This window comes from Pseudoalteromonas sp. APC 3355, assembly GCF_030407615.1.
GTDB classification, from domain to species: Bacteria; Pseudomonadota; Gammaproteobacteria; order Enterobacterales; family Alteromonadaceae; genus Pseudoalteromonas; species Pseudoalteromonas distincta.
Map to the genome: position 1 here is coordinate 548389 of NZ_JASDDB010000002.1, position 57671 is coordinate 606059.

The 57671-nt window shown below is 40.6% G+C and carries 51 protein-coding genes (1 of these 51 running past the window's edge); 34 read left to right on the forward strand and 17 right to left on the reverse strand.

The window, feature by feature from the left end:
- Window positions 1-451: 451 nt before the first annotated feature.
- The 6 genes from tig (at window position 452) to QMA08_RS05720 (ending at window position 9025) form a co-directional block, all read left to right on the forward strand.
- Window positions 452-1756, forward strand: a complete 1305-nt coding sequence (gene tig / locus QMA08_RS05695; RefSeq protein WP_002958347.1) for a trigger factor — start codon at window positions 452-454, stop codon at window positions 1754-1756.
- Window positions 1757-1920: 164 nt separating this feature from the next.
- Window positions 1921-2538 carry an ATP-dependent Clp endopeptidase proteolytic subunit ClpP gene (clpP, locus tag QMA08_RS05700; protein ID WP_002958346.1) on the forward strand — a complete coding sequence of 206 codons (618 nt, stop codon included), beginning with the start codon at window positions 1921-1923 and terminating at the stop codon, window positions 2536-2538.
- Window positions 2539-2673: 135 nt separating this feature from the next.
- The gene (gene clpX / locus QMA08_RS05705; protein WP_002958344.1) at window positions 2674-3957 is read left to right on the forward strand and encodes an ATP-dependent protease ATP-binding subunit ClpX; all 1284 of its coding nucleotides are present in this window, start codon (window positions 2674-2676) and stop codon (window positions 3955-3957) included.
- 151 nt (window positions 3958-4108) lie between these two features.
- Window positions 4109-6478 (forward strand): endopeptidase La, encoded by a 2370-nt coding sequence (lon, locus tag QMA08_RS05710; RefSeq protein ID WP_024596372.1) that lies wholly within the window; start codon window positions 4109-4111, stop codon window positions 6476-6478.
- Window positions 6479-6661: 183 nt separating this feature from the next.
- The gene (locus QMA08_RS05715; RefSeq protein WP_158000827.1) at window positions 6662-6952 is read left to right on the forward strand and encodes an HU family DNA-binding protein; all 291 of its coding nucleotides are present in this window, start codon (window positions 6662-6664) and stop codon (window positions 6950-6952) included.
- Between the two features lie 171 nt (window positions 6953-7123).
- A complete protein-coding gene (locus tag QMA08_RS05720; protein ID WP_290173895.1) occupies window positions 7124-9025 on the forward strand; it encodes a SurA N-terminal domain-containing protein in 1902 nt (633 codons plus the stop codon).
- Between the two features lie 53 nt (window positions 9026-9078).
- Here the strand turns inward: QMA08_RS05720 and QMA08_RS05725 are convergent, their stop codons facing one another.
- From QMA08_RS05725 to pspF, 7 genes are all read right to left on the reverse strand, one after another.
- Window positions 9079-9549: a VOC family protein gene (locus QMA08_RS05725; RefSeq protein ID WP_290173896.1), complete on the reverse strand. Its 471-nt coding sequence runs from the start codon at window positions 9547-9549 to the stop codon at window positions 9079-9081.
- Between the two features lie 87 nt (window positions 9550-9636).
- Window positions 9637-10398 carry an ABC transporter ATP-binding protein gene (locus QMA08_RS05730; RefSeq protein ID WP_002958339.1) on the reverse strand — a complete coding sequence of 254 codons (762 nt, stop codon included), beginning with the start codon at window positions 10396-10398 and terminating at the stop codon, window positions 9637-9639.
- Window positions 10398-11390, reverse strand: coding sequence for an oligopeptide/dipeptide ABC transporter ATP-binding protein (locus QMA08_RS05735; RefSeq protein ID WP_002958338.1), 993 nt, complete (start codon window positions 11388-11390; stop codon window positions 10398-10400). Before QMA08_RS05735 ends, QMA08_RS05730 begins: the two co-directional genes overlap by 1 nt.
- Entirely contained in the window at window positions 11391-12284 is an 894-nt protein-coding gene (locus tag QMA08_RS05740; RefSeq protein WP_002958337.1) for an ABC transporter permease subunit, read from the reverse strand.
- On the reverse strand, window positions 12271-13305 hold the full coding sequence (locus tag QMA08_RS05745; RefSeq protein ID WP_002958336.1) for an ABC transporter permease: 1035 nt from the start codon (window positions 13303-13305) through the stop codon (window positions 12271-12273). Before QMA08_RS05745 ends, QMA08_RS05740 begins: the two co-directional genes overlap by 14 nt.
- Window positions 13305-14912 (reverse strand): ABC transporter substrate-binding protein, encoded by a 1608-nt coding sequence (locus QMA08_RS05750; protein WP_024596506.1) that lies wholly within the window; start codon window positions 14910-14912, stop codon window positions 13305-13307. Before QMA08_RS05750 ends, QMA08_RS05745 begins: the two co-directional genes overlap by 1 nt.
- Window positions 14913-14927: 15 nt before the next feature.
- Entirely contained in the window at window positions 14928-15992 is a 1065-nt protein-coding gene (gene pspF, locus QMA08_RS05755; RefSeq protein WP_290173899.1) for a phage shock protein operon transcriptional activator, read from the reverse strand.
- A gap of 186 nt (window positions 15993-16178) precedes the next feature.
- Between pspF and pspA the strand changes: the two genes are divergently transcribed.
- From pspA to QMA08_RS05795, 8 genes are all read left to right on the forward strand, one after another.
- Window positions 16179-16838, forward strand: a complete 660-nt coding sequence (gene pspA, locus QMA08_RS05760; protein WP_002958333.1) for a phage shock protein PspA — start codon at window positions 16179-16181, stop codon at window positions 16836-16838.
- A 67-nt stretch (window positions 16839-16905) separates the two neighbouring features.
- The gene (gene pspB / locus QMA08_RS05765; protein ID WP_008168589.1) at window positions 16906-17139 is read left to right on the forward strand and encodes an envelope stress response membrane protein PspB; all 234 of its coding nucleotides are present in this window, start codon (window positions 16906-16908) and stop codon (window positions 17137-17139) included.
- Window positions 17136-17537, forward strand: a complete 402-nt coding sequence (gene pspC, locus QMA08_RS05770) for an envelope stress response membrane protein PspC (protein WP_165721613.1) — start codon at window positions 17136-17138, stop codon at window positions 17535-17537. The genes pspB and pspC overlap by 4 nt, the downstream gene beginning before the upstream one ends.
- 63 nt (window positions 17538-17600) lie before the next feature.
- Complete coding sequence (locus QMA08_RS05775; RefSeq protein WP_290173902.1) at window positions 17601-19019, forward strand: YcjX family protein; 1419 nt, start codon at window positions 17601-17603, stop codon at window positions 19017-19019.
- Entirely contained in the window at window positions 19016-20041 is a 1026-nt protein-coding gene (locus QMA08_RS05780; protein ID WP_010553752.1) for a TIGR01620 family protein, read from the forward strand. Before QMA08_RS05775 ends, QMA08_RS05780 begins: the two co-directional genes overlap by 4 nt.
- Window positions 20042-20551: 510 nt before the next feature.
- Window positions 20552-21733 (forward strand): methionine gamma-lyase, encoded by a 1182-nt coding sequence (megL, locus tag QMA08_RS05785; RefSeq protein WP_290173904.1) that lies wholly within the window; start codon window positions 20552-20554, stop codon window positions 21731-21733.
- Between the two features lie 237 nt (window positions 21734-21970).
- Entirely contained in the window at window positions 21971-22768 is a 798-nt protein-coding gene (gene phhA / locus QMA08_RS05790; RefSeq protein ID WP_010553750.1) for a phenylalanine 4-monooxygenase, read from the forward strand.
- A 37-nt stretch (window positions 22769-22805) separates the two neighbouring features.
- Entirely contained in the window at window positions 22806-23150 is a 345-nt protein-coding gene (locus tag QMA08_RS05795; protein WP_002958326.1) for a 4a-hydroxytetrahydrobiopterin dehydratase, read from the forward strand.
- A 141-nt stretch (window positions 23151-23291) separates the two neighbouring features.
- Here the strand turns inward: QMA08_RS05795 and QMA08_RS05800 are convergent, their stop codons facing one another.
- From QMA08_RS05800 to map, 4 genes are all read right to left on the reverse strand, one after another.
- The gene (locus QMA08_RS05800) at window positions 23292-24143 is read right to left on the reverse strand and encodes a DUF2971 domain-containing protein (protein ID WP_290173906.1); all 852 of its coding nucleotides are present in this window, start codon (window positions 24141-24143) and stop codon (window positions 23292-23294) included.
- 158 nt (window positions 24144-24301) lie between these two features.
- Window positions 24302-25129, reverse strand: a complete 828-nt coding sequence (dapD, locus tag QMA08_RS05805) for a 2,3,4,5-tetrahydropyridine-2,6-dicarboxylate N-succinyltransferase (RefSeq protein WP_002958324.1) — start codon at window positions 25127-25129, stop codon at window positions 24302-24304.
- Window positions 25130-25138: 9 nt separating this feature from the next.
- Window positions 25139-27757, reverse strand: coding sequence for a [protein-PII] uridylyltransferase (glnD, locus tag QMA08_RS05810; protein ID WP_002958323.1), 2619 nt, complete (start codon window positions 27755-27757; stop codon window positions 25139-25141).
- Window positions 27758-27787: 30 nt separating this feature from the next.
- Window positions 27788-28573: a type I methionyl aminopeptidase gene (gene map, locus QMA08_RS05815; protein ID WP_002958322.1), complete on the reverse strand. Its 786-nt coding sequence runs from the start codon at window positions 28571-28573 to the stop codon at window positions 27788-27790.
- Between the two features lie 271 nt (window positions 28574-28844).
- Between map and rpsB the strand changes: the two genes are divergently transcribed.
- From rpsB to QMA08_RS05885, 14 genes are all read left to right on the forward strand, one after another.
- On the forward strand, window positions 28845-29573 hold the full coding sequence (gene rpsB, locus QMA08_RS05820) for a 30S ribosomal protein S2 (protein WP_002958321.1): 729 nt from the start codon (window positions 28845-28847) through the stop codon (window positions 29571-29573).
- A gap of 104 nt (window positions 29574-29677) precedes the next feature.
- Complete coding sequence (tsf, locus tag QMA08_RS05825; protein ID WP_002958320.1) at window positions 29678-30529, forward strand: translation elongation factor Ts; 852 nt, start codon at window positions 29678-29680, stop codon at window positions 30527-30529.
- A gap of 158 nt (window positions 30530-30687) precedes the next feature.
- Window positions 30688-31437: a UMP kinase gene (gene pyrH, locus QMA08_RS05830; RefSeq protein ID WP_024596498.1), complete on the forward strand. Its 750-nt coding sequence runs from the start codon at window positions 30688-30690 to the stop codon at window positions 31435-31437.
- 13 nt (window positions 31438-31450) lie between these two features.
- A complete protein-coding gene (gene frr / locus QMA08_RS05835; RefSeq protein ID WP_002958318.1) occupies window positions 31451-32008 on the forward strand; it encodes a ribosome recycling factor in 558 nt (185 codons plus the stop codon).
- 244 nt (window positions 32009-32252) lie between these two features.
- Window positions 32253-33032, forward strand: coding sequence for an isoprenyl transferase (locus tag QMA08_RS05840; protein WP_290173908.1), 780 nt, complete (start codon window positions 32253-32255; stop codon window positions 33030-33032).
- A 19-nt stretch (window positions 33033-33051) separates the two neighbouring features.
- A complete protein-coding gene (locus QMA08_RS05845; RefSeq protein WP_024606268.1) occupies window positions 33052-33918 on the forward strand; it encodes a phosphatidate cytidylyltransferase in 867 nt (288 codons plus the stop codon).
- Entirely contained in the window at window positions 33915-35120 is a 1206-nt protein-coding gene (ispC, locus tag QMA08_RS05850; protein WP_165742985.1) for a 1-deoxy-D-xylulose-5-phosphate reductoisomerase, read from the forward strand. Before QMA08_RS05845 ends, ispC begins: the two co-directional genes overlap by 4 nt.
- Before the next feature lies 1 nt (window position 35121).
- Window positions 35122-36474, forward strand: coding sequence for a sigma E protease regulator RseP (gene rseP / locus QMA08_RS05855; protein ID WP_002958314.1), 1353 nt, complete (start codon window positions 35122-35124; stop codon window positions 36472-36474).
- 100 nt (window positions 36475-36574) lie between these two features.
- Window positions 36575-39046 carry an outer membrane protein assembly factor BamA gene (gene bamA, locus QMA08_RS05860; protein ID WP_024596248.1) on the forward strand — a complete coding sequence of 824 codons (2472 nt, stop codon included), beginning with the start codon at window positions 36575-36577 and terminating at the stop codon, window positions 39044-39046.
- An 11-nt stretch (window positions 39047-39057) separates the two neighbouring features.
- On the forward strand, window positions 39058-39576 hold the full coding sequence (locus tag QMA08_RS05865; RefSeq protein ID WP_002958312.1) for an OmpH family outer membrane protein: 519 nt from the start codon (window positions 39058-39060) through the stop codon (window positions 39574-39576).
- 7 nt (window positions 39577-39583) lie between these two features.
- Entirely contained in the window at window positions 39584-40606 is a 1023-nt protein-coding gene (gene lpxD, locus QMA08_RS05870; protein WP_024596249.1) for a UDP-3-O-(3-hydroxymyristoyl)glucosamine N-acyltransferase, read from the forward strand.
- 26 nt (window positions 40607-40632) lie between these two features.
- Entirely contained in the window at window positions 40633-41085 is a 453-nt protein-coding gene (fabZ, locus tag QMA08_RS05875) for a 3-hydroxyacyl-ACP dehydratase FabZ (protein ID WP_002958310.1), read from the forward strand.
- A 2-nt stretch (window positions 41086-41087) separates the two neighbouring features.
- Window positions 41088-41858, forward strand: coding sequence for an acyl-ACP--UDP-N-acetylglucosamine O-acyltransferase (lpxA, locus tag QMA08_RS05880; RefSeq protein WP_290173913.1), 771 nt, complete (start codon window positions 41088-41090; stop codon window positions 41856-41858).
- 148 nt (window positions 41859-42006) lie between these two features.
- Window positions 42007-42399, forward strand: a complete 393-nt coding sequence (locus tag QMA08_RS05885; protein ID WP_149602336.1) for a septal ring lytic transglycosylase RlpA family protein — start codon at window positions 42007-42009, stop codon at window positions 42397-42399.
- Here QMA08_RS05885 and cydC read toward each other — a convergent pair.
- The 5 genes from cydC to QMA08_RS05910 are packed head-to-tail and all read right to left on the reverse strand — an operon-like array spanning window position 42382 to window position 48799.
- On the reverse strand, window positions 42382-44127 hold the full coding sequence (gene cydC, locus QMA08_RS05890; protein ID WP_290173916.1) for a thiol reductant ABC exporter subunit CydC: 1746 nt from the start codon (window positions 44125-44127) through the stop codon (window positions 42382-42384). The two genes, QMA08_RS05885 and cydC, sit on opposite strands and share 18 nt — an antisense overlap.
- On the reverse strand, window positions 44120-45913 hold the full coding sequence (cydD, locus tag QMA08_RS05895; protein ID WP_290173983.1) for a thiol reductant ABC exporter subunit CydD: 1794 nt from the start codon (window positions 45911-45913) through the stop codon (window positions 44120-44122). Before cydD ends, cydC begins: the two co-directional genes overlap by 8 nt.
- Entirely contained in the window at window positions 45903-46067 is a 165-nt protein-coding gene (gene cydX, locus QMA08_RS05900) for a cytochrome bd-I oxidase subunit CydX (protein WP_002958303.1), read from the reverse strand. Before cydX ends, cydD begins: the two co-directional genes overlap by 11 nt.
- 12 nt (window positions 46068-46079) lie before the next feature.
- Entirely contained in the window at window positions 46080-47219 is a 1140-nt protein-coding gene (gene cydB / locus QMA08_RS05905) for a cytochrome d ubiquinol oxidase subunit II (RefSeq protein ID WP_002958302.1), read from the reverse strand.
- Window positions 47216-48799, reverse strand: coding sequence for a cytochrome ubiquinol oxidase subunit I (locus QMA08_RS05910; protein ID WP_182696042.1), 1584 nt, complete (start codon window positions 48797-48799; stop codon window positions 47216-47218). Before QMA08_RS05910 ends, cydB begins: the two co-directional genes overlap by 4 nt.
- Before the next feature lie 301 nt (window positions 48800-49100).
- Here QMA08_RS05910 and lpxB point away from each other — a divergent pair, with 301 nt between their 5' ends.
- The 6 genes from lpxB to QMA08_RS05940 all read left to right on the forward strand — a co-directional run bounded on the left by lpxB (window position 49101) and on the right by QMA08_RS05940 (window position 57058).
- Window positions 49101-50258, forward strand: coding sequence for a lipid-A-disaccharide synthase (gene lpxB / locus QMA08_RS05915; RefSeq protein WP_033039707.1), 1158 nt, complete (start codon window positions 49101-49103; stop codon window positions 50256-50258).
- The gene (gene rnhB, locus QMA08_RS05920; protein WP_182712628.1) at window positions 50248-50850 is read left to right on the forward strand and encodes a ribonuclease HII; all 603 of its coding nucleotides are present in this window, start codon (window positions 50248-50250) and stop codon (window positions 50848-50850) included. The genes lpxB and rnhB overlap by 11 nt, the downstream gene beginning before the upstream one ends.
- A gap of 2 nt (window positions 50851-50852) precedes the next feature.
- Window positions 50853-54344, forward strand: a complete 3492-nt coding sequence (gene dnaE, locus QMA08_RS05925; RefSeq protein ID WP_290173918.1) for a DNA polymerase III subunit alpha — start codon at window positions 50853-50855, stop codon at window positions 54342-54344.
- Window positions 54345-54360: 16 nt separating this feature from the next.
- Window positions 54361-55317 carry an acetyl-CoA carboxylase carboxyl transferase subunit alpha gene (gene accA, locus QMA08_RS05930; protein ID WP_002958297.1) on the forward strand — a complete coding sequence of 319 codons (957 nt, stop codon included), beginning with the start codon at window positions 54361-54363 and terminating at the stop codon, window positions 55315-55317.
- Window positions 55318-55399: 82 nt separating this feature from the next.
- A complete protein-coding gene (tilS, locus tag QMA08_RS05935; protein ID WP_182780450.1) occupies window positions 55400-56704 on the forward strand; it encodes a tRNA lysidine(34) synthetase TilS in 1305 nt (434 codons plus the stop codon).
- The gene (locus QMA08_RS05940; protein WP_290173922.1) at window positions 56705-57058 is read left to right on the forward strand and encodes a hypothetical protein; all 354 of its coding nucleotides are present in this window, start codon (window positions 56705-56707) and stop codon (window positions 57056-57058) included.
- A gap of 30 nt (window positions 57059-57088) precedes the next feature.
- Here the strand turns inward: QMA08_RS05940 and QMA08_RS05945 are convergent, their stop codons facing one another.
- Window positions 57089-57671, reverse strand: the 3' portion of a protein-coding gene (locus tag QMA08_RS05945; protein WP_182696038.1) for a GGDEF domain-containing protein. The gene runs 314 nt beyond the window's last position; only the last 583 of its 897 coding nucleotides appear in the window; its start codon lies off the right edge, out of view; it ends in the stop codon at window positions 57089-57091.

A 57671-nucleotide genomic window follows, 5' to 3' on the forward strand; every position in this document is an offset into this window, starting at 1 on the left:
GATTAGCGCAGTTTGGTAGCGCACTTGGTTTGGGTCCAAGGGGTCGCAGGTTCAAATCCTGCATCGCCGACCATTTTCTTATACAATAAGAACAATAAGTAAACTCCTCTAAGTTATAAATCTAAATCTGTTAGCCTATAATTCTATTAAATAATTTCTATTTTATTCTATTTAGTCCGTAGTTAGCCTGTTTTTTATTCAGTTAGTCTTTATAGTCCCTTATCTAGTCCAAATAATTGCCCCCTATACTCGACTATCATAAATATTAGGTTATAATGCCGCGTCTATTGTTTAACATAGTGCCCGAAGGGCAAAGCAGCAATGGTGTCTCATGGTAGCGACGGATGCTTTTAAGTGTGAAAAACCGCTTAAACTTTATCAAGACTCATGCAGAACACTTTGTTTGTAAAGGAAGGCGAACAGTCGCCAAAATTGAATATTGAGGTAAATCATGCAAGTTTCTGTTGAGACGACCCAAGGCCTTGAGCGCCGTATAACTATCACCGTTCCTTCAGAGAACGTTGAGACCGAAGTAAAAAAACGCCTACAACAACTGTCAAAAACACAGCGTATAGATGGTTTCCGTGCTGGTAAAGTTCCAGTATCTGTAATTAACAAGCGTTTTGGCCCTGCAGTTCGTCAAGAAGTTGCTGGCGAAGTAATGCAACGTAATTACATTGAAGCAATCGTTTCTGAAAAAATCAACCCAGCTGGCGCGCCTACATTCGCTCCTAAATCACTTGAAGCAGGTAAAGATTTAGAATTCTCAGCAACGTTTGAAGTTTACCCTGAAGTTGAAGTTCAAGGTTTAGATAAAATTACTGTTGAAAAACCAGCAGTAACAGTAACTGACGAAGATTTAGCTAACATGCTAGAAACACTTCGTAAGCAACACGCAGCGTGGGCTGATGTTGATGCAGCTGCTGGCGAAAACGACCGTGTAACAGTTGATTTCGTAGGTACTATCGACGGTGAAGTATTTGAAGGCGGCAAAGCTGAAGACTTCCCATTAGAACTTGGCCAAGGTCGTATGATCCCAGGTTTTGAAGATAACATCGTAGGTAAAAAAGCAGGCGAAGAAGTAGTTGCTGATGTAACTTTCCCTGATGATTACCACGCTGAAAACTTAAAAGGTAAAGCGGCTCAATTCACTATCACAGTGAAAAAAGTTGAAGCGCAAGAATTACCAGAATTAAGCGAAGAGTTTGCAACTAAATTCGGTGTTACCGAAGGCGGCGTAGACGCGCTTAAAGAAGAAGTTAAAAAGAACATGACACGTGAGCTAGACCAAGCGGTTAAAGCAAGCGTTAAAGACCAAGCAATCAAAGGTCTTTTAGCTAACAACGAAATCGAAGTGCCTAAAGCACTTGTTGATCAAGAAGTTGATGCTCTACGTCAGCAAGCTGCTCAACGTTTTGGCGGCGACGCTCAAAACATGCCAGAGCTTCCAGCTGAATTGTTCCACGAGCAAGCTGTAACACGTGTAAAAACTGGCCTTTTATTAGGTGAAGTGATTAAAGCTAACGACATCAAAGTTGATGATGCTAAAGTTGAAGCATTAATCGCAACAGTAGCTTCTGCATACGAAGATCCAACTGAAGTAGTAGAATACTACAAAGGTAATGATCAACTTATGCAGCAAATGCGTAATGTAGCAATGGAAGAGCAAGCTGTTGAAGCTATTTTAGCTAAAGCAGTTGTTACTGATGTTGAAAAAGCATTTGATGACATCATGAATCCACAGCAAGGTGCTTAATAAGTCATTGACTTAAGCTCTCGCTAACGATTAAATGGCTCGTGTTACTCTGTTTATACAGCGTGCCCGGGCCATTTTAGTTTTTGGCTCTAAATTTGCGAAAAACGATAACTATGCTTCCTTATAATAAGGATAAGTATAAGCGCATAAGGAATTAAATAAGTATGAATACTGGTATTACAGATCCCCTAAATGCATTGGTCCCAATGGTTGTTGAACAAACACCAAAAGGCGAGCGCTCGTATGATATTTATTCGAGATTATTAAAAGAGCGTATTATCTTTTTAACAGGTCAAGTTGAAGACAACATGGCAAATCTGATCTTAGCGCAAATGCTATTTTTAGAATCAGAGAACCCTGATAAAGATATCTTTTTATATATCAACTCACCAGGTGGTTCAGTAACTGCGGGTATGGCTATTTACGACACAATGAACTTCATCAAACCAGATGTAAGTACAATATGTGTAGGTCAAGCTGCAAGCATGGGTGCTTTTTTACTTACTGCTGGTGCTAAAGGTAAGCGTTTTTGCCTACCAAACTCACGTGTGATGATTCACCAACCATTAGGTGGTTTCCAAGGTCAAGCATCTGACTTTGAAATACACGCTAAAGAAATTCTGTCTATTAAAGATAAGCTTAACCGCTTAATGGCTGAGCATACAGGCCAACCATTGGATATTATCTCTAAAGACACTGATCGTGATAACTTCATGAGTGCTTCGCAAGCTGTAGATTACGGTTTGGTAGACTCTGTGTTTACAAATCGCGACAAAAAGTAAGCGCTTGGTAAACAGGACTACCTGTTTGCCACTTTGAGTTACTATGCGAAAACCAATAAATTTTGGTATAGTTAAAGCGTATTGAAATAGCCGCCAATAATTTTGGTGGCCAACGTAATAAAATGAGGTAGCTGAATGTCTGACACTCCTACAGACGGCGACAAAAGTAATAAATTGTTATACTGCTCTTTTTGTGGCAAAAGCCAACATGAAGTGCGTAAATTAATTGCAGGCCCTTCAGTATACGTTTGTGATGAATGTGTAGAGTTGTGTAACGATATTATCAGGGAAGAGATCAAAGACATTGCTCCTAAGCATGATACGTCTGACAAACTACCTGTACCAAAAGAAATTCGTAAACACTTAGACGATTATGTTATTGGTCAAGATCATGCTAAAAAAGTATTGTCTGTTGCCGTTTATAACCATTATAAACGCCTACGTAACCAATCGACTAAGCAAGACATTGAATTAAGTAAAAGTAATATTTTGCTTATCGGCCCAACAGGTAGTGGTAAAACATTACTTGCAGAAACATTAGCGCGCCTACTTGACGTGCCGTTTACTATGGCCGATGCCACTACATTAACCGAAGCAGGTTATGTAGGTGAAGATGTTGAAAACATCATTCAAAAGCTTTTACAAAAGTGCGATTACGATGTTGAAAAAGCACAGCGCGGTATTGTCTACATCGATGAAATTGACAAGATTTCTCGTAAATCAGATAATCCTTCAATTACGCGTGACGTATCAGGCGAGGGCGTTCAACAGGCGCTACTTAAACTGATTGAAGGCACCGTTGCTTCTGTTCCACCGCAAGGTGGTCGTAAACATCCACAGCAAGAGTTTTTACAAGTAGATACATCTAAAATCTTGTTTATTTGTGGTGGTGCATTTTCAGGCCTAGATAAAGTAATTGAGCAACGTAGCCATAAAAACACCGGTATCGGTTTTGGCGTTAGCGTGAAAGAGTCTGCGGCGAGTCGTTCTTTAAGTGAAACATTTAAAGATGTAGAGCCAGAAGATTTAGTTAAATATGGCTTAATTCCTGAGTTCATAGGCCGTTTGCCGGTAGTGGCTACGTTAACAGAACTTGATGAAGCAGCTCTTGTACAAATATTGAGTGAACCTAAAAACGCGATTACTAAACAGTTTTCAGTATTGTTTGGTATGGAAGACGTTGAACTTGAGTTTCGCGATGATGCCTTAGCTGCAATTGCCCACAAAGCAATGGAGCGTAAAACAGGCGCACGTGGTCTTCGTTCAATTGTTGAAGGTGTATTACTTGATACTATGTACGAACTTCCTTCAATGGATGATGTAAGCAAAGTGGTTATTGATGAAACCGTTATTAAAGGTGAGTCAGATCCAATCTTGATTTATGAAAATAATAAACAAGATAAAGCTGCATCAGAATAGTTTTTAAGCTATTTGAATGGAAAAAGGAGCCTTAGGCTCCTTTTTTTATAATTAATTTAATCGAGTTAGGGAAAATTGTTGAACTTTAATTAGGTTATCCCCATATACTTGAGTAATCTTTAAAATAAATGAAGTGCGAAGAGAAACTATAATGACGCTTGAGAGAACCGACCGAGTCGAAATCCCAGTCCTTGCACTGCGCGATGTTGTGGTATACCCGCACATGGTGATCCCGCTTTTTGTTGGCCGTGAAAAATCAATAAAATGCCTAGAAGCGGCAATGGACAAAGACAAACAAATTTTCTTGGTTGCACAAAAAGATGCAACTGTAGATGAACCAGAGCAAGATGATATTTATCGTATCGGTACTATTGCCACTGTACTTCAGTTATTAAAATTACCAGACGGTACAGTTAAAGTTTTAGTGGAAGGTACACAGCGCGCACAAATTGAAGAGTTTGTAGATAACGATGACTTTTTTGTCGCTAATGCTCAATTTATTGAATCTGATTCTGTAGATGAACAAGAGCAAGATATTTTTATCCGAAGCGCAATTAGCCAGTTTGAAGGCTATGTAAAGCTAAATAAAAAAATTCCACCTGAAGTACTAACTTCAGTTTCAGGTATCGATGAGCCAGCACGCCTTGCCGACACAATGGCAGCGCATATGCCGCTTAAAGTACCTGAAAAACAAAAAGTGCTCGAAATTTCAAGTGTCACAGAACGTCTTGAATATTTAATGGCACTAATGGAAGGCGAAATAGACTTATTGCAAGTTGAGAAGAAAATTCGTACCCGCGTTAAAAAGCAGATGGAAAAATCTCAGCGCGAGTACTACCTAAATGAGCAAATGAAAGCCATTCAAAAAGAACTTGGTGAGCTTGATGATGTGCCTGATGAATTTGAAGCGCTTAAAAAGCGTATTGAAGATTCTGGCATGCCTGATGAAGCTAAAGAAAAGGCAACTACAGAGCTCAATAAGCTTAAAATGATGTCGCCAATGTCTGCAGAAGCAACTGTAGTGCGTTCATACATAGATACATTAATTAATGTGCCATGGAAAAAACGCTCTAAAGTGAAAAAAGACTTAGCAGGCGCACAAAAAATTCTTGATAGCGATCATCACGGCTTAGATAAAGTAAAAGAACGCATTATTGAGTACCTCGCAGTACAACAGCGTACTAATAAGCTCAAAGGGCCAATTTTATGTTTAGTTGGACCACCAGGTGTTGGTAAAACATCACTAGGGCAATCTATTGCACGTTCTACTGGTCGTAAGTATGTTCGTATGGCACTTGGCGGCGTACGTGATGAAGCTGAGATTCGTGGTCATCGTCGTACATACATTGGTTCAATGCCAGGTAAGCTAATTCAAAACATGACAAAAGTGGGCGTTAAAAACCCATTATTCTTATTAGATGAAATCGATAAAATGTCATCAGATATGCGCGGCGATCCAGCATCAGCATTGTTAGAGGTGCTTGATCCGGAGCAAAACAGTCATTTTGCCGATCACTATCTTGAAGTCGATTACGATTTATCTGACGTTATGTTTGTAGCAACATCAAACAGCTTTAACATTCCTGGTCCATTATTGGACCGTATGGAAGTTATTCGCTTGTCGGGTTACACCGAAGATGAAAAGCTAAACATTGCAAAAGAGCACTTAATTACTAAACAAGTTAAACGTAACGGCTTAAAAGAGTCTGAAATAGTTATCGAAGACAGCGCAATTATTGGCATTATTCGTTATTACACACGTGAAGCGGGTGTACGTAACTTAGAGCGCGAAATTTCGAAACTATGTCGTAAAGCAGTTAAAAATATCTTACTTGAAAAAGACACTAAAATAGTGACCATCAATCAAGATAACCTAGAAGACTTTTTAGGTGTGCAGCGCTTTGATTATGGCAAAGCTGAAGATGGCGACCGTATTGGTCAAGTTACAGGCTTAGCATGGACAGAAGTTGGCGGTGATTTGCTAACAATTGAATGTGCGGCAGTGCCAGGTAAAGGCAAGTTAAGTTACACCGGTTCTCTTGGCGATGTAATGCAAGAGTCGATTCAAGCGGCAATGACGGTTGTGCGTAATCGAGCAGATACTTTCCGTATTAACAGCGACTTTTACGAAAAACGTGATATTCACGTACACGTACCTGAGGGCGCAACACCAAAAGATGGTCCTAGTGCGGGCGCAGCAATGGTAACGGGTCTTGTATCTAGCTTAACGGGTAATCCTGTACGAGCAGATGTTGCTATGACTGGTGAAATTACGCTACGCGGTGAAGTACTTCCGATTGGTGGCTTAAAAGAGAAGTTATTAGCGGCGCATCGTGGTGGAATTAAAACAGTGATCATTCCAAAAATTAACGAACGTGACTTAAAAGAGATACCAGACAACGTGCTGGCAGGTCTTGATATTCACCCAGTTACTTGGATTGACGAGGTGTTAAAGCTTGCTTTAGTGCATCCTGTTGAGAGTTTTTCGGTCGAAACACCTAAAAACCAAGAAAAAACATAAAAAAAGTGCTTTTTAGGGCTTTTCAAATCTAAACGGTATGATAAGTTAAGCACTGGTTTTCAAGCCTAGCCCTTACGGGGCCTAGGCTTAAGAAAAATATAATCATGTGGGCATTAAAAGTTTGCTCTAAAATTTTCAAAAAAGTGATGTTAGTTTAAAAAACCATCGCTCTTGATAATAACAATGAAAGAGGATGATATTGTGAATAAATCTCAATTAATCGATCAAATCGCAGCTGATGCTGACATTTCTAAAGCGGCTGCAGGTCGTGCACTAGATTCATTCATCGAATCTGTATCTGGCGCGCTAAAAGATGGCGACTCAGTTGCACTTGTAGGTTTTGGTACTTTCTCAGTACGTGAACGTGCTGCACGTTCAGGCCGTAACCCGCAAACTGGTGAAACTATCCAAATTGCTGCTGCAACTATTCCAGCTTTCAAAGCCGGTAAAGCGCTTAAAGACGCAGTAAACTAATCACTGTTTTAAACACATTAGTTATGGCGAGTGTAAAGTTACTGATTCACCACAACAGATGAGTTAAGTAACTTTTCCGCCAGTTACTTCAAGTGAAAAAGCGTATCTGGTAAGATACGCTTTTTTTACATGTGACAAGGTAAAATACCTTGATCAAAAAGAGATAAACAAATGCTTGAGAAAATCAGAGAAGGTTCGCAAGGACCTGTAGCCAAAATAATTTTAGGCGCGGTGATTTTATCTTTTGCCTTAGCAGGGATCGGTAGTTACTTAGGTCAAACCACAGAACAACCCGTTGCTGAAGTAAATGGAATTAAAATTAGTCAAACCGATTTTAACCGTGCTTACCAAAATGAACGTAGCCGTTTAGAGCAGCAATTTGGTGAATACTTTACACAAATTGCAGCTGATCCAAATTACATGGCACAAATTCGTCAAGGTGTAGTTGACCGCTTAGTACAACAAGAATTGCAATCACAGCTAGCGGCTGATTTAGGCCTTCGCGTAAGCGACGAAAGTGTACGTAAAACAATTTTAGAATTACCGTACTTTCAAATTGGTGAAAAGTTTAATAACGACCGTTACCTACAAGTAATTCGTCAAATGAATTTTCAACCAGATGCTTTTCGTGAATATTTACGTAAAGATATGACACGCAGCCAGGTAGTATCTGCTGTTGCAGGCACAGACTTTGCCCTAGAGAGCGAGCTGAAAAGCGCAATTGCTCTTCAGCAGCAAACTCGTAGTATTGATTACGTAGTTGTAAACAAAGAGGCACTTGCGGCGAATGTTGAAGTATCAGCTCAAGAAGTATCTGATTACTACGACCTAAACGCATCTCAATTTTTATCTCCAGAGCTTATCTCAGTAAGTTACATTGAGCTTAAAGCAGCAGATATCAATGTTGAATCGGTAACCGAGGATGACGTTAAAGCGTATTATGAGCAAAACAAAGCACAATACGTTGAGCCAGAAAAGCGTCGCGTATCACATATCTTAATTGATAACAGTGAAGACGATGATGCAGCAAAAGAAAAAGCCAATGCTCTTCATGCACAGCTAGAGCAAGGTGCAGACTTTGCTGAGTTAGCACAATCATCGTCTGACGATATCGTTAGTGGTGAAATGGGCGGCGATCTTGAGTGGATTGAGCGTGACGTAATGGACCCTGCATTTGAAGACGCGGCTTTCGCGCTTGAAAATAAAGGTGATATTTCTGACGTTGTTACTTCTGAGTTTGGTTATCACATAATTAAACTTACTGACATTCAACCACAACAAGTTAAAGCGTATGACGATGTTAAAGCTGACTTACGTGCTGAATTAGAACAAGCTGAAAAAATTGATGCATTTTACGAAAAGCAAACTGAAATGGGTGCACTTGCATTTGAAATTTCAGACCGCTTAGATGATGCTGCAGAAGTTGCTGAAGTGGAAGTTAAATCTACACCTCTTTTAGCACTTAATGCTCTACCAGAGCCGTTAAACAGCCCTGCAGTTGTTACAGCATTAACATCAGTTGATTTACTTGAAGATAAAGTAAATTCTGAAGTTATTGAGCTGGGCGATGAGCATGCAATCATTGTTCGTATTAACGAGCACAAAGCTGCTGCTACTAAGCCGTTAGACGAAGTAAGCGAGGAAATTAAAGCGCGTTTAGTTAATGAAAAATCATCTGAGCTTGCTAAAGAAAAGGCACGTAGCTTATTTGCAGAAGTACAAGCAGGTAAGAGCCTAAACGATGTTGCTAACGAGCAAAGCTTAACACTTCGCCAAGAAGCTAAGTTAACACGTCAAAGCTATACTGTTTCACCTGCTATTGTGACTCAAGCTTTTAAAATGGCTCACCCAGCGGATTCTGCGGTAGTCGATCTCGTTAATTTAAATAATGGTGATGCAGCAATTGTTGCGCTTAAGTCGGTAACAGATGCACAAGTTGCAGCTAATATTGACCCTCAAGCAAAACAAAGCATTACTATGGCGCAAGCTAATAAAAACTACATGGTATTTATTGAAGCGCTTAAAGCCAATGCTGAGCTTAACTTACCAACGGCTACACAAACTGTTGAGTAATTAATTTTAGCTCATAAAGAAAGGCGCTTTTAAAGCGCCTTTTTTATTGTCTTTTAATTACCTCTGGCAATAAACTCAATCCGATTGCCGCTAGGCTCTCTTATCATCATATGTTGTGTTGGGCCGCTACCTAAGTTTTCGGGTGCAAACTCTATAATAATATTATTTTGCATTTTTAAGCGTTCATGTAGCTCGCTTAACTTTTTGATACTTTCAACACTGAGTGCTAAATGGTGTAAGCCCACATTTTCTGCACGATTAAACTCCACACGTTTTGCATCGTTTTTCACGCGCCATAATGTAATGGTTATTTTATTGTTTGATAAAAAATAAGCAGGATAGGCTGGGTCATTCCCTAGCGTTTTAAAGCCAAGTACATCAGTAAAAAATGCTTTGGATGCATCTAAGTTTGATACGGTTAAACCTAAATGATCAACGCCACCAACCCAATTTGTATCAGCAATAGCTGAGGCAGATAGAAGGAGTAATGAGGAAAGGCTAAGTAGTAACTTTTGTTTAAGCATGAGATCTCTTGTTAATTAAATACAATTAACAAGAAGACCTAGTTAAATACGGTTATCTTACAAAAAGTTAGGTATTTATAATCTGCTTTAGCAGCTTAATAAACGCTGCGTTACTTTTGATTGAGGGTTTTGAAAAACATCTTCAGTAGGACCGTATTCAACCACTTCACCTTTATCAAGTACAACTACAAAATCACTAATGTGACGTACTAAACTTAAATGATGAGTGATCATCACATACGTAAGGCCTGTATCGCGCTGCAGCTTAAGTAACAAGTTTACTATTTGCGCCCGTATAGAGGGATCTAAAGACGAAACAGCTTCATCAAGTACAATCACCTTAGGATCTAAAATTAATGCACGAGAAAACGCTACACGCTGTAACTGCCCTACGCTAAACATATGCGGGTAGTAGTGTTTATGATCGATTAACAAACCCACCTTAGAAAGCGTTGCATCAATCTTTTCAGTGCGTTCACTAGCATCAAGCTCAGTATTATATTGCAGGCAATCATCAAGCATTTCGCCAATGGTTAAGCCCGGGTTGAGCGATGCAGCTGAATCTTGAAAAATCATACGAATATGGCGACATTGATTATCGCGTACGCCATTATCTTCGATAATATTATTCTCGAGCAAAATTTGCCCGCTATCAGCGCTATCAGCTCCTGAAAGTAGTTTTGCCAACGTACTTTTACCTGCGCCTGTTTCGCCAATTATGGCAATGCTTTCACCTTTACCTACGCAAAATGAAATGTTTTTAAGGACTTCAAACTTTTTACGTGAAAAAAGCCCAGCTCGCACATTAAAGGTTTTACAAAGCGCTTGTACTTTTAACAGTGGTTGCATTACTTCATGTCCTTAATTAACGGGAAGTGACACGCATAACTATGCCCATGATGCTTAGTTAGGGCTGGTGTAACCACACAGGCTTTTTGCGCTTGTGGGCAACGCGGCCCAAGGCGACAGCCAATAGGCAAATGTTGCAAAGTAGGGATAGTCCCTTTAAGCGCATAAAAAGGTTCTTTATGTGCTAAGCCTTGCTCGTAGTCTGGCAAGCTTTTTAGTAATGCTTGTGTGTATGGATGGCGAGGCTGTTTAAATATTTCATGGGTTGGGCCTGCTTCAACCATTTGCCCGCAATATAAAACATGAATGCCATGCGACCAATGTGCAATCTCTTCAAGTTCATGAGAGATCATCAAAATAGACATATTTTTAAGTTGGTTTAAGCTTTTTAGTAATCTAAATACTTGTGCGCGAGTTGTGCTTTCAAGTGCTGTAGTTGGCTCATCAGCGATTAATAGCTTAGGCGTGCGAGCAATGGCCATCGCAATCATTACTTTTTGACATACGCCTTCTGAGAGCTCATGAGGGTAACTACTTAGTACTGCTTCGTGGTTTTTAATGCCCACTTTATGAATAAGCGCTTTTACTCTGTCTTTTCTCTCGCGGTTGCGCTTTAAAAAGAAACCTTTAGTTGCGACCTCTGGGAGTGTTTCGGCAATTTGGTCAAATATTTTAGCGGTTGGGTCAAGGCAGCGACTTGGATCTTGATAGATCATCGCTATATCTTGGCTTACTATTTTACGGCGTTTCTCTGGGCTTAAACGCATTAAGTCTACGCCGCGCCAATGAATACGGTCGGCAGTAATATCCCAGCGTTCGTTCAATACACCAATAATCGCTTTTGCTATTAGGCTTTTACCAGAGCCAGACTCGCCTACAAGCGCATGTACTTCGCCTTCTTTTAAGCTAAAGCTTACTCTGTCTACGGCTCTAATTACAGTTTCAGAGGTACGTAGTTCAATAGTTAAGTTACGAACATCGAGTAATTGCATTTAATCAGCCTTACGTGCTTTTAGCACTTGTCGCAGGCCATCGCCTACTAAATTAGTAGATAACACGGCTAAAAATAACAGTACACCAGGTAGCGCTACAGTCCACGGCGCTAAATAAATAAGGCCCAGATTTTCGGCTAATATTGCGCCCCATTCGGTCGTTGGTGGTTGAGCCCCTAATTTTAAAAATCCCAGTGCTGAAATATCTAATATCGCAGTAGAAAGCGCCATCGTGAATATAACCACAATATGCTCATAAATATTAGGGAAAATACCGCGCGATATTATATGCCAATTAGATGCGCCATCGAGTCTAAACGCAGTAATGTAATCTTTACTTAATTCATCAACAATTAGGTTGCGCACCGAGTGAATAAATTGCGGTAGTAACGCTAAAATAATTGCCCATACGGTATTCATTAAACCAGGGCCGAGTATGGCGATTATTATTATGGCCAATAACAAAGAAGGAATAGAAAGTGTTATATCAAGTAAATGATTTAAAAAGCTTGAACGCAACCCTTTACTAATCCCTGCAAAAGTCCCCACTAATACACCAAACAGGGTCGTGATTAGGGCAGCTACAACTGAAAGTCCAAACGTATATGTTGCACCATTCATTAAGCGCGAGAGTACATCACGGCCTAAATCATCGGTGCCTAAAATAAAGCGTACATCGCCCATTTCTCGCCATGAGGGCGGTATGAGTAGTGCATCACTATGCTGTTGGTTTACGCCATAGGGCGCTAAAAAAGGAGCGGTGGCGGCCAATAATGCAAACGCCATAAATATCCATAAACCAACCAAAGCTGGGTGATTGTTTTTAAATTTGCGCCAAAATCGCGCAAGTGGCGATTTATTCGACTCTTCAGAAAATAAATTAAACTTTGCCATGGGCCTGATTCCGCGAGAGTGGATCGAATAAAGTGTAAGTAAGCTCAGCTGTAATAGAGGCTAAAATAACAAATAAAGACACCGCCATTAATCCGCCTTGAATTGCAGGAAAGTCGCGCTGATAAATACTGTCGATTAACCATCGGCCAATACCCGGCCAAGAAAAAATAACTTCAGTAATCATCGCAAGCGTTATCAAGGTACTAAATTGCAAACCTATTTGTTTTATAACCGGTAATAATGCATTACGAAGCGCATGGTGCATGATAAGTTGACGACGGTTAAGGCCTTTTGCCCTAGCTGTTTTAATAAAGTTTTGATCCATTACTTTAAGCATAGACTCGCGAGTAAAGCGCACTAATACTGTGGTTGGATACATGGCCAGTACAATAGTAGGGAGTGTTAAATGGCGCAGCGCATCAACAAAGGCCATTCCTTTATATGGAAACCCAGCTAGAGCAATATCAATTAATATAAACCCTGTACTGGCGGGTATTTCGTAAAGGAGGCCCATTCTGCCCGACATAGGAAACCAGCCAAGCTTTAATGAAAAAACCATTATTAACAACAATGCGAGCCAAAACACAGGCATTGAATAACCTACCATAGTGACAGAGTTTATAAGTTTATCGGGCCAGCGTTTATGATAGCCAGAGCCTAAAATGCCAGTAGGTACACCAATAACAACCGATACAATTAATGCATATACGCTTAGCTCTAAAGTAGCCGGTAGTAAGTCAATAATATGACTAAACACGCTGTTACCAGAGGCAAACGAAAGCCCCCAATCGCCTTGAAATATTCTCCCTAAAAAGGCAATGTATTGCATAAAGTAATTGCTGTTGTATAAATATTTATCTTCAAGCTCACTATGCTGTGCAAAGTTACCACTTGGTATGCCACTTAAATTACTTAGCGGATCACCGGGAAATAAATACGCCAGTGAAAACGTAAATACGCTGAGCATTAGTATCATAAAAAAGAACAAGCCAAGGCGACGTAAAATATAATCTAAGATCATTATTTTTTCCTCGCATTAGCAAGCGAAATAGCACCAAACGGGCCAAGTGTTATGCCTTCCACATCAGCGCTACTTGCTTGAAAGCGCAAGCCATGAGCAATAGGTAATAACGGCAACTCTTTAATAATTAAGCTTTGTGCGTCTTCGTAGTATTTTTTACGTTTGTTTAAATCAGTGGTGTCTAGTGCTTTAGTAAGCAATAAATCAAATTGGGGATTACACCAGTTTGCAGGGTTTTTACCACTAAAAGTAGCGGTGCAACTCAGCAGCGGGCTAAAAAAGTTATCAGGGTCGGGTGTATCTGCGGCCCAACCAAGTAATACACTGTCGTGTCGATGTTCGCCAATACGTTGAATAAACGTATTCCACTCATATTCTACAATACTGACGTTAACGCCTACTTTGCGTAAATCACTTTGCATAAGCTCAGCCATTTTACGTGCGTTGGGATTATAAATACGACTCACAGGCATAGCCCATATCGTCATATCAAAGCCATTAGGCAACCCTGCTTCAATAAGTAACTTTTTAGCAAGTTCTGGATCAAACGTAGGTATATCTTCTTGTGGCTCAAATGCCCAAGAGGTTGGTGGCAAAATAGATTGTGCGCGAGTACCGTTACCGTAATAAACCGCCTGCATTATTTTATCTACATCTATTGCGTGGGCAAGCGCTTGGCGTACGCGTAAGTCGTCAAACGGGGCACGCTCTGTATTAAATGCCCAATAACCTATGTTTAAGTTTGTTTCTTTTTCGACGTTTATATCATCACGTTGCGCTAAAATGCTCAATTGTGCACTACTTGGATGAGCCGTTACATCGCACTCTTTAGTCAGCATTTTTGCTATGCGCGTAGTGCCGTTAGGGGTTATATCGTAAACCAATTGCTCAAGTGCAACGTCATGCTTCCAATAAAGTGGGTTACGGTAAAAGCGCACAAGATGATCTCGACGGTATTCTTTATAAATATACGGGCCGGTGCCAATAGGGTACTGATCAAATAAGTTTTTTTGATTATTTTTCTTAAGTTTCATGGCGTATTCTTCTGAAAGCACCACGGCAAAGTCGGTGGCCATATTAGCTAAAAAACTACTTTCAGGATTAAATAATTCAAAACGCACTTGGTAGTCAGACACGCGCACAATTTTGCGAATAAGTTGATCAATTCCTACACTTTGAAAATAAGGGTAATCGGCATCGCCCACAAAGTGATATGGATTATATACATCGAATAATCGGCTAAAGGTGAATATAACGTCGTCGGCGTTAAAGTCCCGCGATGGGGTAAAATAAGAAGTTGTATGAAACTTTACATCTTTACGCAAGGTAAAGGTAACCGATTTACCATCTTTGCTAATTTTCCAATCGGTCGCCAGCTCACTTTGAAACTCTGCCGTAACAGGGTCAATGCTAATTAAGCGGTCGTATAATTGGTTAGCAATTATATCAATAGTTGAACCGGTGGTCGTGACTTGCGGATTAAACGACACAGGGTTAGCTTCAGCGCAATAAACTAAGCCTTGGTTTTTTTCTTCTATGATTTCTTCTTTGCTATCAAGGCAACCAACTAAAGTGGTGGTAAGCAAAACAAGTAATAATTTATGCACCCGCATAACCCCTGACTATTGTTGATCCAACAAGTTGTATTTTTTAAGATAACCACGTAATTGATGATACGTTAAACCAAGTACTTCTGCAGTTTTCTTTTGATTAAATTGGCTATGTTCGAGTGCTTTATTAATCATGTTTATTTCAAAGTCGTTTGAACGCTCTTTTAAGCTGCACGGAAATTGAATATTAACGGCTGAATCATTGCTTGTTTGAGTAATCGGCGGCGCAACAACAATAGGCTCTGCATTAACAGTTTGAGCTGCTACATGTGCTTTAATACGCGCTTTTGGTCTAAATGGGCTATCGAATGGGTCTAAAATAATCTGGTGAACGGGAATATGTTCACTACCGTGGCGATACAAACTGCGTTCAACCACATTTTTAAGTTCACGAATATTACCAGGCCAATCATAACTAAGCAGTGTTTCTGTTGCGCTTCGGGTAAAACCGCTAAACAGTTCCCACTCTAAATCGCGCGCCATATTCATCGCAAACTGCTCAGCAAGAAGCATAATATCGTCTTGGCGTTCGCGCAGTGGTGGCAGGGTAATTACATCAAAGGCAAGGCGATCGAGTAAATCACTTCTAAATTCACCTTGCTCGGCCAAATAAGGAAGATCTTCGTTTGTCGCACACACTAAGCGGGTATCTACTTTTACAGTTTGTTTGCCGCCAACACGTTCAAACTCACCGTATTCTATAACGCGCAGCAGTTTTTCTTGTACCATAGCTGAGGTATTAGCTAATTCATCTAAAAACAGTGTGCCGCTGTTAGCGCGTTCAAAACGACCTTCGTGACGTTTACTTGCCCCCGTAAAAGCGCCGCTTTCGTGGCCAAATAACTCACTTTCGAGTAGGTTTTCGTTAAGCGCTGCACAGTTAAGCTTTACATAGTTTTGATCCCAGCGTTTTGATAAAAAGTGTAAGCGTGCTGCTATTAGCTCTTTACCTGTGCCGCGTTCACCAATAATAAGTACCGGTTTATCTAAATTAGCCAGTTGCGATACCTGATCTAATACAGACAGAAAGCTATCTGATTGGCCGAGTAAATTATCCTGTTGGCGATATTGGCTCATATTTCCTAACTCTTGGTCATTTTTACTAACAGTTAGTGTATTTCATAATTAGGGATAACTAAAGAAATTTGTATATTTAGTTTAACGTAATGAAAATAAAGTGTATTTTATCTTTTAAAAAGTTGGCAAGCATATTGATACTAGTTATAGCAGACTAACTAAGTTTTAATTACAGAGGTAAATGTTATGGGAATTTTTTCACGTTTTGCAGATATTGTTAATTCTAATATCAACGCCATTTTAGATAAAGCAGAAGACCCAGAAAAAATGGTTCGTCTGATTATTCAAGAAATGGAAGATACGCTTGTTGAAGTACGTTCTACATCAGCTAAAACATTGGCTGAGAAAAAAGAAATTGTACGCCGCTTAGATACACTTAAAGCGCAGGTAAGCGATTGGCAAGATAAAGCCGAACTGGCTTTAAGTAAAGACCGCGACGATTTAGCGCGTTCAGCCTTACTTGAAAAGCAAAAGTCGGCAGATGCCGTTGCTTCAGTCGCTAGTGAACTTGAACATGTAGAGTCTCATATTGAGAAATTACAGCAAGAAGTAACGACACTACAAGAAAAGCTAGCAGATGCGAAATCTCGTCAAAAGGCAATTATACTTCGCCAACGTTCGGCTGAGTCGCGCCTTGAAGTGAAAAAGACACTTGATAGCTCAAAAGTAGAAGACGCACTTAATCGCTTTGAACGTTACGAAACTAAAATTGATGGACTAGAATCTCAAATTGAGTCTTACGATTTAGGTAAAAAGACGTTAGCGGACGAGATTGCTAATCTACAAAAAAATGAAAAGATAGATGATGAGCTAGCCGAACTTAAAAAGAAGCTAGCTGATAAATAATTTATAAAGGGGCACTTAAAGTGCCCCACTGCTTAAAAACATCAAAACGGATTGTCAGGAGAGAATTATGTTTGATTCAGATGTAATAATTGTTCCATTTGTTATGTTTATGATTTTTGTTGCCCCGCTGTGGCTAATTTTGCACTACCGTAGCAAAAAACAAGTAAGCCAAGGTTTAAGTGAACACGAACATCGCCAGTTACTTGAGCTTGCACATAAAGCCGAAAAAATGGCAGACAGGGTTGAAACACTTGAAGCATTGCTTGATCAAGAGTCACCACAATGGAGACGCAAAGTATGAGTGCCAAACGCGAATTATTAAGAGACCCACAACGCGGTAAAATAGCCGGTGTATGTGCGGGATTAAGTGACTACTTTAATATGGAGTTATGGTTAGTTCGCATTATATTTGTTAGTGCGGTACTGCTAACGGGTGGCCCATTATTTGTGGTAGCGTATATTGCAGCCTGGTTCATTTTAGATAAAAAAGAGCCCGCAACAGTGCAAACTAACAGCTCAACTAAACATGACGATCCGCTAGAAGTAAAATTTAAAGTATGGCAAAAAGGCGAGCCGCCGCGCCGCGCATTGCAAGATTTAAAAGAGCGTTTAACGCGTGTAGATACTCGCCTTCAAGATATGGAGCGCCATGTAACTTCAAGCGAGTTTACGGTGAGCCGTGAAATTAACAAACTTTAAAGGATTTAATAGCACCTTATTTGCAGCGTGATAAATTACGGCAAATTAGGTGCAAGACACTTTATGAGCCAATCATTTGCAAAAAAGACCTTTAAAAGCATTAAAGGCAAAGCACAAAAAGCCCTTCATCGCAGTTTAGACCAACACGTAAAGCTTGCCGTAACTGGCCTAAGTGGTAGTGGTAAAACTGCCTTTATTACCGCGCTTGTTAAACACTTAACAACCCAAGCGGGCGATAAAAACTTACCTTTTTTTGATGTAATGCGCGAGCACCGCCATGTGGCCACTAAAGTTGTGCCGCAAGAGGCGTTAAAAGTCCCTACGTTTAATTATACCCGCGCGCTAAATTCATTATTACCAAGCGATGGGGTGCCTACATGGCCTGCATCTACCGAGCGTATTAATACGCTACGCTTGGCAATAAAGTATCAAAGTAATGCAGGGCTGCGTGGGCACTTTTCGCCGCAATCAACGCTTTATTTAGATATAATTGACTACCCGGGTGAATGGCTCCTTGATTTACCTATGCTTGAGCAAAGTTATGCTCAATGGTGCGAGCAACAATATCCGTTATTAACTCAGCCTTCGCGCGTAAACACATCAAGTGATTTTTTAATGGCCGTTGAGCAACTTGACTTAAACGCTCCCGTTGATGAAAACGCACTTGCTCATATTGCTCAGCTTTATCAGAGCATGTTAGTCGGGCTTAAAAAAGACACCAAACTTGCCATGTTACAACCTGGGCGCATGCTTATGCCAGGTGATTTACAAGGCGCGCCATTGTTATTGTTTTTTCCGGTATCGGGTGAAATAAATAGTGACGATGTTGTTGCGGGTTCTAATTTAGCGCATTTAATTAAGCGTTTTAACGCCTATATAAAAGAAGTCGTAAAACCATTTTATAATGAGCATTTTAGGCACTTTGATCGCCAAATCGTACTTGTAGATGTACTTAGTGCGTTAAACGAAGGGCACGAAACACTCCAAGAGCAAAGCAGTGTAATAAACCAATTACTCGCACACTTTAATTACGGTGAGTCGGGCTTTTTTAAACGTTTATTTAAGCCCAACATAGACAAAATATTATTTGCAGCTAATAAATCAGATCACATAAGTGCAAAACACCATAAAGATTTAGCACTACTACTTGATTCGCTCGTGCATGAGCAAAGTAATCATTTAAAGTTTGATGGTGTAAAAATAGAAACCATGGCCATGTCGTCAATTACAGCAACGCAGCCGCGCCAAATTACCGACAAAGGCCAAACGCTTGACTGCATTTACGGTAAACCATTACACGAGCCTGATTGGCTTACGTATTTACCGCCGCAACCTCCCTCGCGGATGCTTAATAAAAATGAGTGGCCAGCACAGGGATTTGAGTTTTTATCGTTCTCTCCAATGCCGAGCCCCGATAAACAACTAAAACATATTCGATTAGATCATGTCATGCAGTACCTGCTAGGAGACAAATTAACATGAGTGAGTCAAACCAACCATTTCAAGCAGGGCGTCGTATAGATACGCAAAGCATTGAGCAAAACGAACCCGTTTTAGCACCTGCAAAAATTATTCAGCACGGACAAAGTGATTACGAAGAACTTGAAGATGAAGCACTAGAACCAGAAATAGATCTGGAGCCTGTATATAAAAAGTCAAAGTGGCAAACACTTAAAGGTGTTTTTGCTATTAGTTTTATAGTGCTGGTGCTTTTAGAGTTTGCATACTCGTTAGTATTTGCTTTCGAGCAGTCAATTATTTTAGGCAGTGTTTATTTAACCGCGGTTGTAAGTGGTGTACTGCTAATAGGGCGCTTATTGTGGCGAGAGTACCGAATGCTGCGCAGTTTAAAGCGTAACCAACTGCACCGAGTTGAAGCCGACAGGCTTTTAAACAGCGAGCAAGTAGGCGGTGCGTTACCTTGGCTCGAAAAGCTTAATAAACACCAAGAGCTTGATAACTTTGAAACCTTTAAAAACCAAGTAGCGACGCATCACAGCGACAAAGAAATAATGACGCTGTACGCCAACAGTTTATTAATAACCCAAGACACCAAAGCTAAAAAGCTTATAAATCGGTTTGCGACTGAATCCGCACTGCTAGTTGCCCTAAGCCCACTTGCGCTGGTGGATATGATGGCTGTGCTTTGGCGTGGTACTAAGTTAATAGAACAAATTGGTAAAATTTACGGCATTGGTTTTGGCTACGCGAGCCGTATAAAGTTATACCGCATGTTGATAAAACAAGTAATGTTTGTTGGCAGTGCAGAGCTTGTATCTGACCTTGCTGCAACTGCACTAAGTGCTGAGCTTTTAGGTAAGCTTTCGGGGCGGGCAGCGCAAGGGGTTAGCGCCGGTATTTTTACAGCGCGTATTGGTTACAAAGCAATGGAGCTTAGTCGCCCATTACCACGGCTTGAAAACAAACGCAGCTTACTAAAAGGCACTGTGCAAAGCATCGCAGGTAAAATTATGAGCCGTAAAAAGGCGGAACCAACACAATAAAATACGAGGGCGTGTTGATCTTTGATGGTTGAATTTACAGCAGTGTGTTTGGTATTTAGGCAAGGCAGAGCCTATGAAGTGTGGTTCTTCCCCATAAATAGGCGATAACGCAGCATAAATGCCAAACATGCGCTGCCCGTTGGGTTCTTTCTAGGGACGATTAACTCTTTGTTGCCTACATGGATGTAGGTAAGGGGCGTGAGCAGGACGCGGAAGCTTTGCTCGGTTTTTACTTATTCTTACATGGATGTAAGCCATTAGAATAACGCAGGAGCAGTTATCGAGCCCACTAGGTTACAAACCTCGCGCCGCGATTTAATCGCCCCTAGTTTGAACAAATTTCAATCCGCAAAGGTCAACACGCCCTGGTGGCAATATTTGTGTACAAACGTGCGCTGCACGGTTTTTACACAAATAGCCATCTGAGCATCCGGCATGCTTGCTGTTTGTAAGTGCATACGTTTTGATTGTTGAATCGCAAAAACATAATAATCAAAAAATGAGCCTACAATGAGCAAGCATCATATAAACACCCAGTGTATTCACGGACCACAAAAAGCAAACGACCCGCACGGCGCACTCACTTCTCCTTTGTATCAAACCTCTACCTTTCATTTTGAAAATGCCGCACAAGGTGCTGCGCGTTTTGCAGGCGACGAACCTGGCTATATTTATACGCGTTTAGGAAACCCCACAACTACAGAGCTTGAGCAAAAAGTTGCTCAACTAGAGAGCTGTGAAGCAGCAGCTGCAACCGCAACAGGTATGGGGGCTGTATCGGCCTCAGTACTGAGCTTTTTATCGCAAGGAGATCACCTTGTTGCCTCAAGTGCTTTATATGGTTGTACCTTTGCGTTTTTCTCGCATATGTTGCCGCGCTGGGGAATCGAAGTCACTTTTGTTGATATGACCAACGAGGACGAACTACGCGCTGCCATCAAACCTAATTCAAAAATGATATTTGTAGAAACGCCAATCAACCCCACTATGGCGGTTATTGATTTGGCACTGATTGGCGCAGTTGCTAAAGAACACAATTTAATTAGTGTGGTCGACAACACCTTTTTAACGCCGCTACTGCAATCGCCTAAAAAATACGGCATCGACATTATAATGCACAGTGCGACCAAGTACTTAAACGGCCACGGAGACGTAGTAGCGGGTATTGTATGTGGATCGCTTGAGCACATAAAACACATTAAAATGACCGTATTAAAAGACATTGGTGCAACCATAAGCCCACACGATGCATGGCTAATTAATCGAGGCTTAAAAACACTCGCTATTAGAATAGAACGCCATTGTCAAAGCGCACAAACAATAGCGCAATATCTAGAAGCTCACCCACAAGTAAGCACCGTATATTACCCGGGGCTTAAATCGCACCCAGGTTATAAGTTTATTGGTAATCAAATGAAAGCCGCTGGTGGTGTTATTGCGTTTGAAATAAAAGGCACGCTACATAATGGCGCTCAATTTATTGATAGTATGAAACTTTGTACACTTGCAGTAAGCCTCGGCGACGCTGAAACACTGATTCAGCATCCTGCATCTATGACTCACTCGCCTTATACGCCAGAGGAGCGAGCCGCCGCTGGAATAAGTGATGGGCTGATCAGGCTCTCGGTTGGGCTTGAAGATGTTAACGACATTATTAGTGATTTAGACCAAGCTTTTACTAAAATTGGTTAGATGTATTTAATTGTATACACATAAAAATAAGCTGCAGGCCTTTATTTAAAGGCCTGTATTTCTAATGTGCCACGTGTGTAATTTTAACTTTACGATCTAGTTGATCGCGCTAAATACTGATGTTAGCCTATCTATTAAACTTTTCTTCACTTTTGCATAGTATGGGGTCATTCGATATTCAATAGACTTGAGTATCACACTGACACCGATTTAGGGCTCACACCCAAGAAGGTACTTATGGCTAAAGCAAGTAAATACACATCCAAAACACCAGACGAAAATGGTGTTATACATTGGAGTGATGAAGAAAATAAAATTTGGTCTGAGCTTGTAGCGCGCCAACTTGCGTGCATTGAAGGCAAAGCCTGCGATGAGTACATGCAAGGGTTAAAAAAGATTAACCTGCCGCACGACCGTATTCCGCAGTTAAGCGAGCTAAACGAAGTGTTACTAGCCACTACCGGTTGGCAAGTTGCACCAGTACCTGCGCTTATCGACTTTGATGAGTTTTTTAGATTACTGGCAAACAAGCAGTTTCCGGTAGCTACATTTATTCGTAGCCGCGAAGAATTTGACTACCTACAAGAGCCAGATATTTTTCATGAAATATTTGGCCATTGCGCCATGCTAACTAACCCTGACTTTGCCGAGTTTACGCATAAGTACGGGCAATTAGGTTACGCAGCGCAGAAAAAGGACCGTGTATACCTTGCGCGTATATACTGGTTTACGGTTGAATTTGGTTTAATGCAAACCGAAGACGGTCTGCGTATTTACGGCGGCGGTATTTTATCAAGCCCAGGGGAGACTCAGTACGTATACTCAAACACGCCAGAAATCAGCCCAATGAATGTGCTTGATGTACTGCGTACGCCGTACCGTATTGATATTATGCAACCACAGTACTACACCATAAATTCGATTCATGATCTGTTTGATATATCGCAAATGGATATTATGACTTTGGTTGAGCGAGCTAAAGAGCTTGGTTTGCACGACCCAAAATTTCCACCAAAAGAAAAATTAGCCAGTTAAACATTAATGCTAAAAAAGCTAAAAGTAAGGATTTAGAATGTCTTCATTAAGTGCACAAAAATGCGAAGCCTGTCATGTAGATGCGCCAAAAGTATCTGACGAAGAGTTAGCGCAATTAATTACTAAAATCCCAGACTGGGTACCAGAAGTACGCGACGGCATTATGCAGCTTGAGCGTGTTTATAAATTTAAAAACTTCAAACAGGCTATCGCGTTTACTAACAAAGTAGGCGACATGGCAGAAGACGAAGGCCACCACCCAGGTTTATTAACCGAGTGGGGCAAAGTAACCGTTACATGGTGGAGTCATTCAATTAAAGGCCTACATAAAAACGACTTTATTTGCGCAGCTAAAACAGACGACGTATTTAACGCGCTGTAATTAAAAATTAATTGAGCAAACCCAAAAGCACTTATTTTATAAGTGCTTTTTTGGTTTTGGGAGGTTGTTGCTAACAATGAGCAGCAGCTCGGTATTAATTTTATCGGCGTAGGTTGGGTTGAGTGAAATGAGGTCCTATGGTTATCTGAAAGTTGCCTTTGAACTTAAAATTTTAGGCTTATATGGGTTAGTATCAACTCCTAACTCGTAGAGTTTTTTATTAAAAAATAAATTGTCTAACATATCATTAAAGACGGGGTCTTCAGTAGTAAATTTACAACACGGTCCAAGTATAATTGTGTCAATTATATTTATTGGAAAACTTACTTCAAGATAGCTTTTAATAAAGCCATTAGAGTTTATGAATTTCACATCTTGAGGTGGTGGCAGTTTTTCAATGAAAGAAACTAACCTTACTTCACCTTCGTCTATGAAAGCCTCATTTTTACCTGTTGTTATAAATGCGATAAAGTCATCAAGAAAGTTACTTCTAGCCTCAAATTCACAATCATTACTATCAAAAGTAGAGGCTAATTTTAACAAGTTTTGAGCTTCTTTGTTTAATTGTTCTTGTATATAAATGCAATTCCCAGCAATTCGGTAAGTATTATTTAGACAGTGTCGTAATGCTGATAAATTGATACTAAAACATATTCCTGTACCGTTATCTGCATATCCCCGCCACTGGCTTAAAGAATCTGGGTTTTTACTAAAGCTCATTATATGTATATAGTGATTTTCAATATGCTTTTTGAAAAACTTAATATTTTTAATGCCTTTATTAAACCCTTCATTTGAAATATTTAATTTTTTCATTAACTCAGGTTTTTGTTTTTCTAAATTTAAAAGAAGATTAATATTATGATCTATCTCTGTATAGTCATTCATTGCTCTTGCGTCGCCAAACCGAAAGGTTCTGCTATTTACAATAGAGATAAAAGCATCCAAAGATGTGTAGTGATAGACTAGCTCGTTACTTTCTTCAGTATCCATATGATCAACTCTCCATTTAATAATAGAAAACGTTCAGATAACAAAAAAAGCTCTAGACCCAAAGGGCTTAGAGCTTTTCTATATACAATTAAAGTTTAGCTAAAATACTTAACTTCAACGTATCGTTGGGTTTCGTTTCTCTCAACCCAACCTACGTATTACTCATCAATTGAGCGTAGTAGGGCGTTGATGCCTACTTTTTCACGTGTTTGCTTATCTACTTTCTTCACGATAATTGCAGCGTACAGGCTGTGAGTGCCATCTTTTGACGGTAGTGCGCCTGGTACAACTACTGCACCTGCTGGTACGCGGCCGTAGTGAATTTCGCCGGTTTCGCGGTCATAAATACGAGTGCTTTGGCTGATGTAAACGCCCATTGAAATTACTGCGCCTTCTTCAACAATTACGCCTTCAACAATTTCAGAACGTGCGCCAATAAAGCAGTTGTCTTCAATGATAGTTGGATTAGCTTGTAGAGGCTCTAAAACGCCGCCTATGCCTACGCCACCTGATAAATGTACGTTCTTACCAATTTGTGCACATGAGCCTACAGTCGCCCATGTATCAACCATGGTGCCGTCGTCAACGTATGCGCCAATATTTACGTACGATGGCATAAGTACGACGTTTTTACCTACAAAGCTGCCTTTACGTGCTACTGCGTTTGGTACAACGCGCATACCACCTTGTTGAAATTGCTCTGGCGTGTAGTCGCTAAATTTAAGTGGTACTTTGTCGTAAAACTGGTTTACGCCGTCGTTCATTGGTTGGTTGTCGCGAATACGAAACGACAGTAAAACGGCTTTTTTAAGCCACTGGTGTACAACCCATTCACCCGATATTTTTTCAGCAACGCGTGCTGCGCCGCTATCAAGTAAATCAAGTGCGTCGATAATGGCTTGTTTTACGTCGCTTGATACTGTGCTTGGGCTAATGCTATCGCGGTTGTCCCATGCGTTTTCGATCATCGTTTTTAAATCTGACATGTGTGTCCTCTATTCTGTTTCGGCGTTGAATTTTTTACGTAATGCCTGATGAATTTTTGCTTGCTCTTCATCAGTCAGCGCTTGGTATTCGTTATTAGATACGACAAAGAAATCCTCTGCACGTTCACCCACCGTGGTAATACGGGCTGCGTGAATGTGTAGTAAATGCGCTTGGAAAACTTCGGCTATTTTGGTTAGTAAACCTTGTATATCGACGGCTTGAATTTCTATTAAGCTACGGTCTTTGCGTGCATGTGGGCGCAACACAATTTTAGGTTTAATATTAAAATCTTTAAAGCGTTGAGAACGGCTCTTTTTAAAGCGAATTTTTTTACGCGGATCGCTAAGTGCTTGCTCAAGCCCGCGTTTAATTGATTGCGCTCGACCACTTGCAATAGGGTCGCCACTTACTTCAAGTATTACAAAGCTAAACAGGACGTAACCATCTTTTGTGGTCAGTACTTGCGCGTGTTGTATTTGTGCTTTTTTAGAGCCAATTACACTCACTAATCTCGCAAATAGCGCACCAGAGTAGGGGCTGTATACAAATACTTGTGTACCCCCATGCATTGCTTTGTTAGATACAATTACACTGGGTTGGCTTAAATCGGTGCTAGTTAATAAATGCTCACTTTGCCACGATATTTGCTGTTCGCTAAAGGCGGTAAAGTAGTTGGCTTTAAAGCGGCTCCAAATTAAATCAATTTTATTCTCAGGGTAACCTAAGTTGAGTAGACGTTGTTTAGCTTGGTGCTTTTTATCGCGAATTTGGTCGCGCTGATCCATTGGATTTTCAAGCCCTAAGCGTAATGCGCGTTGCGTGTGCAAGTACAACTCACGCAGTAGGGTGTTTTTCCAATCGTTCCATAAGTTGTCGTTGGTTGCACGGATGTCAGCAACGGTTAAACAATATAAATAGTCGAGTTGGCGCTCTGTTTTAATACGTGTTGCAAAGTCTTTTATTACTGCAGGGTCGTTAATATCTTTACGCTGCGCGGTAACCGACATAAGTAAATGGTTACTTACAAGCCATGCTACTAATTTTGCATCAGAGGATGAAAAACCATGTAATTTAGCAAAGGCTATAGCATCAACAGCGCCAAGTTCTGAGTGATCTCCCCCTCGGCCTTTAGCAATGTCGTGAAATATACCGGCTAAATAAAGTAGCTCTGGTTTATCCATTCGAGTGACTATTTCACTACAAATAGGAAACTCGCTAATGCCAGTTTTATCAAAGTATTCGTAAATATTTTTGATTAATTTGTGAGTATGCTCATCTACGGTGTAGGCGTGAAACAAATCGAACTGCATTTGCCCAAATATGTTACGCCACTGCGGTAAGTAGGCGGCAAGCATGCCGTGCTTGTGCATAAGCGTAAATGCGCGGCCCATGCCATTAGGGTGTTTAACTAAGCGTAAAAAGGCTTCACGACAGGCTGCATAATCTTGTAAATCCCCCAATAAACGACGGCGTACTTGGCGAATTGTACGAATAGTGCTTGGGTAAATATGTGTTATTGCAGGGTTGTCTGCTATGTGCTCAAACAATACAAAAAGTTGGTCACGTCTAAAAAATACAGATGGATCTTTTACGCGTATTTGATGGCCCACTTGCTCAAAGTTTCTGTCGAGTACTATCACCGTTTTTTCACTACTTTCGGGCATGATACTTTGCTCAAAGTATGAAAGTAGCATTTGGTTAAGTTCGCGAACGCGGCTCATTATTCTAAATAAGCGCTTCATCATACGCTCAACAGAGGCTTTACCGTCGCTACCAAAACCTAAAATTTCGGCGGCTTGTGGTTGATGATCAAACAATAAGCGGTTTTCAGCCCGACCTGCGGCTAGATGCAGTGCAAAGCGAATATTCCATAAGTTTTCTAGGCACTCTGAAAGCTCTTGAAACTCTTCATGGGTTAAGTAGCCGTGACTTATTAACTCTTGCAGGGTTTCGGTTCTAAAGTGCTTTTTTGCAACCCAAATAATGGTTTGCAAGTCGCGCAGGCCACCGGGGTTTTCTTTAATGTTTGGCTCAAGATTATACGCGGTGCCGTGGCACTTTTTGTGACGTAAGTTTTGTTCTTGAACTTTGGCAGTAAAAAACTCACCGGAGCGCCATACGGGTGTTTCTAGAATATGCGTTTTGAGTTTTTCAAACTCAATATGATTACCAAAAATAAGGCGGCTTTCAAGTAAGCTGGTGGCAAAAGTAACGTCTTCACGTTTTTGCTCAATGGCTTGTTCTATCGTGCGCACGCTGTGGCCAATCTCTAAGTTGAGATCCCATAGCATGGTGACAAACTGGCCTATTTTTTCGCATATTTCTTCGCTTGGCGGTTTAGTTACAAGCAATAAAAAGTCGATGTCGGAGTAGGGATGTAGCTCGCCACGTCCGTATCCGCCTACTGCTATTAATGCTAAATCAGGTTCGCGCGCTAAGTCGTAAACATGAAAAAGCTTAATTAGTAGGCGGTCAATAAACTCAGCCCGGGCATTAATTAAATTCCCAACCGGTTGTTTAGAAAATTCGTTATGTAACCATTTATAAAAATAGCTAGAACAATCGCGATAATCACTAAGTTGCTCTGCATCGCTGAGCAACTTTTTTACTTTGTTGGGTAATGCCACGTGGGCTGGCTCCTAATTTCTTATTTATTATTAGTGTTCTATGATCCTGTCGATAGTATCATCTGATCGTAGCGTTAAAATTTCAACACCATTTTCAGTCACTAATAAAGTATGTTCCCACTGTGCAGACAAGCTGCGGTCGCGAGTTACTACAGTCCAATCATCTTTAAGTAGCTTACATTGGCGTTTACCCGCATTAACCATTGGTTCAATTGTTAAGCACATGCCCGCTTTTAAAGTTTCGCCAGTACCCGCTTTACCGTAGTGCATTACTTGTGGTTCTTCATGAAATCCTGCGCCAATACCGTGGCCACAATATTCACGAACAATAGAGTAATTAAAACTTTCTGCATATTTTTGAATAGCAGAACCAATATCACCTAAGCGCACACCAGGTTTTACCATTTTAATAGCAAGGTATAAGCTTTCTTGTGTTACTTCTGCAAGACGCTTAGCTTGGATGTTTGGTGTACCAACGTGGAACATTTTAGAAGTATCGCCGTGGTAGCCATCTTTAATGACAGTTACGTCAATATTTACGCTGTCGCCTTCTTTTAATGCTTTGTCATTTGGAATTCCGTGACAAATAACATGATTAACTGACGTACAAACTGATTTTGGAAAGCCATGATAATTTAACGGAGCAGGGATTGCTTGTTGCACATTAACAATATAATCATGACAAAGTGTATTTAGCTCATCGGTGGTAACACCCGGCACTACATGAGGGCCGATCATTTCAAGTACATCGGCCGCTAAGCGCCCAGCTACGCGCATTTTCTCTATTTCTTCAGGGGTCTTGATAATAGCGCTCATTGAGGCTCCAAAGTTGAGTTTCTAACATTTATCGCCGAACAAATTTTGCACGCGACGTTGAGTATTTAATTTTAATATGGTATAAAGCGCGCCGTCTTTTTACAAATAAATTCTTAAATGATTTTTTGTATTTAAGGCAAACACAATTTTATTTTAACACACACACGTATCGTCACATACACTTGGGTGCATTTGAAGTTTAATTACTTCGGTGTTGGTGCTATGGGATATGTGGAGGCCTAACCCTAAACAACTATAGAGGATCTATAAAATGGCAAACGTTTCAATGCGCGATATGCTTCAAGCTGGTGTTCACTTTGGTCACCAAGCACGTTACTGGAACCCTAAGATGAAGCCTTTCATCTTCGGCACACGTAACCGTGTACATATCATCAACCTTGAGCAAACTGTACCAATGTTCAACGACGCACTTAAGTTTTTATCAAGTGCTGCAGCAAACAAAGGTAAAGTTCTTTTCGTTGGTACTAAGCGCGCAGCAAGCGACGCAGTTAAAGCAGCTGCTTTAGAAAGCGATCAGTTCTTCGTAAATCACCGTTGGTTAGGTGGTATGTTGACTAACTGGAAAACTGTACGTCAATCAATCAAGCGTCTTAAAGACCTTGAAGCACAAAGCCAAGACGGTACTTTCGAGAAATTAACTAAGAAAGAAACGTTAATGCTTAACCGCGAAATGGAAAAGCTTGAAAAGAGCCTTGGTGGTATCAAAAACATGGGCGGTCTTCCAGACGCGCTTTTCGTTATCGATGCTGACCACGAGCACATTGCTATCCGTGAAGCAAACAACCTAGGTATCCCTGTTGTTGCAATCGTTGATACTAACTCTAACCCAGACGGCGTTGATTACATCGTTCCTGGTAACGATGATGCTATCCGTGCTGTAAGCCTTTACACTAGCGCTGTTGCAGCTGCTATCACTGAAGGTCGCGAGAATAACATCGTTGCTCAAGCTGAGAAAGACGATTTCGTTGAAGCTGAGTAATTAGCTATCATCAAGTCTTCATCTTTTTAAGGTGAAGACTTGTTATTCTTGTAGAGCGGGTAACCCGCTTATCTAAACCAGATTTCAGATTTGAGGATTTACTAATGGCTGTAACTACTGCCCTAGTTAAAGAATTACGCGAGCGCACAGGCGCTGGCATGATGGATTGTAAAAAAGCGTTAACTGAGACTGATGGCGACATCGAGTTAGCGATTGAAAACATGCGTAAAAGTGGCGCTGCTAAAGCTGCTAAAAAAGCAGGTAACATTGCTGCTGAAGGTACTATCATCATCAAGCAAAACGCTGGTGTTGCAGTACTAGTAGAAGTTAACTGTCAAACAGACTTCGTTGCAAAAGACGTAAGCTTTTTAGCATTTGCTGATAAAGTTGCTGAAGCTGCAATTGCTGACACTCTTACTATCGAAGACTTACAAGCTAAGTTTGAAGAAGACCGTGTTGAGCTAGTAACTAAAATTGGCGAAAACATCAACGTACGTCGTCTGCAGTACATCGCTGGTGAAAACCTAGTTGAGTACCGTCATGGCGACCGTATCGGTGTTGTTGTTGCAGGTGTTGCTGATGAAGAAACACTTAAGCACGTTGCAATGCACGTTGCTGCTTCACGTCCAGAGTACTTAACTCCTTCAGACGTACCAGCTGACGTTGTAGAAAAAGAAAAGCAAGTACAAATCGAAATCGCGATGAATGAAGGCAAGCCTGCTGAAATCGCTGAGAAGATGGTTGTTGGTCGCATGAAAAAATTCACTGGTGAGGTTTCTCTTACTGGTCAAGCTTTCATCATGGAACCTAAAAAATCTGTTGGCGATATTCTTAAAGAGAAAAACGCAACAGTTACTGGCTTTGTACGTGTAGAAGTTGGTGAAGGTATCGAGAAGAAAGAAGAAGATTTTGCTGCTGAAGTTGCTGCTCAAATTGCAGCTGCTAAAGGTCAGTAAGATTAACTATTTGTGATGCAAAAGGAAATTAGATGCAATTAAAGTACTATTTGGTTTTGCTTCACAGCTAGAAATTCTTTAAAATAACCGCGCTTTTATGTTTAACATAAGCGCGGTTATTTTTTATCCATAATTCAATAAAAGTTGGCCCCTATACTATGACTATCAATCGCAAACCTATTTTTAGACGTGTTCTTCTCAAATTAAGTGGTGAAGCTTTAATGGGAGACGAAGGCTTCGGCATCGACCCTAAAGTTTTAGACCGTATGGCACAAGAAATTAAAGAGCTAGTAGAGCTTGACGTAGAAGTGGGTTTAGTTATTGGTGGAGGTAACTTTTTACGCGGTGGTTCACTTGCAGAAGCAGGTATGAACCGCGTAGTAGGCGACCACATGGGTATGCTTGCAACGGTTATGAATGGCCTTGCAATGCGTGATGCGCTACACCGTGCATTTGTAAACTGTCGTTTAATGTCAGCTATTCCGCTAAATGGTGTATGTGACGCTTATAACTGGGCTGAAGCAATTAGTTTATTGAAAACTGGCCGCGTTGTTATTTTTGCAGCGGGCACCGGTAACCCATTTTTTACTACCGATTCTGCAGCGTGTTTACGCGGTATCGAAATTGAAGCGGATACAGTAATTAAAGCGACTAAAGTGGATGGCGTGTACAGTGATGATCCTGTTAAAAATCCAGAAGCGACGCTTTACAGCCACTTAAGCTACAATGAAATCATTGAAAAAGAATTAAAAGTTATGGATTTAGCGGCATTTACTCTAGCCCGCGATCACAATATGCCATTGAGCGTATTTAATATGAATAAATCAGGCGCGCTAAAACGCGTAATTATGGGTGAAGAAGAAGGAACACTTATTTCTTCACAAGCCTCAGATGAAATAATCAAATAATTAGGATTAAACCGTGATTAACGATATTCAAAAAGACGCGCAAGCGCGCATGCAAAAAAGTGTAACTGCACTAGGTAGCCAATTGTCTAAAATTCGTACTGGCCGTGCACATCCTGCAATCCTAGATGGCATTATGGTGTCGTACTACGGTGCACCAACGCCTTTAAACCAAGTTGCTAACGTAACAATTGAAGATTCTCGTACACTTGCTATTGGTGTATTTGATAAGTCTTTAGCGCAAGCTGTTGAAAAAGCAATTATGGCGTCTGACTTAGGTTTAAACCCTATGTCGGCAGGTACTGTTATTCGTGTACCACTTCCTCCACTTACAGAAGAGCGTCGTAAAGACCTAATCAAAATTGTACGTGGCGAAGTTGAAGGCGGTCGCGTTGCTATTCGTAACATTCGCCGTGATGCTAATGGTGATGTAAAAGGTTTATTAAAAGATAAAGAAATATCTGAAGATGAAGCGCGTCAATCGGATGATGCGATTCAAAAACTTACAGATAAGTTTATCAAAGAAATGGATACTCTATTAGCTGCTAAAGAAGCAGAGTTAATGGAAATCTAAGTAAGTCCCTGTTTATCTTTTGAGGTTGAATTTACAGTAGTGTGTTTGGTTTTAAGGCAAGGCATAGCCTATCTAGTGTGGTTATTCCCCATTATTAGGCGATAGCAATGCATAAAATCTAAAAACGCGCTGCCCAAAGGGTTCTGCCTAGATTGAATAAATTACAATCCTGAAAGGTCGACAGGACCTATTAAAATTATTAGTTTTGAAACGCCGTCTAGGGTATACTAGGCGGCGTTTTTTTATGGAATACTCGATATTTATGGTTCTAGATGCTGACACAATTTCACAGCAATGTTTACCCAAACATGTTGCTATCATCATGGATGGGAACGGACGTTGGGCACAAGCTAGAAATAGACCTCGTGTGTATGGGCATAAAAAAGGCGTAGACGCAGTTCGTCAATCTGTTCAGTTTTGTACTAAATTAGGGATACAATCGTTAACCTTATTTGCTTTTAGTAGTGAAAACTGGCGCCGCCCTGAAGACGAAGTAAACACTTTAATGGAGCTTTTCTTATTTGTTTTAACAAAGGAAGTTAAAAAGCTTCATAAAAACAATGTAAAACTGACCATTATTGGAGACTTATCACGATTTTCTGAAGGATTACGTAGCAAGGTAGACGCTGCGCATAAGCTGACTGAAAATAATACCGGATTGCGCTTAAATGTTGCAGCTAATTACGGTGGTCGTTGGGATATGGCTAACGCGGCTAAACAACTTGCTTTGCAAGTTGCGCAAGGCACACTCAACGCAGAAGATATTACAGAAGAGCGCTTAGCACAGCATATGAGCATGGCAGATCAGACTGAACCTGATTTACTTATTCGCACTGGTGGCGATGTTCGTATTAGTAATTTTTTACTATGGCAAGTTGCTTATGCAGAACTTTACTTTACCGAGACACTTTGGCCTGATTTTAATGAAGCAGCATTTGCTGAGGCTATAGCGTGTTACGTTGCCAGAGAGCGACGTTTTGGTTGTACGGGCGAACAAATAAAACAATTACTCGCTCAAACCTAAATAGAATAAGGGTCACATTTTGTTAAAACAACGAATTTTAACCTCACTTGTGCTTGCACCATCGGCATTAGCTTTGGTTTTTTATACACCGCTTACGTTATTTAGTTACTTTGCCGGTGCAATAGTATTATTAGGCGCATGGGAATGGTCTGCGTTTATGGGTTTATGCGATAAGCTCAAACGTGGTGCTTTTGTTGTATTGATTGCAGCCTTACTTGGCCTGCTTAATTTACATTGGCCTATTGAATCACTATGGGAAAATGGCAAGCTAGTAGGTGATGCAAATTACGTATTTACGCTTTCGTTTGCTTGGTGGATTGTTGCTAGTTATTTAATTTGGCGCTATCCAGAAATGGCTAAAGCGTGGAATGAAGGTTTAGTAATGCGCGGCATTGCAGGTTTATTAACACTTGTGCCGTTATGGCTTGCACTAAATACGCTGCGCAGTGCGCAATATGCTGAATCAACACATTTTGGTTCGGTGCTAATTTTAGTCGTATTGGGTATTGTGTGGAGTGCAGACGTTGGTGCTTATTTTTCAGGTAAGAGCTTTGGTAAGCATAAACTTATGCCAAAAGTGAGCCCTAATAAAACAATTGAAGGGTTAGCAGGCGGTGTAGTCGCTTCTATCATTTTTGTTTTAGCATTTTGTCACTTTACCGATGTTGATTTAGGTGTTTGGCCTATCTACGCGATAATGACTGCATTTATTGCATTGTTCTCTGCGGTAGGTGATTTACTGGAAAGCATGTTTAAACGTGAAGCCGGTTTAAAAGATAGCGGCCGTTGTTTACCTGGGCACGGCGGTATTTTAGATCGCATTGACAGCTTAACGGCTGCAGCTCCAATGTTTGTAATGTGCTATGCGTGGACTCTTAGTTTATGAGCCAAAAGCAATTGCTGGTTATTTTAGGCGCAACAGGTTCAATTGGTTTAAGTACACTAGATGTTGTATCGCGCAATAAAGAGTTATTTGATGTTTTTGTTTTAGCTGCAGGGCAAAACGCAAAAAAAATGGCTGAGCTGTGTATTGAACACGAACCACTTTATGCGATTATGGCTACCCAACAAGCCGCTGAGCAGCTATCTGCTTATTTAGCTAATACACAATGCCAAACGCTTGTTATGCACGGCGAGCAAGCAATGTGCGACTTATGTGCTCACCCAGATGTTGATGTCGTGATGTCGGCAATTGTAGGTGCAGCTGGTTTACTGCCAACATTAAGTGCAGTAGAAGCAGGTAAAAAAGTACTCCTTGCTAATAAAGAATCGTTAGTTATGTCAGGTCAGTTGTTTATTGATAAAGTTAAACAACATAAAGCGACCTTGCTACCAATTGATAGCGAACATAATGCTATTTTTCAATGCCTACCTTCTTCGTTACAAAATGCCAAAGGCGATCAAAATTTACAGCAACATGGCGTAAGTAAAATTTTGCTAACCGGTTCTGGTGGCCCGTTTTTAACGCGCGATATAAACACACTAAAAGATGTAACTGTAAGTGAAGCCGTGGCGCATCCTAACTGGTCGATGGGTCAAAAAATATCAGTAGACTCGGCCACTATGATGAATAAAGGCTTAGAGTTTATTGAAGCTAAGTGGTTATTCAATTGCGACACCAGTGATATAGACGTAGTGATTCATCCACAAAGTATTATTCACTCAATGGTGCAGTATCACGATGGTTCTATTTTAGCGCAAATGGGTAACCCTGATATGCGCACGCCAATTGCCCATGCACTTGCATACCCTGAGCGAATTAATGCAGGCGTTAAACCGTTAAACTTCTCTGATATATGTGATTTCTCATTCACCAAGCCTGACTTTTCTCGCTATCCAAATTTACAATTAGCGATTGATGCGTGTAGTGCAGGGCAGGGCGCGACCACAACGGTTAATGCTGCAAATGAGATAGCAGTAAGTGCATTCTTAAACGGTAAAATTGGTTTTACTGATATATACAAAATAAATGCACAAACGCTTGAAGCTGCAACGTATACCAATGTACAAAGCTTAGATGAAATTTTAGAGTGCGATAAATTAGCGCGTATTAGCGCTTCAGAATTTATAACAAAAGTGGCGCATTAATATGTTTGATTTTTTTTGGAATCTTGGCTCATTTATTTTAGCGCTTGGTATTTTAGTGGCCATACATGAATATGGCCATTTTTGGGTTGCACGAAAAATGGGCGTTAAAGTGCTGCGTTTTTCAATTGGCTTTGGTAAGCCATTGTTAAAATGGCACGATAAATATAATACCGAATACGTGATTGCCGCTATTCCATTAGGCGGTTATGTAAAAATGCTTGATGAGCGTGTTGATGACGTGCCGGCAAACCAACGTCACTTGTCGTTTAACGCTAAATCTGTACAAGCACGTATTGCCATAGTTGCAGCGGGTCCAATGGCCAACTTTTTGTTTGCCATTTTTGCTCTTGCTGTAATGTATATGGTGGGTGTGCAGTCGGTAAAGCCTGTGGTAGGTAGCATTACCGAGGGTAGCCGGGCAGAGCAAGCGGGTATTATGCCTTCTCAACATATTATAAAAATTGGTGATGATGACATAACGACATGGCAAGATGCTACGTTTGCACTTATGTCTAATTTAGGTGAAGAAAGCGTTGAAGTGATAGTGCGCGATAAAAACCTTCAACCACGTGTTAAAACGCTTAATTTAGAGGGGTGGAAACTAGATCAGCAAGACGTACCTCCACTAAGCTCGTTAGGTATTGTACCGTTTAGACCTCAAGCCACTTTAACAATTGCCGCCGTGACTAAAGATTCAGCTGCAGAACACGCTAATTTACAAGTTAATGACACAATTTTGGCTGTAAACGGTGAAACAATAAGCAATTGGCAGCAATTAGTTAATCTTATTACGCAATCAGCTAACAAATCTTTACAATTTAGTGTAAAAAGACAAGATACTATAAAAGCCATTACAGTAACCCCTAAAGGGCGCATTGATAATAACGGTATTGAGCAAGGCTTTTTAGGCGTTGCTCCTGTTGTACAGCAATGGCCTGATGGTTATGTAGAGACTAGACATTACGGCCCGCTCGATAGTATCGTGCGAGGCACAAAAGAAACGTGGCGCTTAATTACACTCAGTTTTGATATGATTGGTAATTTAATTACAGGCCAGGTTTCGGTTAAGAATTTAAGTGGCCCCGTGGGCATTGCAGTAGGCGCTGGAACTAGCGTAAGCTATGGGTTAGTGGCCTTTTTAAGCTTTTTAGCCTTAATAAGCGTTAACTTGGGTGTATTTAATTTATTACCCTTACCAGTGCTTGATGGTGGACACTTAATGTATTACATAATTGAACTTTTTCGTAAAAAGCCGGTCTCTGAAAAGACACAAGAGTTTGGTTTTAAAGTGGGCGCCTTGTTGCTCATTTTTCTAACATGTTTCGCTTTGTTCAATGATGTATCGCGTTTGTAGTTTTACAGCGTGGCAAATTACTAATTAGAACACGATTGTAAAGCACCACTTTAGTAGGGTGTTATGCGGTAATACAGTTGTAAAGGATAAAGATAATAAAATGGCTATAAAAAAACATTTGGCAGTAACAAGTTTATTGGGTGCAAGTTTTGCAGCCCTAGGCCAAAACTCCTTTATTGTTGAAGACCTGAAAGTTGAAGGTTTGCAGCGTGTAGCACTTGGTGCAGCGCTAACACATATTCCTATTAACGTAGGCGATAATGTTGATGACTATACGATTTCAAAAACAATAAAGTCACTTTATCGTTCTGGGCACTTTGATAACATAAAAGCCCTTCGTGATGGCAACAACGTTATTTTTAAAGTAACGGAACGTCCTACCATCAGCTTCATTGAGTTTGAAGGCAATAAAGACATTAAAGACGAGCAGCTTAATGAGTCTCTTGATCAGCAAGATATTCGCCAAGGTGAGCCACTTGATAAAACCGTTATCGATAGTATCGAAAAAGGCTTAGTTGAGTTTTTCCACAGTATTGGTAAATACAACGCTAAAGTAGATATCAGTATTACTAAGTTGCCTCGTAACCGCGTTAAACTTAAATTAGAGTTTGATGAGGGTGATGCAGCTTCTATCCGACAAATTAACTTAGTGGGTAATGAACTTTTTTCTAATGAAGAGCTTCTTAAACTTGCTGAATCACAGCAAGATTTACCTTGGTGGCAGTTTATGGGTAGCGATCGCTACCAAAAGCAAACCATTGAAGGTGATTTAGAAAAAATTCGTAGTTATTATTTAGACCGTGGTTACCTACGTTTTAATATCGATTCAACGCAAGTATCAGTGAGCCCTGAACGTGAATCAGTTTACGTTACAGCTAACTTAACTGAAGGCGTAAAATATACCGTTAAAGGCTTTGACTTTATTGGTGACTTGCTTGGCCGTGAAGACTTAATTAAAAGTGTTATCCCACTTAGAGCGGGTGAGCTTTACAATGGCTCAGTCGTTACTTCGTCAGAAGAATTTATTAAAAGCTACTTAGCACGTTTTGGTTACGCTAATGCTGAAGTGCGTACAATTCCAGAAATTGACGACGAAAAGCAAGAAGTACAACTAACACTATCGGTTAATCCAGGTAAGCGTGTATATGTTCGTCGTATTATTGTTGGTGGTAACCAAAATACAGCTGATGAAGTACTTCGCCGTGAAATGACACAACTTGAAGGCGCCTGGTTATCTAATCAAAACCTCGAGCGTTCAAAACTACAAATTCAACGTTTGCCTTATATGGAAACTGTTGATTTTAACGTAGTGCCTGTACCAGGTGTGGATGACCAAGTAGATGTAGACTTTACTGTAAAAGAGCAATCAGCGGGTAGCTTTAATGCTGGCCTTGCTTATGGTTCTTACTTAGGTCTGCAGTTTAATATTGGTGTAACAGAATCTAACTTTTTAGGCACAGGTAACCAAATTGGTTTAAACCTTAATACGTCTACAGGTTCTGAAAGCTTAAGCTTATCGTACACAGACCCATACTTTACGCCAGATGGTGTATCGCAAGGCAGTAGCATCTTTTACAGAAACTACGATGCAAGTAAATTCAGTCTTGTTGAGTACAAATCAAAAAGTTATGGTTTAGGCACAAATATTGGTTTTCCAATTGATGCTGTAAATCGTGTTAACTTTGGCGCTCGTTGGATAAAAGAAGAGCTTTCGGATATTGCAGAGTACGAGCAAACGCGTGTACTTCGTGAAACATTCTTAGATCCAGACAACCCAGATGCAGGCTTTGACTTTACTAAGTATGAGCTGAGTGTTGGTTGGTCGCGTATTACAGTTAACCGTGGTTTATTCCCAACAGCGGGTTCGCGTCAAACTCTAAACTTAACAGCAACAACGCCTAACTCAGATCTTCAGTACTTTAAACTGAATTACGATTCGCGTTTTTACTGGCCTATATCAAATGACCACCGTTGGGTATTCTCAACCCGTGCAGCACTTGGTTATGGTAATGGTTATGGTTCTACAAACGGGTATGAGCAAACACTTCCATTCCAAGAGTACTTCCGTATAACAGAAATGGAACTTCGTGGCTTTGACCGTAATACAATATTACCACGTGCTGTATCGCGTATACCGCAGTCTATTCCGGGTACGCCAGGTGCAGACGGTACTACAACCGGTAGCATTGGTGGCGCATCAGAATTTGATATTCTAGTGCCACAAGGCCGTATTGGTGGTAATGCTAAAGCAGTGGCAGGTATGGAGCTAATTGTTCCTACGCCATTCTTAGATGAAGAAAATACCAGCTCTGTACGTACTAGCTTCTTTGTTGATGCTGCAAACGTATGGGATACTGAGTTTAACGTAGACCGCTATCAAAACTTAGGCGTTGATGAACGTGCTAAATTAGATGACTATTCAGACCCAATGCGCTTTAGGGTTTCAACCGGTCTTTCATTACAATGGATCTCTCCAATGGGTCCAATGCTGATCAGTTTTGCGTATCCATTGCAAAAAGAAGAAGATGACGATACGAAAACCATCAGCTTTAACATTAGTAACACTTTCTAAAGGAGTTTTTTGTGAAAAAATTATTTAAATCAACAGCTGTAGCAGTTTTAGCAACTTTAATGATGGGTACTTCTGTGAATGCATTTGCACACAAAGTAGGTATTGTTGATATGCAGGAAATCTACAAGCAAATTCCTCAAATGGCTAAAATTGAACAGTCTTTACAAACTGAGTTTGCTGAACGTCGTCAAGAGCTTGAAAAGTTACAAGGCGATATTCGTTTTGAAGCTGAAAAATTTAAACGCGAAAGTACAACTATGAGCCAAGCTCAAAAAGATGCACTACGTGATAAAATCCAAGGCATGCAAAAAAATCTTGCTGAACAAGGTCGTCCTTTAGAGCAAGAAATCAAAGCGCGCCAAAATCAAGAACTTGCTAAAGTTCAAGGTGTGATCATCAAAACAATTGAAGAAATTGCTAAAGACGGCGACTTCGATGAAGTTAAAGTAAAAGACACTACTATTTACTTTAATCCTAAAGAAGTAACTGATCTTTCGTCTAAAGTTGTAGCTGCAGTTAGTAAGAAATAATCACTCTATGCAAAATTATACGCTTTCGCAAATTGCGGAACTTCTAGGCGCCGAACTTCAGGGTGATGGCGCTTTAGAAATAAAAAAAATAGCGACACTTGCAAATGCCCATTCTGGGCATATTGCATTTTTAGCTAACTCAAAATATCGCTCGCAACTTGAGACTACTCAAGCTAGCGCTGTAATAGTAAGCCAAGCCGATGCTCAGTACTTTAGTGGTAGCAAAGTTATTGTTGCTAATCCGTACGTAAGTTACGCAAAATTAGCGCAATTTATGGATACAACACCACGCTCAGCCTCGACGGGTATACATCCAAGTGCCACTGTTCATTCAACAGCGATTGTTAGTGACAGCGCCGCCATAGGTGCTAATGCAGTCATTGAAGCTGATGCGGTGATAGGTGACAATGCGCAAATTGGTCCGAACAGTTTTATCGGAGAACGTGTTAAAATAGGCTCTGGCACTAAGCTTTGGTCTAGTGTGACTATTTATCACGATGTTGAAATTGGTTCAGATTGTTTGTTTCAAGCAAATAGTGTTGTAGGTAGTGATGGATTTGGCTATGCGAACGAACGCGGGCAATGGGTAAAAATACCTCAGCTTGGCTCTGTGATCATAGGTAACAAAGTTGAAATTGGTGCAAGTACGACAATTGATCGTGGCGCCCTGGACAATACCATTATCCATAGCAATGTTATTATCGATAATCAGTGTCAAATAGCGCACAACGTTGAAGTTAATTCAGGCACCGCAATCGCGGGCTGCACCGTACTTGCAGGAAGCGTTACCATTGGCAAAAACTGTCAAATTGGTGGCATGGTTGCAATTAATGGTCACATGTCTGTATGTGATGGTGTTATAATTACCGGCATGAGTATGGTGACAAAATCAATCACCGAACCAGGTATTTACTCATCTGGTATGCCCCATACAACAAACAAAGAATGGCGTAAATCAATAGCTCACTTGCGTAACCTTTCAGACATGAAATCACGTCTTAAAGCGCTGGAAGCATTGGCTAAGTCATAACGTTGAACACTAATAAGGATGCTATTTTGGCAAACGAATTAAATAGCCTTGATATTCAAGAAATTTTAAGTTTATTACCGCACCGTTACCCGATGCTATTAATTGATCGTGTTATTGATTTTACACCTGGCAAATCTTTACATGCTATTAAAAATGTTTCTATAAACGAACCTATATTTACTGGCCATTTCCCAAATCAGCCAATTTTTCCTGGTGTGCTAATATTAGAATCAATGGCGCAAGCCACGGGTTTATTAGGTTTTAAAACAGTAGAAAATCGTAGTGAAAACGAATTATATTTATTTGCTGCTGTTGATAACGCACGTTTTAAACAGCCAGTGATCCCAGGTGATACAATGCATCTTCATGTTGAGTTTTTAAAAGAACGTCGCAACATTTGGAAGTTTGCAGCAGAAGCTAGAGTCGACGGCAAAGTAGTGTGTAGTGCCGAAATTATGTGTGCGAGAAGAGAGTTTTAATAGTGATCCATTCTACAGCAATAATCGAACCTGGCGCTAAACTAGGCAACAATGTCTCAGTTGGTCCGTATAGTTATATTGGCAATGATGTTGTTATCGGTGATAACTGTATTATTGAGTCTCATGTTGTTGTTAAAGGGCCATCAACTATTGGCTCTGGCAATCATATTTTTCAGTTTGCGTCTGTGGGCGAAGCCTGCCAAGACAAAAAATACAACAACGAGCCAACCACATTAATCATGGGTGATAACAATGTTATCCGTGAATGTGCCACTATTCACCGTGGTACAATTCAAGACCAAGGCGTTACTAAAATTGGTAGTAATAACTTATTTATGGCTTATACACACGTTGCACATGACGCGGTAATTGGCGATAACGTAATTTTTGCTAACAATGCAAGTGTGGCCGGCCATGTACATGTAGGCGACTGGGTTATCTTAGGTGGTAATTCGGGAGTTCATCAGTTTTGTAAAATTGGTGCACATGCCTTTATTGGTATGTATTCAGGTGTTAACAAAGATGTACCACCTTTTGTTACTACCATTGGTATGCCAGCAGGTCCTGCCGCTATCAATAAAGAAGGCATGAAACGTCGTGGTTTCGAAAGTGATGAAATTATGGCTGTACGCCGTGCATACAAAGCGTTTTACCGTAAAAGCTTAGGTGCAGACGAAGCGATTGAATCGCTTAGTGAAGATGCTGTAAAGTACCCTGCTGTGAAATTGATGGTCGACTTTGTTAAAAGCTCAGAGCGCGGCATTGTAAGATAATTCGCGCGTTTTGCTTTAAGCATAAAAAAACCACCCTAGATGATAAATCGAAGGTGGTTTTTTATTGCCCACGGTTTAGACCTAATTCAGTTAATACTCAGCGAGCTCAAGTTAGTATGCATCTAATTTGTATAATAAAAGTCATCCTATGCGTTTACCTAAGTTAGTTGTCACTCTTTTTATTACTTCAGCTTTAGCCGCTTGTAGTAGCCAACCTATTGTTAAATCATCTACTGGAGAGGTTACTCAAGTTGGTAAAGCATCTTTTTATGCTGACAAATATCACGGGAGAACAACTGCCAACGGAGAGCGCTTTAGCCAACAAGCCGCCACAGCAGCCCATTTAGAGTTCGACTTTGGCACTAAGGTCGTTGTTACCAACCTCGCTAATAATAAATCAGTCACGGTAAGAATTAACGATAGAGGCCCGTATGTGCGAGGTCGTATTATTGATTTATCAAAGAGTATGTTTAAAAAGATAGCCGACCCTAAAGTCGGCGTTATTGATGTATCAGTAACGGTTTTAAAACCGGGTAGTTAGCGCAACATAGTCGGGATAAGTGCTACTGAGCTCTTTATGAGAGCCTTGTGCGACTACTTTACCGCCTTCTAACCATACAACATTATCCATTTGAGCAAGTAGAGCAGGATCGTGCGTGATTATCAGCACGCTGGCGTTATTCATAACATGCATTATTGCTTGCATTACCCCTTGCTTAGATTGATTATCAAGACCCTCAGTTGGTTCATCAAGAACTAAAATAGCAGGGTTTTTAAGTAATGCTTGGGCAATGGCTATACGCCTAGATTGGCCTTGCGACACGTTACGCCCGCCAGTGCCTAAACGTGTTTTTAATCCTTCCTTTAGCTCATTAAACCATGGGCTCAATTGAGCTAATGCGAGCGCTTCAATCATTTGCTCTTTAGTTGCATTTGGCGCGGCATAACGTAAGTTTTCACTTAATGTGCCATCAAAAATATGGTGCTGCTGGGCGAGTATATTTATAACATTTGCGCGTATATCATTATTTAACGAATGTAAGTCAACAACGCTATTTTGATTGTTTAGCGTTATGCTGCCTTGTTGCAAAGGCCATAAACCAGTAAGTAAATTTACAAGCGTCGTTTTACCGCTGCCGCTTCTACCTACAATCGCTACTTTTTGCTGAGGCATTAGTTCAAAACTGATATTAGTTAGCGCTGTTTGTTCACCATATTGGTAGCTAATATTGTTAAGTAGCAATGTGTGGTTTTGCGCGCTAAAGTTTTCATCAACGTCTATATGTGTGCTTTCAATTTGCGAACTAGCAGCCTTATCTTCAAGTGTAAACAATCGCTCTGCTGCTTTTAAAACACTCGGAAGCTCTATAAACGCATTGGGTAGTAGCAATACACTTTCAAAGCTTGCCAGTACAAATAAACTTAACATAGCAAGTTCTACATTTACCATACTGCTTGCGTAAACCAGCGGCACAATGGTTACTATGCTAGCAAGCATGGCTAATTGAACAACCAACAAGCTTAATCCATCTGAGTTTGCCAGTGCTTTGTGGCGAATAAATAATTGCTGATTGTACTGCTCGCTTAATTCGTCGCACTTATTAAGTTGCTGCGAACGGGCTTGATAAATACTAAGCTCTCTAAGGCCTGTAAGTGTATCTGAAAGCTCAGAGCGAAGTTGTGCACTAAGTTGTGTTTCTTTATGGCTGTTTTTAGTGAGCTTTATGCTGAGTAGGGCAGGTATAACCACACCAATAAGTATAATGCCAGTAAAGCAAATAAGGGCGACGTTGCCATTATAGGCCGACATAAACAGCATGATGATTGGCACACTTAAAAGAGCGACCAGCATAGGAAGTAAAACGTTTAAATAAAATTTGTCGAGTGCGTCTACATCGTTTTGTAATCGGTTAACTAGATCAGCGCTGCGGCTCATTGCTAAATCAACATTGTTAAGCTTGCTTAACGTTGCAAATACATTGGTACGTATTTCACTTAGTAATAAAAACGTGGCGTTATGAGTAACTAGGCGTTCGCCATAGCGCGATGCTGTTCGCACAATAGCTAAAAAACGAATCGTGCCGGCAGGAGTAAAATAATTCATTTGTACGCCCGCAATACCAGCAGCGGCCATTGATGCTAAAAACCAGCCAGATATAGCCAACAGGCCCACATTAGCTAATACCGTAATCGTCGCTAAAAATGTGCCTAGTAGCATTGCTTTGTAATGAGGAGCACAAAGTTTTAATAAACGAATAAAATTACGCATGCACCACCCCTTGTTCAGCCGTTTTTAGTAAGTCAGCAAATGCACCATTTTGCGCTGCAAGTGTTTCAAAGTGACCTTGCTCAGCTATTTTTCCATCGTGCATCACAATGATATTGCTGGCATGTTTAACGGTATTTAATCTATGGGCAATAACTAATACTAAGTTGTTTTTAGCATATTCATTAATAGCATCTTGAATAAGCAGCTCTGTTTGACTATCAAGGTGCGCAGTGGGCTCATCAAGCACTAAGACTGGTGCTTGTTTTATAAATGCGCGAGCCAGTGCAATACGTTGTTTTTGACCGCCAGAAAGCCCTTCACCTTGCTCACCTATCTGGGTGTTAAAACCATCGGGTAGGGTATTAATAAATTCAAGCACACCAGCTTGTTTTGCCGCGTGTTCAAGCTCTTGCTGTGTGGCAGTGGGTTTGGCCAATTTAATGTTGGCAGCAATGGTGTCGTAAAATAGCGTCGCTTGTTGTGGTATCCATGCAATATTATTTTGCAAGTAAGTAATATCGGTTGTACTTAAACTCTGATCATTAATAGATAGGTTGTTAATCACCTCAGGGTGAAACCCTAATAGACAATCAAACAACGTACTTTTACCTGAGCCACTACTGCCCACAACTGCAATTAAGCCTTTATTTGGCAATGTTAAATTTATACTTTTAATCCCTTCGTTACTACCAGGGTATATAAAATTAAGGTCGGTAATACTTATTGAATTAATTGTATTTAAAGTTAAATTGTTTTCAGGTGCGCTTGTAGTTACTGACGCATTTTCGTCACTTGGCAGTGGGGCATTTAAAATCGCAACCATATCGGCCGCCGCACTAATACCTTGTAAACGTGCATGGTAATGACTACCTAGTTGGCGCAGTGGTAAATAAAATTCAGGCGCTAAAAGTAGCACCACAAAGCCAGTGGCAAAATCAAGAGTGCCAAAAAATAGTCTAAAACCAATAATTACGGCAACGAGTGCCACGCTAATAGTGGCTAAAAACTCAAGTGCAAATGATGATAAAAACGCGATTTTTAAAACATCGAGTGTCGCGTGTCTAAAATCATCTGAAATTTTAGCTATTTGTTTAAGCTCGGTACATGTTGCATTAAATAGTTTTAGCTGAGTTAAACCTTGCACGCGGTCAAAAAAGTAATTGCCCAGTACAGCAAGTTGCTTCCAGCGTTTTTGGTTTAAAGCTTCGGCTTTAGCGCCTACTAAAATCATAAAAAAAGGAATGAGCGGGGCGGTTAATAAAAATATTAGCCCTGCTTTATAATCTGTCGGAAAAATAACAACCAATATTGCCAGCGGAATAAGTGCGCTGTAAGCAACACCTGGCAAGTATTTAGCATAATAGTCGTGAAGTGCTTCAACGCCATTATGCAGGGTATTTAATGTAGCGCCTTGGCCGTGTTGTTCTATATAACTAGGCCCAAGTAAGCTGAGCTTATGGAGAAGTGTTTGGCGCATAGCCGATTTTATTTTAAGCGCAGCAAATGCACTTAAGCGCTCACTTAACGCTAAAAACACCGCGCGTAATAAAATAATGCCTGCTAAGGGCCATAATAAATGAGTGACTTGGGCTAAATTATTACCTTCAAACATTACATTATGAATAGCTTGAGCCAGTAAATAAGCACCTGCAATCATCAGTAATGCGTTAAAAGTACCCACTACAATGCTTAACTTTAACCACACTGCAGCGGGTTTACTTTGACGCTTTAAAAAAGCGCGCAGTGATTGCTGCTGCGCGCGATCTGGTCGGGGGTTAGTCGTCATCTTTTGTGTTGTTAGCATCATTTAATAAATCGTGCATGGCTTGTTCATCATCAGCAATGCTGTTTTTATTTTGATGAAATTCGTACCACATTACATTTATTACACCTAAGGTACAGGCCAAAAGTACACCTAAAATCCAAGCGAAATACCACATTGTTTAGTCTCCTTAGTAGCTACCATGAGTGTTGTTTTCAATTTCTTCTACCGTTACTCTGCGCCACATTTTTACGTAACACCAAGTGGTGTAGGACAATATTAGTGGTACAAAAATACACACTGCAACAAACATTATATTGAGCGTTTTATGGCTCGATACCGCATCCCAAATTGTTAAGCTAATATTAGGGTTATTACTTGATGGCATAATAAATGGGAACAGAGAAACACCGGCCGTCATAATTACGCCAATTAACATTAAGCTTGTTGAAATAAGTCCAAGTGCAGGTTTATTTAATTTTGAAAACACAAGTGCACTTAATGCCATTGCAAAGGCTAAAATAGGGAAGGTCATTGTCCACGGACGAGTGCTGTAATTACTTAACCAAGCACCTTGCGCTGTAGTGACTACTTTAGCTAAAGGGTCTGCATGACTTTGTGTATCAGCCATAGATACAACTTGGTAACCCGTTAAGTTAGCCACCCAAAAACCAGCTGCAGCAAATAACACGATAAACACAATAAGAGAATAGCGACCATATTGACCCGAACGCTCTGCGACCACACTTGCTGTTCTAAGTTGTAACCACATACCCGCATGCGCAACTAACATGGTAATACTCACTAAACCTGCAAGTAATCCAAATGGGTTAAGCAAGCCAAAAAATGATCCTTGGTAGCTTACACGCATAAGGTTATCAATATTAAACGGTACGCCTAAAAATAAATTACCAAACGCAACACCAAATACTAATGCTGGAATCGCGCTGCCTGCAAGCAAGCCCCAATCCCAGTTATTGCGCCAGCGTTTTGAGTCTACTTTACTGCGGTAATCAAATCCAAGTGGTCTAAAAAACAAAGCAAAGAGTACTAGCATCATGGCAAAGTAAAAGCCCGAAAATGCAGCTGCATAAACCATAGGCCACGCCGCAAATAACGCGCCGCCTGCAGTTATAAACCATACTTGGTTACCATCCCAATGCGGGCCAATTGTGTTTATTACTGTGCGGCGCTCTGAATCTGTTTTACCAACGAGGCGGAGCAACATAGCAACGCCCATATCCATACCATCGGTAATAGCAAAACCAATAAGCAGCACACCAATGATCAACCACCAAAGCATTTTTAATGTTTCATAATCAAAAATCATGATTGCTCTCCTTCAGTTTTATCAGCTTTGCTTGGTAATTCAAAATGATACTTACCAGTATGTAGCGAGCTTGGCCCTTGCTTAACAAAGCGGATCATCAGCCAGCCTTCCACAATGGCTAAACCAGTATAGAAAACAATAAACCCAGTTAAGCTAATTAAAATATCGTTTACTGTTAGTGACGACGTGGCTAAAAAGGTCGGCAGTATTTCAGATATAGCCCAAGGTTGGCGACCATACTCGGCAACAATCCAACCAAATTCAATCGCTATCCAAGGTAGTGGAATACTCAATACGGCAGCCCATAACAACCAGCGTTTTTGCTCAATAACGCGGTGTGCGTTGTAGTAAAATGCCAATATAAATACACCTAGCATGGCCACACCACAGGCAACCATAATCCTAAATGACCAAAACATAGGGCCTACTTTAGGAAAAGAGTCTTTAACAGCTTTTTGAATTTGTTCTTCAGTAGCATCTACAACATCAGGTGTGTAGCGCTTAAGTAGCAAGCCATAGCCTAAATCATCTTTTAGAGTATTAAATTTGGCGATATTATCTGGCGTATCTTCACCGTTTCTAAGTTTTGTAAGGTATTCATAAGCAATCATACCGTTGCGAATACGTACTTCATGTTGTTTTTCTAGGTCGTTAATACCCGTTACTTGCTCATCTAGTGAGCGCGTAGCAATTAACCCAAGTGCGTAAGGTATTTTAACCGCCGCATGTGTTACTTGCTCTTCTGAATCAGGAAAACCAAATGCGGTAAACGCAGCCGGAGCTTCTTCTGTGTGCCATTCAGCTTCAATTGTGGCAAGTTTTACTTTTTGGACTTCGCCTACTTCGTAGCCTGATTCGTCACCGAGTAAAATTACACACAAAATTGACGCTAAACCAAAGCCTGATGCGACTGAAAAAGAGCGTTTAGCAAATGCTAAATCACGACCCTTCAATATGTACCAGCTACTAATACCAAGCACAAACATAGACGCTGCTACATAACCTGCCGATACAGTATGAATAAACTTAACTTGGGCTACAGGGTTAAACACAAGCTCTGCAAAACTGGTCATTTCCATGCGCATGGTTTGATAGTTAAATTCAGCGCCTACTGGGTTTTGCATCCAACCGTTGGCAATTAAAATCCACAGCGCCGACATGTTAGTACCAATGGCCATTAAAAAGGTCGCGCCTAAATGTTGGCGTTTAGAAAGCCTGTCCCAGCCTAAAAAGAACATACCCACAAAGGTCGATTCTAAAAAGAATGCCATTAAACCTTCAATAGCCAGGGGAGCCCCAAAAACATCACCTACGTAATGGGAGTAATAAGACCAGTTAGTACCAAACTCAAACTCCATGGTAAGGCCTGTTGCCACACCAATTGCAAAGTTAATACCAAACAATTTTCCCCAAAACTTAGTCATATCACGATAAATTTCGCGACCGGTCATAACATAAACCGATTCCATAATAACTAAAATCCAGGTCATACCTATCGTTAACGGTACGAATAAGAAATGAAAGAGAGCGGTAACAGCAAACTGTAATCGCGATAGATCCACAAAGGTTTCATCTATCATTATTGGCTCCTTGAGAGTGACGGATTAACAGGGCAACATTTTATTGGCAAAGTTAGAGTTTAATGAACTTTCAGTAATTACTGAAATTTTGTAATAGTATTTACGTTTGTGCAATCTTTGTCAACATACATATTAGTAAAGCGTAATATATATTTCCTATGCTACATCAGTATTAAAAACAAACAACATAAAGCCTTAACTTAGGTAATAAAAAACCAGTTATTTAAAGCGTTTAACCAAACAGTAAAACACGGTAAACTAACAAGCATGAACGCCTGGTTTACTTGTGAAATAAAATCAAATGAATAAAGATAAAAAACAACTACGTATTGGTATTGTGGCAGGTGAACTGTCGGGCGATATTTTAGGTGAAGGCTTAATTAAAGCCCTTAAAAAACACTTTCCGGACGCTATTTTTGAAGGAATAGCAGGACCTAAAATGCAAGCGCAGGGCTGTAAAACACTTTACGACATGGATGAGCTTTCGGTTATGGGGCTTGTTGAGGTGCTAGGGCGTTTACCACGTTTGCTTAAAATACGTAAACAACTCGTGCAGCATTTTGTAGATAACCCACCTGATGTATTTATAGGTATTGATGCACCGGATTTTAACTTACGTGTAGAAAAGCCACTTAAAGATGCGGGTATTAAAACCGTGCAGTATGTAAGTCCGTCTGTTTGGGCGTGGCGCGAAAAGCGCATTCATACAATAAGTGCAGCCACTAACTTAGTGTTAGCATTATTACCATTTGAAAAAGAGTTCTACGATAAGCACCAAGTGCCATGTACATTTGTGGGGCATACCTTGGCAGACGACATAGCACTTGAGCACGACGATACTAAAGCACGAGAAGAACTCGGCTTAAGCCTTGATGACAAAGTACTGGCGCTGCTACCTGGTAGTCGAGGCTCTGAAGTTGGTTTGCTAAGCGAGACTTACATTAAAACAGCTGCTGAGCTGCAAGCTAAAAACCCCAATCTTAAAATTGTGGTGCCGTTGGTTAACGAAAAACGCAAAGCGCAGTTTAGTGATATATTAAACGCTACCGCACCAAACCTTAATGTTAACCTGCTTGATGGGCAATCAAAATTAGCGATGCAAGCTGCTGATGCTATTTTATTAGCCTCGGGCACAGCAACACTTGAAGGTATGCTTTATAAAAAACCAATGGTTGTGGGCTATAAAATAAAGCCTTTGAGCTATTGGATTTTTAAAACTTTATTTACGTTTAATATTAAGTACTTTTCGCTGCCTAATTTATTAGCCGACGAAGAGCTAGTGCCTGAGTTTTTACAAACCGAGTGTAATGTGACTAACTTAACAAACGCACTTACCCCTATGCTCAACACAGATAACAAAGAGCTAAAAGCACGCTTTTTAGCTATTCACGAAAAAATCAGATTAAATGCCAGTGAACAAGCAGCCAATGCTGTGGCGGAGTTAATAAATGCAGATTGATAGACCCAATGTATCCTTAATTGCTGGTGTAGATGAAGTAGGGCGCGGCCCACTTGTTGGTGATGTAGTCACTGCCGCCGTTATTTTAGATCCCACTAAACCAATTGCAGGCTTAGCAGATTCTAAAAAGTTAACGGATAAAAAACGCCAAGCACTTGCAGTTGAAATAAAAGAAAAAGCATTGTGCTACGCGTATGGACGCTGCAGTCCAACAGAAATTGACGAGTTAAATATTCTACACGCAACGATGCTTGCCATGACTCGCGCAGTAGAGGCATTAAGCACACAACCTGAATTTGTATTTATAGATGGTAATCGATTGCCAAAACTCACTATGCCAGCACAAGCTGTTGTTAAAGGTGATAGCTTAGTGGCCGAAATTTCAGCGGCGTCTATTTTAGCTAAAGTAGCACGCGATGACGAAATGCTTGAACTTGATAAACGCCACCCAGAATATGGTTTTGCAGGGCACAAAGGGTATCCCACTAAAGCGCACTTTGCAGCACTTGAACAATACGGTGCAATTGACGAGCATCGTAAAAGCTTTAAACCTGTGCAGCGGGTTTTGGCGCAAGTCAATGGTGAGGGCTAAGCATGGCTGCTCCTGATTTTGTTCATTTAAGAGTTCATTCAGACTTTTCGATGGTTGATGGCCTTGCTAAAACAAAGCCAATCGTCGCAAAAGCGCAAGAGCTGCAAATGCCAGCCATTGCAATTACCGATCAAATGAACTTTTGTGGTTTAGTGCGTTTTTATGGCGCCACGCATAATGCAGGTATTAAACCTATAGTGGGTGCTGACTTTTGGGTTCGTAGCCCAGAGTTTCCTGATGAGCCAAGCCGCTTAACCATATTAGCCAAAGACAACGACGGCTATAAAAATATTACCTTGTTGATATCTAAAGCTTATCAGCGTGGGCATGTGTTTCATCGCCCAGTTATTGACCGCGAATGGTTAGTTGAGCTAAAAGCAGGCTTAATTATTCTCTCAGGCGCTAAAGACGGTGACTTAGGTAAAGCATTATTAAAAAATAATCCGACTGTAATTGAATCGGTTGTTAGTTTTTATAAGCAGCATTTTAGCGATAACTACTACCTAGAGCTTGTTCGCACCAATCGACCGCTTGAAGAAGATTACTTGCACATGGCGGTAGAGCTTGCTGCTAAAGAGCAACTACCGGTTGTAGCCACCAACGAAGTGGTGTTTTTAAAGCCAGAAAACTTTGAAGCGCACGAAATTCGTGTTGCTATTTTTGACGGTTACACGCTCGATGATAAGCGCCGCCCTAAACGGTTCTCTGAAGAACAATATCTAAAAACACCTGAGCAAATGGCTGAGTTGTTTAGCGATATTCCAGAAGCCCTACAAAATACCGTAGAAATCGCTAAGCGTTGTAATGTAACTGTGCAATTAGGTACTTACTTTTTACCTGATTACCCAACCGGCTCGCTTAAAATTGAAGACTTTTTAGTTAAAGTGTCACAAGACGGCCTTGAAGAACGACTACAGTTTTTATTCCCCGACGAAGAAGATAGAAAAGTAAAACGTGTTGAATACGATGAGCGCCTTGATATAGAGCTTGGTGTAATCAACCAAATGGGATTCCCTGGTTACTTCTTAATCGTAATGGAGTTTATTCAGTGGAGTAAAGATAATAATATTCCAGTTGGGCCTGGTCGTGGTTCAGGTGCGGGTTCGTTAGTTGCGTACGCGCTTAAAATTACCGACCTTGATCCACTTGAGTTTGACTTACTGTTTGAGCGATTCTTGAACCCTGAACGTGTATCAATGCCCGATTTCGACGTCGATTTTTGTATGGATAGACGAGACGAAGTAATTGATCACGTGTCGGCTTTGTATGGTCGGGATGCGGTTTCGCAAATTATTACCTTTGGTACCATGGCTGCAAAGGCGGTAATACGCGATGTAGGGCGAGTGCTTGGGCATCCTTACGGGTTTGTTGATCGAATTTCAAAATTGATTCCGGGTGACCCCGGTATGACACTTGCCAAAGCGTTTGATGTAGAACCACGCTTGCAAGAAGCCTACGATGGCGACAATGAGGTAAAAGACTTAATCGACATGTGTCGCATCCTTGAAGGGTGTACACGTAATGCCGGTAAACATGCGGGTGGCGTAGTAATATCGCCAACCACTATTACCGACTTCGCTGCGCTTTATTGCGATGACGAAGGTAAGTTTCCAGTAACACAGTTTGATAAAAACGATGTAGAAACAGCCGGCTTAGTTAAGTTCGATTTCTTGGGTTTACGTACACTGACTATATTGCAGTGGGCGGTCGATATGACCAATGTGCGCATGAAGCGCCAAGGTAAAGACCCCGTTGATATAAACACCATTCCACTGGATGATAAAAAAAGTATTGAGTTGTTACTTCGCGCCGAAACGACCGCTGTATTCCAGCTAGAGTCGCGTGGTATGAAAGACCTAGTACGCCGCCTTAAGCCCGACTGCTTTGAAGATATGATTGCACTTGTGGCCTTGTTCCGACCAGGTCCACTGCAATCAGGCATGGTAGATAACTTTATCGACCGAAAACTGGGCCGAGAAGAAATCTCATACCCAGATGCGCAGTATCAGCACGAAAGCTTAAAACCAATACTTGATCCAACTTACGGCATTATTTTGTATCAAGAACAAGTAATGCAAATTGCGCAAGTACTAGCAGGTTACACGCTAGGTGGCGCCGACATGCTGCGTCGTGCAATGGGTAAGAAAAAACCCGAAGAAATGGCAAAGCAGCGTTCAACATTTGAAGATGGCGCAAGAAATAACGGCATTGACGGCGAGCTTGCGATAAAAATCTTCGACTTGGTAGAAAAGTTCGCAGGTTACGGTTTTAACAAATCTCACTCAGCAGCTTACGCACTCGTATCGTATCAAACATTGTGGATGAAAACGCATCATCCTGCAGAGTTTATGGCTGCTGTAATGTCGGCCGATATGGATAACACCGACAAAATAGTTATTTTGGTGGATGAATGTGAAAACATGAAGCTCACCTTATTACCACCAGACGTAAATGCAGGTGAGTTTAAGTTTACAGTAAACCTTGAAGGTGAAATTGTTTACGGCATTGGCGCGATAAAAGGCGTAGGTGAGGCTCCGGTTGAAGCAATTTTAGAAGCGCGTGCAAAAGGCGGCCCATTTAAAGATTTATTTGATTTTTGTGCCCGTGTTGATTTAAAACGCTTAAATAAACGTGTTACTGAAAAATTAATTTACGCAGGTGCTTTGGATCAATTAGGACCAGAGAAAACCCAATCTGGGCGTGCTACATTACTAGCCAGTTTAAAAGATGCTATGCGTGCGGCCGATCAACACAACAAAGCTGAGCAATTAGGACAAAGTGACTTATTTGGTTTATTAGCCACTGAGCCTGATGAAGTTGAACAAGCTTTTATTAAAGCCACAGGGCTTACTGATAACGAGTGGTTAGATGGCGAAAAAGAGACGCTAGGCCTTTATTTAACTGGGCATCCAATAAATCAGTACCGCCGTGAGCTTAGGCATTACACTAGCGGAAAAATAGTTGATTTACAGCCAACTAATCGTGATGTGTTTGCAACGGCAGCTGGTTTAGTTATTGCTTCTAGAGTATTAATTAATAAAAAAGGAAATCGTTGGGCCTTAGTAACTTTAGATGACAAGAGTGCACGGATTGATGTACGCTTGTATTCAGACGAGTTTGAAAAGTACCAAGATATGCTCCAAGTTAACAATATCTTGGTAATATCTGGACAGGTCAGCTTTGATAACTTCTCCGGTGGTATTACAATGACCGCCAGAGAAATAAACACCATTGCTCAAGCGCGTGAAAAGCGTATTAAAGCGATTAAAATGACGCTGAACATGGTGCAAATCGAGGCAGGTTTCTTCGATAAATTACAAAAAGTACTCGAACCCTATAAAATGGGAACGTGTCCGATCAAGGTTTATTACCAACGTCCAGATGCGTTGGCGCAATTAACTCTTGGGATCGAATGGTGTGTTACGCCAAGTGACGACTTAATCCATAAGTTATCACTAATGGCTGCGCAAGATGTAGAACTAGAATTTAACTAATTAGGTAGTTTAGAGCATGAGCCTCAATTATCTTGATTTTGAGCTTCCAATTGCAGAATTAGAAGCAAAAATTGAAGAATTACAAAGTATCAGCCGCGCTGGCGAATTAGACCTTGAGTTAGAAGAGGAAGTCAGCAAATTAAAAGAAAAAAGTGCCAAACAAAAACAGGAGATTTTTTCTAATTTAGGCGCTTGGCAAGTATCACAGTTAGCACGTCATCCGTTGCGTCCTTACACTCGAGATTATATCGAGCGCATTTTCACGGAATTTGACGAGTTTGCTGGCGATCGTACTTTTGCTAACGATCCAGCTATTTTAGGTGGCATTGCGCGTTTAGATGGCGAACCGGTAATGGTTATTGGCCAACAAAAAGGTCGTGATACTGCTGAAAAAATTAAACGCAACTTTGGTATGCCAAAGCCAGAAGGTTACCGTAAAGCATTACGCTTAATGGAAATGGCTGAGCGTTTTAAAATGCCAATCATGACCTTTATTGACACACCAGGTGCATACCCAGGTGTTGGCGCTGAAGAACGTGGTCAATCTGAAGCAATCGCACGTAACTTAAAAGTAATGGCGTCACTTAAAGTGCCGACAATATGTACGGTTATTGGTGAAGGCGGTTCAGGCGGTGCATTAGCAATTGGTGTTGGCGACAGAGTTAACATGTTGCAGTACAGCACTTATTCTGTAATTTCGCCTGAAGGTTGTGCGTCTATTCTTTGGAAAAGCGCTGACAAAGCACCGCTTGCAGCAGAAGCAATGGGTGTAACCGCAGAGCGCGTTAAAGAGCTAGACTTAATCAACAACTTAGTTGATGAGCCTCTAGGTGGTGCACATCGTAATTACGATGCTATGGCACGTAACTTAAAAGTACGCCTTAAGCGTGACCTAGCAGACTTACAAGCGCTTACGCTTGAAGAAATGCTTGATCAACGTTACAAACGTTTAATGTCGTTTGGTTATTGCTAAACACATTAATTGTTAAAAAAAGCCGCTTATGCGGCTTTTTTGCTTTAAAATGTTCAGAGTTTTTATATAAAAGTGCGGCCATATGCATACAACAGCAATTTATCAGCAATTAAAAAAATCACTAAATAGCTATATTGAGCAAGGTAACACTGTTTTTACTGTGGCGCTTTCTGGTGGTGTTGATTCTGTGGTGTTGCTGCATTTAATGCGTGCTTTAAGAGCCGATAATCCTGCAATTGATGTATCGGCTATTTATGTTCACCATGGCTTGAGCCAGTATGCTGATGACTGGCAACGCTTTTGCAAGAATGTATGTATTGAGCTTGATGTGCCTTTTAAAGTCGCAAAAGTTGTAATTGAGCAGCAGTCGCGAACGAGCCTTGAAGCCCAAGCTCGCGATGCACGTTACAAAGCACTTGATGAGCTAAGCCCACAAGGCAGCATTGTTTTATTGGGCCAACATTTAAACGACCAAGTAGAAACGTTTTTACTGCGCTTAAAGCGTGGCTCGGGTTTAAAAGGGCTTGGCGCCATGCACCAAGTGCGTTTGCTGCAAAGTGGCCGTGTATGTTTTAGGCCATTGTTAAACGTAAAGCGAAGCGATATAGAAGCGTTTGCGGCGCGCTTTAGTATTAACCACATAACTGATGACTCAAATACAGATGAAAGTTTTGACCGTAACTTTTTACGCTCAAAAATAGTACCTGTGTTAGCCGAGCGTTTTACTGGGTTTGAACAATGTACAGCACGAAGTATTGAGCTACTACAACAACAGCAAACACTACTTGATGAGTACACTCAGCTTGATTTAAATAAGTGTATTAACGAGTACCAAGCACTGTGCATTAGCCAAATAAGCGAATACAGCTCAGCGCGTATTGCAAATATAGTACGTGCGTGGCTTACATTATTTACACAGGTCATGCCATCGCAAAAGCAGCTTGAGCAAATTATTAATCAAGCAATGTGCGCAAAAAACGACGCGCAAATGCGTATTGATTTGCTCTATGGGCAAATACGTCGTCATCAAGGTTATTTGTATTTTGTAACACCAAGTGAAGTATTAACAGATATTGAGCTAAATCATTCGCAGCTAAAACTTGCAGACGGGCGCTTATTAATTAAAAGCATTGGTTTTGGAGTAAGACCTCCACACTCAAATGAGCAAGTAATAGTGCGCTTTAATTGCAATAGCGCACGTATTAAACCACTTAAAAAGCCTGGTAGTAATACAGTTAAGCATTGGTTTAAAGATGCAAAAATAGCGCCGTGGCTACGCGCCAGTGTGCCACTTATTTTTTATAATGATGAATTAGTTCAAGTGGTTGGTTATTTTATAAGTGCTAAGCATGTTGATGAAAATGGTATTTTTTGGGAGTGTAAATAAATGAGTAAAAAGCCGCATGTTGGCTTATCGTTAGTAAAAAAAGCGCCAATGGGTATGCTAATAACAGCGCTTATTGCTGTTATCGCTAATGTTTTACTTGAGTTAAATATAGTTACGTTAGGTTATGCAGTCGCTGGTGGGATTGCATCTGCAGTACTTTTATTAGCTTATTGGTTAGGTAAAGGTGGATTGTTTTTTATTTTAGGCGTGAGTCTGCCACTGCTTTTAGTATTATTTACACCGCTTGCGACTATTACTGCATTACTTAATTTAATTAGCGGGTTCTTTTTTGGTTTTTGTGCTGCGTTGTTTATTTATAAATTGGTATGTGCAAAGCCTAGCGGGGGAAGCTAGGCTTTTTTATTTAATGCAGTTAAGTAAAGGCTAATATGCTTTTGCGCAGTTTCTACCTGATGCCTTTGCTTTGTATAAACCTTTATCGGCTCGAGCAAATATCTCAGTTTCGCAATCTTGGCTGTTAGCTAAAGTAAAACCAATACTGGTTGTTACTTTATACTTAGACATTAATGGCGATTTTCTTACTAAGCACATTATACGCTCAGCAATCACTTTATTAGTTGTAAACTCAGGGTCTTCAATAAGTAAAGCAAACTCATCACCACCAAATCTAAATACCGAATCAGTGCCGCGTATACTGCTACACAGTACTTTTGAAAATTCTTTAAGTGTATCGTCACCAATTTTATGGCCGAAGTTGTCGTTAACTTGTTTAAAGTTATCTAAGTCAAGCAACATTAAACTAAATGGGCGTTGATAACGGCGACAGTTTTCAAGCTTTTGAAGTAAAAAGTCATTAAATTGACTACGATTATTTAAACCGGTTAACGCATCCTTTGTGGCAAGCTTTAGTACGCGGCTATACATCATCGCATTACGAAGTGGATAAACCAGCGCACTATGTAATGTATGTAATTTTTTCTCAATTGCGTGACCAAGTGGGAATTTA

Bases quoted from the DNA above. Each gene is read 5' to 3' on its own strand.
- pyrH (WP_024596498.1), top strand. From the start codon at position 30,688: ATGACTATCAATCGCAAACCTATTTTTAGACGTGTTCTTCTCAAATTA.
- QMA08_RS05715 (WP_158000827.1), top strand. From the start codon at position 6,662: ATGAAAGAGGATGATATTGTGAATAAATCTCAATTAATCGATCAAATC.
- QMA08_RS05840 (WP_290173908.1), top strand. From the start codon at position 32,253: ATGGAATACTCGATATTTATGGTTCTAGATGCTGACACAATTTCACAG.
- QMA08_RS05725 (WP_290173896.1), bottom strand. From the start codon at position 9,549: ATGCTTAAACAAAAGTTACTACTTAGCCTTTCCTCATTACTCCTTCTA.
- QMA08_RS05775 (WP_290173902.1), top strand. From the start codon at position 17,601: ATGAGCCAATCATTTGCAAAAAAGACCTTTAAAAGCATTAAAGGCAAA.
- cydD (WP_290173983.1), bottom strand. From the start codon at position 45,913: ATGACGACTAACCCCCGACCAGATCGCGCGCAGCAGCAATCACTGCGC.
- QMA08_RS05730 (WP_002958339.1), bottom strand. From the start codon at position 10,398: ATGCAACCACTGTTAAAAGTACAAGCGCTTTGTAAAACCTTTAATGTG.
- cydC (WP_290173916.1), bottom strand. From the start codon at position 44,127: ATGCGTAATTTTATTCGTTTATTAAAACTTTGTGCTCCTCATTACAAA.
- pspB (WP_008168589.1), top strand. From the start codon at position 16,906: ATGTTTGATTCAGATGTAATAATTGTTCCATTTGTTATGTTTATGATT.
- pspF (WP_290173899.1), bottom strand. From the start codon at position 15,992: ATGAGCCAATATCGCCAACAGGATAATTTACTCGGCCAATCAGATAGC.
- dnaE (WP_290173918.1), top strand. From the start codon at position 50,853: ATGGCTGCTCCTGATTTTGTTCATTTAAGAGTTCATTCAGACTTTTCG.
- QMA08_RS05740 (WP_002958337.1), bottom strand. From the start codon at position 12,284: ATGGCAAAGTTTAATTTATTTTCTGAAGAGTCGAATAAATCGCCACTT.
- phhA (WP_010553750.1), top strand. From the start codon at position 21,971: ATGGCTAAAGCAAGTAAATACACATCCAAAACACCAGACGAAAATGGT.
- lpxB (WP_033039707.1), top strand. From the start codon at position 49,101: ATGAATAAAGATAAAAAACAACTACGTATTGGTATTGTGGCAGGTGAA.
- map (WP_002958322.1), bottom strand. From the start codon at position 28,573: ATGAGCGCTATTATCAAGACCCCTGAAGAAATAGAGAAAATGCGCGTA.
- QMA08_RS05940 (WP_290173922.1), top strand. From the start codon at position 56,705: ATGAGTAAAAAGCCGCATGTTGGCTTATCGTTAGTAAAAAAAGCGCCA.
- tig (WP_002958347.1), top strand. From the start codon at position 452: ATGCAAGTTTCTGTTGAGACGACCCAAGGCCTTGAGCGCCGTATAACT.
- QMA08_RS05720 (WP_290173895.1), top strand. From the start codon at position 7,124: ATGCTTGAGAAAATCAGAGAAGGTTCGCAAGGACCTGTAGCCAAAATA.
- QMA08_RS05745 (WP_002958336.1), bottom strand. From the start codon at position 13,305: ATGATCTTAGATTATATTTTACGTCGCCTTGGCTTGTTCTTTTTTATG.
- clpP (WP_002958346.1), top strand. From the start codon at position 1,921: ATGAATACTGGTATTACAGATCCCCTAAATGCATTGGTCCCAATGGTT.
- QMA08_RS05910 (WP_182696042.1), bottom strand. From the start codon at position 48,799: ATGATAGATGAAACCTTTGTGGATCTATCGCGATTACAGTTTGCTGTT.
- rnhB (WP_182712628.1), top strand. From the start codon at position 50,248: ATGCAGATTGATAGACCCAATGTATCCTTAATTGCTGGTGTAGATGAA.
- QMA08_RS05780 (WP_010553752.1), top strand. From the start codon at position 19,016: ATGAGTGAGTCAAACCAACCATTTCAAGCAGGGCGTCGTATAGATACG.
- bamA (WP_024596248.1), top strand. From the start codon at position 36,575: ATGGCTATAAAAAAACATTTGGCAGTAACAAGTTTATTGGGTGCAAGT.
- tsf (WP_002958320.1), top strand. From the start codon at position 29,678: ATGGCTGTAACTACTGCCCTAGTTAAAGAATTACGCGAGCGCACAGGC.
- lon (WP_024596372.1), top strand. From the start codon at position 4,109: ATGACGCTTGAGAGAACCGACCGAGTCGAAATCCCAGTCCTTGCACTG.
- clpX (WP_002958344.1), top strand. From the start codon at position 2,674: ATGTCTGACACTCCTACAGACGGCGACAAAAGTAATAAATTGTTATAC.
- QMA08_RS05735 (WP_002958338.1), bottom strand. From the start codon at position 11,390: ATGCAATTACTCGATGTTCGTAACTTAACTATTGAACTACGTACCTCT.
- rseP (WP_002958314.1), top strand. From the start codon at position 35,122: ATGTTTGATTTTTTTTGGAATCTTGGCTCATTTATTTTAGCGCTTGGT.
- rpsB (WP_002958321.1), top strand. From the start codon at position 28,845: ATGGCAAACGTTTCAATGCGCGATATGCTTCAAGCTGGTGTTCACTTT.
- accA (WP_002958297.1), top strand. From the start codon at position 54,361: ATGAGCCTCAATTATCTTGATTTTGAGCTTCCAATTGCAGAATTAGAA.
- QMA08_RS05795 (WP_002958326.1), top strand. From the start codon at position 22,806: ATGTCTTCATTAAGTGCACAAAAATGCGAAGCCTGTCATGTAGATGCG.
- dapD (WP_002958324.1), bottom strand. From the start codon at position 25,129: ATGTCAGATTTAAAAACGATGATCGAAAACGCATGGGACAACCGCGAT.
- cydX (WP_002958303.1), bottom strand. From the start codon at position 46,067: ATGTGGTATTTCGCTTGGATTTTAGGTGTACTTTTGGCCTGTACCTTA.
- lpxD (WP_024596249.1), top strand. From the start codon at position 39,584: ATGCAAAATTATACGCTTTCGCAAATTGCGGAACTTCTAGGCGCCGAA.
- QMA08_RS05800 (WP_290173906.1), bottom strand. From the start codon at position 24,143: ATGGATACTGAAGAAAGTAACGAGCTAGTCTATCACTACACATCTTTG.
- megL (WP_290173904.1), top strand. From the start codon at position 20,552: ATGAGCAAGCATCATATAAACACCCAGTGTATTCACGGACCACAAAAA.
- cydB (WP_002958302.1), bottom strand. From the start codon at position 47,219: ATGATTTTTGATTATGAAACATTAAAAATGCTTTGGTGGTTGATCATT.
- QMA08_RS05885 (WP_149602336.1), top strand. From the start codon at position 42,007: ATGCGTTTACCTAAGTTAGTTGTCACTCTTTTTATTACTTCAGCTTTA.
- pspA (WP_002958333.1), top strand. From the start codon at position 16,179: ATGGGAATTTTTTCACGTTTTGCAGATATTGTTAATTCTAATATCAAC.
- ispC (WP_165742985.1), top strand. From the start codon at position 33,915: ATGAGCCAAAAGCAATTGCTGGTTATTTTAGGCGCAACAGGTTCAATT.
- tilS (WP_182780450.1), top strand. From the start codon at position 55,400: ATGCATACAACAGCAATTTATCAGCAATTAAAAAAATCACTAAATAGC.
- pspC (WP_165721613.1), top strand. From the start codon at position 17,136: ATGAGTGCCAAACGCGAATTATTAAGAGACCCACAACGCGGTAAAATA.